Raw genomic sequence first — 57,671 nt, 5'->3', positions numbered from 1 at the left:
CACCGAATCACTAATGAGCAAATAAGCTGAAATTTGGATCGTCAATCGCAGTGAATAGTTTAGATCAGCAGTAATATTCCAATACCTTATCCTTCGACAAAGCCCCACCACTATTGGATTAAACTCCAAAGTTGGAATTAATTTTTACCATCTCCTCTGAACGACAAGTATTTCCGGGTTTCCGGAAAGGTACTTTTATTTTCCTATGGCTACCAACATAGCCGTGGATCACATAACACAACATACTTCCATGAATCGAACTTTACACCGGCTACTCCTTTTCGTGCTCATCTGGTTATGCGCTCCCAACATCTATGCGCAGACAGCACTAAATCCAAGTGATCCTGTTGTCACTTACAACGCCAACACTCCCCCACCAACTCCCCAATACGATAAGATCACAAAATGGGTGAGAACCGTGAGGATGAGCTACAACACCGACTCTTATAAATGCTACATTTATAAGAATATGGCATTCCGTCTTAAATTCCCGAAAACATATGTTCCGGGCGTTAATGATGGTAAGAAGTATCCTATCTACCTGTTCTTCCATGGTGTAGGCGAAAAAGGAACCATCTATGATAATGAATATCAGTTATTGTGGGGTGGACAAACGTGGGCGAGCCGTGTAGATGCCGGAACATTTGATGGATACCTGATATATCCCCAGAGCCAGGGCGGTTACTGGGGCCCTAACGATTATGATAACCTGAAAGAAGTGGTAGACTCTATCGTTGCCAGTGCCAAAGGCGATCCTGATCGTCTTAATGTAAATGGTTTATCTGGTGGAGGATGGGCTACGTGGGAATTTACGATGCGTTATCCCCAATTAACAGCATCATCTTTACCAATGAGTGCCATGGCATTGGATTATGCCAATCATATTGACCTCTATAAATTCATCCCTATGTGGCTGTTTCAGGGAGGTCAGGATGGTAATCCGGCACCTTATACTACCAACCAGGTAGTGGCCCAGATACAGGCTGCAGGGGCTGACTTCAAGCTCACTACTTATCCCAACGATGCTCACAATACCTGGGTAGATGCCTGGAATGAACCAGACTTTGCACCATTCATGCTAAGGGCCAACCGTCTTAATCCATACCCGTTATATGGCTCTGCCACCTTCTGTCCGGGCGATACCATTACAATTGGTATATCTCCTGGCTATTTGCAATATGAGTGGCAAAAAGATAACAACACTATCACTACCGGTACTGCCAATTCCATTGCAGTAACTACGGCTGGTACTTACCGGGTAAGAGCGCAGCTCCCCAATGGCTGGACCGGATGGTCTCCTGTCCCGCTGGTGATTAGTTACAGACCTCCAACACCGGCACCCGTTATCACCACCTCTCCGGCTCTGGCCAGCAATGTTTTGCCAGCACCCGACGGCAGTACCAGCGTTACGTTACAAGTGCCTGCGGGAATGCTCTCCTATGAGTGGCTACGTGCAGGCAGCAACACCGTAATCGGCACCACCAACACTTTAACTACTTCCACTGTGGGTGCTTATGTAGTACGTGTTAAAGCCTCCGGCAGTTGTATTGGCGCTTACTCTGATACATTCAGAGTAGTAGGTGCCACCGGTATCAACGCACCAGATCCGATCAGCGGCCTGGTAGTAAATAGTTTTACCAAAACACAGATCGTATTGTCCTGGACAGAAAATGCGACCCCTACATATAACGAAAAATACTTTGAAGTTTACAGAGCCACACAAGCAGGCGGCCCATATATCCTCGTAGGGAAAAACAACGCCAACGTGGTTACTTTTACTGATAATAACCTCATTCCGAATACCAACTACTATTACAGGGTACGCCCGGTAAATGACTATGCTGCCGGCCCATTATCTGCGGAAGTGAAAGGCACTACAGCATTGGATAGCTCGGCTCCTTCTGCCCCTCCTTCATTAGCAATAACCAGTTATACCAACAACCAGGTAGTGTTAACGTGGTCAGCTGCCACAGATGACGCAGGTATTGCCGGTTACGATGTTTATGCTAACAATGTGCTTAAAACATCTGTAGGCAACGTGCTTACAGCCACCGTAACAGGACTTGCAGACGGTACCCTGTATAACTTCTATGTGAAGGCAAGAGATGTGTCGGGAAAAACCTCCACGCCAAGTAACCAGGTAACGGTAAGAACCAGGAAAGCAAATCTTACTTATAAATACTATACCGGTAGCTGGACCAGTCTCCCGAACTTTAGCACACTCACACCTGCACAAACAGGTAAGGCCTACATCCCGGATCTCACCGTAGTACCGGCAGGTACTACCACCAACTACGCGTTGATGTGGACCGGCTACATCCGTATACCCGTAACTGGTACTTATAAATTTGAAACCAATTCGGACGATGGCAGCAAATTATATTTCAATAAAACATACTCCAACCTTGCCGTAGCTACCGTCAGTAATGATGGTGTCCATGGGGCACAATTCGCATCAGGAACCGTTGTGGCCAATGCCGGCGTTTACCCGATTACGGTTACTTACTTCCAGGGAACCGGTGGTTCCACTATGGAAGTATACTGGACCAGCACTGCAGCAGGTATTTCCACCAGGCAATTAATTCCGGCTGACGCCTTTATTGATACGTCTGTTGTAAATGGTAGCGCACCAGCAGCTCCTACAACTTTAGCCGTGGCCGCAAATACTAATTACACCAAATTAAACCTGACCTGGGCTGATAAGAGTACCAACGAAACAGGATTTGAAATTTACAGAAGCACCTCCAGCGCCGGAACATATGCCATCGTAGCTACTACTGCTGCCAATGCGGTTAGTTATACCGACACTGCATTACAGGCAAGCACAACATACTATTATAAGATCAGGGCGATTGGTACCTATGGTGAATCTGCCTATACTGCTGTGGCGAGTGCCACCACGGCCGCTAAACCACTGCCACCGGCAGCACCTACCAATCTCGCTATCCAGGCCATTTCCACACAGATTGTGAAATTAACCTGGACAGACAATTCTACCGTTGAAACAGCATACGAAGTACAACGCTCACTGGCAGACAGCACACACTTCAGCGTGCTGAAAACACTCGGGGCAATTGCTTCCGGACCAGGCACTTTCTCCGATTCTTCCCTGGCAGCCAACACCGTTGCCTACTATAAAGTAAGAGCATTTGGAGATGGCGGTTATTCTGCCTTTACACCGGCTGTAAAGGTAAAATCTAAAGATAATCCTCCGGTAATAACAGACATTGCCAGTCAAACGATCCGTTATGGTACTACCCAAAGTATACCTGTAGCGGCAACAGATCCTGACAATGATCCTATTACCTTCAGCTTGTACAATGCACCAGCATTTGTAACCCTGCAGGTAAATGCAGGCACAACTACGCTGAATATTGCACCAACCTCTGCTCAGCAGGGCACCTACAATGGTGTAGGTGTAATTGCCGCAGATAACAATGGTGGCGCGGATACTACCCTCTTTAACCTGGTAGTGAATGATAACTACCCACCGGTTATTGATTCTATCCCTGCTCAAAGTGTAGATGAAGGCACTACCAAAGTCCTCAAACTGAGCCTGACAGACCAGAACGCAGGTAATACTTTTACCTGGACAGCCTTGCAACTGCCATCATTCGCTACCCTGGTAAGCCAGAATGATACCTGTCGCATTACAGTGCAACCAGGATATGCCGCAGCAGGTACCTACACCGTTAAAGTACAGGCGCAGGATAACAAGGGCGGAATAGACACCCGCAGCTTTGTACTCACGGTAGTGGATAAACCAACACCGAACTACAAACTGTATTTCAACTTCAAACTCAATAACAACGCACCAGCGCCATGGAATAACATCTCCGGAACCACTACTACCGGCCTGAAAGACGACAATGGCCAGTTAACTACCGCAGGTTTAACATTTGATGAAACCTGGTGGGCTGCAGGCACAGAAGGCGCTACTACCGGCAATAATAGTGGTGTATATCCTGATGCAGTAATGGCGGAATACATGTATTTCGGTTCGCTGCCTGGCTTCTTCAACGGCGCACCGGCTATGCACGGGCATATCACCGGACTGGAAACAAACAGGACTTATTCCATTAAGTTCTTCTCCAGCAGTAAATGGTGGGCACCTCAGCCGGATAATGGAAGCACCCAATATACCATCAACGGTGTTACCAAATCATTGTACGTTCAAAACAATACCACTAACACCGCTGTTTTTGAAAACCTGACCGCAGATGCTAATGGTCAGATCAACTTTACCCTCAGCATTCCAGCCGGCGGACAGGTAGGTTACCTGAATGCGATGGAACTGAGTGCAGGCGGAGCAGGTGATAGCGTTATTGTAAATCAGCCACCGGTTATTGCTGCCATTCCTAACAGAACACTGGCAGCCGGCGACACCTTACATGTAGCCATCAGCGGTACTGATCCGGAAAATGATTCCATCACTTATACCGGTTATAACCTGCCATCATTTGTGACGGTAGTAAAATCACCAGGTAACGTTTATCTGCAGGTATCCCCTGCTACCAACAATACCGGTCAATTCAATAATATCGGTGTAATTGGTACCGATACACATGGCAACAGTGATACTGCTACCTTCAATTTAACCGTAAATGCGCCTGCAGGAGGCGATACTTCCGGGTACAAATTGTTCCTCAGTATCAAGCAAAATACCACTGCACCATCACCATGGAATAATATTACCGGTAGCGTTACCACTGCCCTGATAAATGATAAGGGACAAACTACCTCCGCAGGTCTGAAGTTTGATGAGTCCTGGTGGGCTACCAACGGAGAAGGCGCCACCACGGGCAACAACAGCGGTGTATACCCTGATGCTGTAATGCACGACTACCTCTACTTTGGGTCATTACAAGGCTTCTTCTCAGGTGCACCAACAATGACCGGTCACCTGACAGGCCTGGAACCAGGTAAAACGTTTACAGTGAAATTCTTCTCCAGCAGCAAATGGTGGGCGCCTCAGCCGGATAACGGCAGCACCCAGTTTACCATCAACGGAGTAAGCCAGACACTGTATGTACAAAACAATACCACCAATGTAGTGAGCTTCGCCAACCTCACCCCTACTGCAAATGGTGAAATCGTATTTACATTGAGTATTCCTGCCGGCGGACAGGTAGGTTACCTGAATGCCATTGAAGTAGATGCAGGAACTACACAACAACCAACTAATAATCACGCTCCGGTTATAACAGATATCAGTAATCAAAGCCTCGATGCAGGTACCAGTAAGAATATTCCGGTTACAGCCAGCGATGTAGACGGAAACCCGATCACTTATAGTACCTTAAATCTCCCGGCTTTTGTGACATTGGTGCAATCTGGTGGTAATGTATCGCTTAATGTGGCTCCTGCCACCAACAATGCCGGTACTTATAACAACATCAGCGTAATTGCCAAAGACTCCTATGGTGCAGCGGACACCACTACATTCAACATTGTAGTAAACCCACCAGCCGGCTCTGGTGGCAACTACAAACTACTATTGAATTTCATGCTCAATGCAAGTGCTCCTGCACCATGGAACAACATCTCTGGCAGTACCACCAACAGTTTGAAAAATGATCAGGGATTGACGACCAGCGTGGGATTAAGATTTGATGAAAGCTGGTGGGCTGCCGGCGTGGAAGGCGCTACTACCGGCAACAACAGCGGCGTGTATCCTGATGTGGTACTCAGCCAATACCTTTACTTTGGTTCATTACCAGGCTTCTTCTCAGGCGCTCCTGCTATGCACGGACATTTAACGGGGTTAAGTGCCAATACCACTTACACCATTAAGTTCCTGTCTGACAGTAAATGGTGGGCACCGCAACCAGATAATGGCAGCACTCAGTTTACCATCAACGGTGTAAGCAAAACACTGTATGCGCAAAATAATACGGCCAATACAGCCGACTTTGTGAACCTCACGGCAGATGCAAACGGTGAAATCGCATTCACCTGCAGCATTCCGGTTGGTGGACAAGTAGGTTATCTGAACGCGATGGAAATAGATGTTACACCAGTTACACCTGGTAACCTGGCCCGAACCCAGACCGTCATGAACAATTTCACCGCTGCCCCTGCTGTTAATAAGAATACAACACTGCCGGGCAGCCTGGAAGCCAATGTTTATCCGAATCCGTTTGTAGACAATGTATCAGTTGACATTAACTTGCCTAAAACAGCTGCTACTATGCTGATAGAAATCAGCGATATAAACGGAAAAGTGCTTTACAGAGAAATGAGGAAAAATATACCGGCAGGTAGAAACCTGATCAGGGTTGATGCACAGCGATTTGCTACGATCACTGGTATGTATATTCTGAAACTCACTTCCTCTACCGGTGAAACGAAGAGTGTAAAATTGATGAAACGGTAGCCATCGATAGAGTAATAAATAAAAAAGACTGTTCCGGAATATTCTCCGGAACGGTCTTTTTTTTATTCTGTTAGTTTACCCCTTAAACTTGAGCGATTACCAAGTAATTTTTATGTTTCGCTTAAAAATAAAGTGTCTTTTAATATAATCTTTTACCTTTGAGACATCAAACCGGATATGCCAGGATTAACTATGCCCGGTCATATTTTATATAACCTCATCCTCCGACAAAACCAGCAAAGAAACTTTTAGGCAGTTGGCCTGAGATTATCTTTTTTTTACCATCTCCTCTGATTTTCCAGTTACCGTACCGGGAACATGGTTTGTATGCCTTTCGTATACTTCCCCCTGTATATCATATTTAAAATGTAGTTAAAGGAAAATTTCTATATGGATATCGTGTATTTTATAAAGGCATTATTAAAAAAGAAATGGCTGATCATATTCAGCACCATTGCGGCTATAGCAGGCGCATTTGCCTTTACAATCGGCAAGCCTAAACTGTATGCTTCCACTGCACAGATGGCTACCGGGTTCACCACCAATGAGCAGATCAAACTGCGTGATGAGAATTTGAATCTGTTTGAAGCAGATGTAAAGTTTGATAACGTCATTGAAACCATGAATTCCCCGCTGGTAGTAGGCCTCCTCGCCTGCGATCTGATGATACATGATCTTTCCAGCAATAAACCATTTAGAACCCTCACGGAAAAAGAAGTAAATAAGCCGGTTTATAAAAGCGCCGACCAGCAACAGATTCTCCGTATTTGCCGCCAGAAAAATGACTCTCTCCAAATACTTTCATCTTCTAACCCTGAAGAACGCAAGGTGCTGGAATTTATGAAACTGTATAAGTATGACTTCGAATCTATCCGGAAAATGGTGTTTGTAGGCCGCTTATCCAGGACCGATTATATTAATATCAACTGTTACTCAGAAAATCCTGAACTGTCTGCTTATACGGTAAATACGCTATACAAAGAATTCCTGCGTTTTTATCGCAGCTCCCGTTCCGAACGTTCCATAGAAAATGTGGAAACCTTTGAAGCATTGGTAAACCAGAAAAAGGTAGAACTGGATCAGAAAATTGAAGCGCTTCGCGGATATAAAACAGCACAGGGCGTATTGAACGTGGAAACAGCAAGTGGAAATGAATGGGATCTGATTAAACAGTTTGAAAAATCTGTATCAGACGAAAGAGCCAATTACAATAATCTGCAGGCCTCACTGGATAATATCAATACCCAACTGGCGCAGATGAGCAACGGGAAACCCGCATATACCAATTCCAACGGTGATATCATTACTTTAAGAAAACAAATCAATGACCTGAACGATGAATATGTTCGCACAGGTTCTACCGATAATGTACTGGCAGATAAAATTAAAGCACAGCGCAGCAAGTTACAAAAGGCAATGCTGGACGCCTCTACCCCTAATGGTAAAGTAAGTACCAAAGAAGAACTGGTACAACGCAAAGGTGCAGTGGAAGCAGAAATAACTGCTGCAAAGCTGAACATCAGCACCCTGGAAGGAAAAATCCGCAATCTGCGCGCCTCTGTAGGCTCATACGCCAACAAAGAAGCCACTGTTGGTTCACTGCAGCAGGAAGTTGCACTGGCCCAGGATGAATACAACAAACTGAAGGAAAAACTGGGCGCCGCACTGGACAACAGAAATGTACCACAGGATAACTTCCGTCAAACATTAAAAGGACAACCCGCATTTACACCGGAATCATCCAAACGTTTGGTGATCATGGGCATGTCTGGCATGGCGGTATTTATGCTTTGCTGTATGGGTATATTGTTCAGGGAGTTTACGGACAATTCTGTTAAATCACCATCTGTCTTCCATCGTACTTCCAACCTGAAACTTATTGGCACAATTAATCATACCAACCTGCAGAAATATAACCTGTTGGAAATACTGCAAAAAAAATCAGACGAATCCCAGTGGCTCAAAAGACAGAATGTTTTCAGAGAGCTATTACGTAAACTGAGATTTGAACTCGAAAACAGTGGTAGAAAAATTTTCCTTTTCACCAGTACTGAACCGCAGCAGGGTAAAACTACATTGCTCCAGGCCGTTGCACACAGCTTAAGCCTGAGCAATAAAAAAGTATTGGTCATTGATACCAACTTCTGTAATAATGACGTAAGTGTTCAAATGGATGCCAGGCCAACACTGGAATATTTCTCCGTGCCGCCCGAATCATTCAGCATTGAAAAAGTAAAAGAAATAGTAACATCATACCCCACACCAGGTATAGAGGTTATTGGATGTAAAGGAGGAGACTATACACCTTCTGAAATATTGCCTCCAAATCACCTGCTTAACTACCTGGGTGAATTAAAAAAACATTACGATTATATTCTGATGGAAGGTGCGCCACTGAACGACTTTACAGATAGCCGTGAGTTATCTGCTTATGCAGAAGGTGTAATTGCTGTTTTTTCATCCCGTTTAAAAATGAAACAGATTGACCGGGAATCCTCTGAATTTCTGGAATCATTAGGAGATAAATTCCTTGGAGCTGTATTAAATGATGTGAAAGAAGATTTTATTGAGTTGTGATTTTTAACCATGAAGTTTCCGAAAACATTGGACCTTTTTAGTTTACGCCCCGAAAAAAAAGAATCACGCTTCGCGTGGATTGACTATGCAAAAGGCGTAGCTATTGTATTGGTGGTGTACCGGCACATCGCATATGGGCTGATTGCCCGCGGTGTTTCATTACCCCACGCAATACTGGCTACAAACGATATGCTGTATAGCTTCCGTATGCCGCTTTTTTTCCTGTTGTCCGGCGTGTTTTTCAGTAAGAGCGTGACTAAAAGAGGTGTCAGAAATTTCATTTTTTTAAAGGTCAATACTTTATTATATCCCTACTTGTTATGGGCTATCATACAAATCAGTTTGCAGATTGCATTTTCCAGGTTTACCAATTCGGAGCGTTCCGGAAGCGACTTCTTAAACATTTTTCTGCAGCCAAGAACGCTGGATCAACTTTGGTATCTCTTTGCACTTTTTAATGTAACAATGCTTTATACAATTGTTTCGCAAATAACAGGTAATAAAAAGCTATGGCAGCTACTTACCGGGCTGATACTACTGGGCATTGCACCCTATGTACAGTCCCATAGTACATTGTATGACATTACGCTTCATTATATATTCTTTGCGATCGGAGATACTGCTGCGAATTATTTCTTACAGGAACAAACACAAAAAGAATTAGCAAAACCGAAATACCTGCTAATGGTGGCACCTGGGTTTGCTTTACTGCAATGGTATTACCTCTATCATCAGCAGATGAATCTTTACCTTTTTATGCTCATTGCATTAAATGGTTGTTTGTTCGTGATACTGTTGTCTTCCTGGCTCGCCAGTGTCCGGAAACTGGAGTTTCTAAACGTAATAGGTCATTACTCGTTATATGTTTACCTGCTACATGTGAGCATTTTCGCGTGTATGCGTGCTGTATTGCTGTCTCTTGGTGTAGATAACGGTGTCGTACTGTTGCTGATACTGATACCGTCATCCATTTTCGTTTCTATTATCGTGTATCGCATCTGTGTGCAGTTGAAACTTACCTTCCTGTTTACCGGGAAATTCGGAGAGCATCGCGGAGAAAAAAAAAGCACCGCTGTTAATTTGATATGAAAAAGCAACCCAAAAAGAAGCCAATAGATCAACATCTGCACCAGGTGCTGATTGTAATTTTTATCGCATTAACAATTATTGCGATGGCAATTAAAATAGTATTTCTATAAAAAAAATACCAGTGGAATTTGTAAAGAAAAATATTTACAGCCTGTTTATTATTATCTGTTGGGTTATACTGATACCGGTTATTGCGTATATCAGTGCCCAGGACGTAAAATACACAGTACTACTGCTGGGATTGGCCATTGGTATTGCGGTTGCGACGATCTCCATTCTCAACTACCGAGCAGGTTATTATATCGCGCTCACCGTTACCCTTACAGTAAGGTTACTCGAAAGAATATCCGGCGCAGAAATGCCCGTAGGCGTCCTGATTGATGCGATGGTACTAATTACGCTACTGGGTAGCCTGCTTAAACCAGGAGATAAGAGTATTAAAAAAGTGGACTTTTTTCGCGATCCGGCATTGATCACTTTTTACATATACGCGGCATTTATTTTAATCCAGTTTTTCAATCCTGCTTATGTGTATGACAAACATGGCTGGACTACCTTTGCCAGGGTGTATGTACGCAATATGGTTTACATGTACCTGGTGATAAAGATGATCCGCAACATGGATGATCTTAAATTTTTCTTCAAGTTCTGGATTGCAATACTTACACTGGCCGCCTTTTATGCCTGTATTCAGCAGTGGTTTGGCCTCATGCCTTTCGAAAAAGCATTTATCGCCAGGTATCCTGAAAAATTTAAAACGGTTATCATCCTGACAGGTATCCGCATTTTCTCCTTCGTGTCTGATCCCGCAGTATTTGGTGTAATCATGGCCTGTGGATGTATTATCAATATCGTGCTGCTGACCAGTCCGGGCAAGATAATATCTGCCTATCAAAAGGGCTTACTCATTATATCGCTGATATTACAGTTTATGGCATTGGGATATTCCGGTACCCGCACGGCCTATATAATGGTGCCCATGGGATTACTCATGATGCTGTTTGTAAATCTGCGTAATAAGAATGCCGTAATTGGCGCACTGGTATTTGTTTTTGCTTTCCTCGTGGTGATGTTTGGGCCTTTCCATAGCAACGCCACAATTATCAGGATACGCACGGCATTTTCCGGCTCTGAGGATGCATCTATGAATGTTCGCGAAGTGAACCGTCATCGTATTCAACCTTATATCTATAGTCATCCGATAGGCGGCGGGTTCCTGAGCTGTGAACCCGGTTCGGGCAGTGAGCTGGATGGATTTCCTCCCGATAGCGGCTACCTGCGTACCGCATTGGAGCAGGGATATATAGGGCTTATCCTGGTCTGCATCAACATTTTCCTGATCATGCAATACACAGTTGCTAATTATTTCAGGAGTACTACCGCCACAGAAAAACAGTTAACGCTGGTCATCATCTGTGTCATGTTTGCACTGGTAGTAAGTATATATGCGCAGGAATCGTCCGGGCTGATTGAATCAGCGCTGCTATACTACGGGCTTAATGGCATCTCTATAAAATTAAAATATTTATCATCTCCAAATATCACAACATGAAACGTGTACTATTCTTTTTACTGACAGCTATTACGGGTACTGCGGCGCAAGCGCAGATTCAGAAGGCAGATACCAGTATCATTCTTAGACTACCTGCCGATATTTCGACCGTAAGCAGACTCAAAGAAAAGCTGGTGGAACTCGCGATGAACAATCCTCAAATTAAAGCACTGGAAATTAAGAAGCAAATCACCAAATATGATGAAAACAGGGCGAAAGCAGGTTGGTTAAATATGCTGACAGCTGCCGGTAACCTCAACGAATTCACCATCAAAGGAAGTGGCACTACCAACAATAACACCTTGTATCCACGGTACAACTTCGGTATCATGGTACCAATTGGTAATTTAATCAGCATTCCTAACGAAGTAAAAGCCGCAAAAGCGAACGGACGGGTATTTGATGAACAGAAAGAAGGCGAAAAACTTGCATTAAAGGCAGCGGTATTGCGTGCTTACGAAGACTATGCCGCTAACAAACAGTTATATGAACTGCAATTGCCACTGCTGGAAGATTCTTACAATCATTACAAACAGGTAGAACAGAAATTTTCCGGTGGTGATCAGGCTGTAGCCGTAGAAGGATTAAATGATGCCTATCGGATTTACAATGCTGAAATGGTACGTAAAGTGACCCTGGAAAGAGATGTAAGACAATCGAAGATTGCCCTCGAAGCGATTATAGGCACCACTTTGGAAGAAGTGCTGTTACACTTATAATAAATTAGTTGCCCACAGTTATCCCGGAAGGGAATAACTGATAAATAAGATTAAATGATGAGAATACTCCTTTTCATAGGTTTGATGCTGCAGACAAGCATCCTGGCGGCCCAGGATCTGAAACCTTTCAGGCAGATCGACGTACAGATAACTCCCTGGCATCATATCCCGGCACTGCTAAAGCTTCCGGATAATGTTAAGAGCGGTAAGAGATATCCACTGCTGGTTTGTTTGCATGGCAGAAGTATTGCAGGTAACGATATCACTAAAATATTCCGCCAGGGTGTTGCCAGGCAAATGCATGAAGGTCAGAATATTGATGCCGTAAATAAAGTAGACGGAAAAAAATATGAATTCATTGTAATGGCGCCATTGGCCACCAGCTGGTCGCTCGGCCCGGAGCACCTGTATAACGCTATTTCCGATGTACTGCAACGTTATCCTATTGATTCTTCCCGTATTTACATTACCGGCTATAGTGCAGGTGGATGGTCGGTAGGAATGGCCGTAACAGATAAAAAAATGGCCAAAAGAATAGCTGCAGCGGTTAACATGTCCCCTGCCACTATTGATGCGGAAAATATGAAAAGCTTCCGTATTACCGCTGAAAATAACATCCATGTATGGTACTTCGGCGGTACAGAAGAACCGGTTTTCCTGGGGAACTGTAAATTATTTGCGGACAGTACCAATAAGTACAAACCAGGGCTGACCAAGCTTACCGTGGGCGATCATAAGCATTGCTGCTGGGAACAATACTACAACCCTGCGTACCGGGAAAACGGGATGAATATTTACGAATGGCTACTTCAGTATAAACGATAACCTCTTATGATCCTGCTAAAAAAATGGTGGTCACGTATTATTGTCCTGCTACTGACAGCCCTTTTGCTTGGGTTTCTGTTCATTAAAAACGGGCAGGAAACTGCCGAACTAAATGAGGCTGCACGTAAACAGGCTCCCGGTCATTTTATTCAGCTGGATCATGGTTTGGTACACTATCAATTATTAGGTCCTGATAGTGCAAAGCTGCTGGTACTGATCCACGGTGGTGGTACCAGCGGCATGGAAGTATGGCGATATAATATTCCATACCTGCTGTCAAAAGGTTATCGCATACTGGCCTATGATCTGTATGGCCGGGGGTATTCAGACAGACCCGATGTAGTGTATAATCTTGATCTTTACCGGCAACAATTAGTGCAGCTGCTGGATACGCTCCATTTGCAGCAACCTTTTGATATGATCGCAATGTCCATGGGTGCCCCCATTGGGCTCGATTATGCGGGCAATCATCCCGATCGTGTGAAACATATCGTATTGCTTGGCCCCGCAGCCAGCGGCGATCTGCAGGCAAGTAAACTACTGCGTATCCCGGTCATCTCTTATGTGTTGATGACCACCTACTGGTATCCACGTTCTGTAGAAAACCAGCGCAAGGAGTTCGTGAATCAACCACTTTTTAATAGCTATTCTGAACGGCTGAAATATTTCATGAATTTCAAGGGCTATAAACGCCTCACCCACTCCGGCTGGATGAATATGCTCAATCAAAACCAGCTCTATCTGCTAAAACAAATTGGCCCCGAAAAGATATTGCTACTCTATGGCAAGCAGGATCCCTTCTTCCCGGTAGAAAAGTTAGCTTCTTATAAAACATTATATCCAACTTTAGCAGTACAGGCAATAGACAGTGCGGGACATATGCCTCATTATGAGCAACCACAGCTCGTCAATGAGCTGATGTGGGAGTATATTAAAACAACTCCCTGAATGCCCGGAAAAATAAGAGAGCCGTCCCGTCCCGCTAAAGCGGGACGGGACGGCTCTCTTATGAACCAGCTATATGGATATAGCAGGCTGATTTCCGTATATCGTTATTTATCTTGCTAGATTTTTCTAAAACCTGTGGTTAGCAGGGCGGAATTAGCTTTAGGCTGGTAGTAATTGTTTATGTCAACACCCGCTGCATCTGTAGTAGCGAATTTAGTGTTGGCATTAACGCCGGTGCCTTCTGTATACGTGCCACCGTTTTCCGTATAAATGTATGCGTTAGGATAAATAGCCCCGCCATTTACACGTGGTTGTATAAAAGCATTGCCATTTACAATCTGTGGTGCTGTCATTCCCTGGTAACCATTGATGCGAAGCGATACTCCGCCAGTCCTTGCGATGGTATTGTTGGTGATCTGCACCACGGCCTTATCTGTTCCTCTCAGACTTACGCCATCGCCCTGGTTATCTCTCAACAGGTTATTATGAATGATATGGGTAGCACCGTTTTCTCCGGAGCCATAGAACTGAATCAGTTCTCCCCAGCCATCATGCACGTAGTTATCGTGAACGTTGGTATTGGTGGTACGACCGCCAATCAGGATACCGCCGTTGTGGCCGGAATTATGTTGTCCGCCCCAGCTGGTAACACTATTCCCGTAAATTTCCAACCTGTCAATAGCTGCAGTCTGAATACCATCAGCGCCGCCGTTAGATACCTCATTGTTATAAATCTTAACATTGCGCCACTTGATAGGCTGTACATATTGCTGTCCTGCAGTAAAACCTGATGGAGCGCCGTAATAAGGCGTATTGGTAGTTAAATTCCAGTACAGCGCAGTATGACCAATGTAAAAAGCTTCATTGTTGGTACCACTGATGGACACATCATGTATAGACAGGTTTTCCATATAAGAGTTCGGATAGTAGGTAGTGGCATCTCCTTTTACAGGTTCTGTTTTAGCCCAAATACCTGTACCTCCATTTTGGATAGTGATGTTGCTGACTTCGAAATTATCAGAATGCTGACTTAATGCCAGGTTAAAGTAAGCTTCCTTGCCGGCTTGTGTACTGCCGCTGATAATAAAATCAGATTTGGATCTTTCCCCGCCTACTTTCACGTAATGGCAGTTGACAAAGCTGAGTGCTGTAGCCCAGGAACCGCCGCTCCACGCAGGGTTACCTACTTTCAACACTGTTCCTGCGGCATTTTTAACGGTGATAGGCGCGCTTATTGAGCCTTTAAGGTTATTAATCACCACTGCTGTAAATATGCCTTTAAGGGCCAGTACATCTCCTGGTTTGTAAACACTTCCATCTAATAACAATCGTCCATCTTTGTCAGGTACAATGATTATTTCTGTAGTATTAACCGGAGGTTTGCTGGGAATGGTGGTACCAGGCTTTGAATTGTCTGGCTTAGCCTTTTCCATTTCTGATTTATTACAACTTTCTGTTGTAACGATAAAAGCCATCAAAAGGGATACGAATGTGTACATAGACAATCGTGAAGTGGTGCTGCGCGTCATGGTCTTTCAGATAATTATATGGTTTCAATAAAAGTTTACAACTGCCCAATGACAATTGTATTGATTTGTCTGATATGGATCGGTATTCCAAAAGAATAATGGCGCCTGATTAATTATCTCCGGAAACAATTAAAAGGACTGACTATTATTTCTGGCTGCGAATATCTAGTTTTTTCGATATAAAAAACAGCATCATAACGGTCGTCCTCCTGGAATTATTATCATGCTAAAATGCCCTGAAACACGTTACAATCATTTGGGGCTATAAAACCAGGTCTTGCCATTTTCCAAAAAGGAATAAATGAAATCCATCACCCACTTACAGGGCGTGAAACGTAGGCCAATCAATCATATTATTATTAAATATAGTGTATTCTCAATAATAATATGTAACTTTTTTTGAACCCATTTAAAAAAAATCTGAAAAACTTTTCCACATTTTAAGAAATCAATTGACTTTCATTAAAAACAGGTGAAATCAAAAGGTGTTCACTATATAAATACAACAGCCGTTTCAATATTGAAACGGCTGTTGTATTTATATAGTGAACATCTTTTTTCGATTACAGCGCGAAAGCTGCTTTCACTTTATCTACGTAGTCCAGTTTTTCCCAGGTAAACAATTCCACTTCCACGCTTTTCTCGTGTTTCTTGCCTTTGTTAAATACCTTGGTAACTACCTTTGGTTCGCGACCCATGTGACCATAAGCAGCAGTTTCACTGTAGATAGGATTGCGCAGTTTCAGTCTTTGCTCAATCGCATAAGGGCGCAGGTCGAAGATTTCTTCGATCTTTCTCGCAATTTCACCATCATTCAGTTTCACTTTGGCAGAACCATTGGTATTTACATAAACACCGCAAGGTTTTGCCACCCCGATCGCATAAGATACCTGTACCAGTACTTCATCGCAAACACCGGCAGCTACCAGGTTTTTAGCGATATGACGGGTAGCATATGCTGCAGAGCGGTCTACTTTGGAAGGATCTTTACCGGAGAAAGCACCACCACCGTGTGCACCTTTACCACCGTAGGTATCTACGATAATTTTACGGCCGGTTAAGCCGGTATCGCCGTGAGGACCACCAATTACAAATTTACCGGTTGGGTTGATATGGTGATTGATATCAAAGCCTTCAAACAGTTTTTGTAATTCCGGTTTCAGTTGTTTTTTAACGCGTGGGATCAGGATATTGATCATATCTTCCTTGATCTTGGCGAGCATTTTCTCATCGGTATCAAAATCATCGTGCTGGGTAGAAATCACGATGGTATCGATTCTTACTGGTTTATTGTCATCTGAATATTCGATAGTAACCTGGGATTTTGCATCCGGACGCAGGTACTTGATTTCGTTATTTTCACGACGGAGAACTGCGAGTTCCAGCAACAATTTGTGTGCGAGATCCAGTGCCAGCGGCATGTAGTTATCAGTTTCGCGGGTAGCGTAACCGAACATCATACCCTGATCACCTGCACCTTGTTCTTCCGGAGATTTACGGTCTACACCCTGGTTGATATCTGGTGACTGTTCGTGAATAGCAGAAAGAATACCACATGAATTGGCTTCAAACATGTATTCACTCTTGGTATAACCTATTTTGCGAATCACTTCCCTTGCGATCTCCTGCACATCCAGGTAAGCCTCAGATTTTACCTCTCCCGCCAGTACAACCTGGCCGGTGGTTACGAGGGTCTCACATGCTACTTTAGATGTTGCATCATACGCCAGGAAGTTATCAATCAAAGCGTCAGAGATCTGATCGGCTACTTTATCGGGATGTCCTTCTGAAACGGATTCAGATGTAAATAAATAAGGCATAAAAAACTGGGATTAGTAGTTTTATGGTTTAGTGTAAATAATTCTGAGCTTGATATTGTACTGTGATAAGTTGCTGCCTCCCGCTTTTACACGGTTTACATCCATGTAAAGTGGAGAGTAGCCTTCCAGTTTGAAGCCGTTATTAGTATCGAGTTTTCTGATAAACCGTTGCAGCGTATTGGCAAGGTTAAAAGTATACTGCACAACCTGTATACCGCCGAAATTGGTAATCACCTGACGGGTACCGCCAAAATAAGCTGCACCGCCACTCGTATAATAATCGATAGGGATTTTGGTGGAGTCCCCGTTTCCATACTGGCGCAAAGATAAGCTTCCTGGTTCAATAAAAATATTATTCATATCACTGGCACCGGAAGTGATCTGTGTAATCACCAGCTCCGCTTTATTGATCATCACAGCCGGGAAGTTTTCCAGGCCGGGAATGGTCAGCCTGGTATATAGGCCAGGACTGGCATTGAGGAAGAGAATACTGTCTCCTTTCGGATTCTTCGTATTAATATAGCGGGATGCCTGCGAACCATTGTAATTACGGGTAAAGTAATTGGCGTGGGCGCTGGAATACTGGTTAAATGCCAGGGTTGCACGAAGGGAATCTTTTTCTGAATTTTTATAAAATACCGTGAGTTTCGTCCTGGCATCATTCAGGTTCAGATACAGCATATTGCGGTTGGTACCCAGGTTGGTATCCGGTACTATAGCAAAGCCTTTCAGGTAAGCACGGAAAGTGGAGTCGTTCTTAAAGGCTCCATCTGACTTCTGGCTCAACAGCTCATTACCAAAAGCAGTACTCAGTTTAATACGTAACTGGGCTGCTTCTTTGGCACCGTAAATGCTTACGGAATCCCGTAGTGATAATGGGGTAACGGTAGCCGTTCCCAATAATTCTCCCGGGTTATAAGGCTGTACTTTGTTGTAAGCGTAGTTGGAATCGATGGTGAATTTAGTATCTGTCATCCGGTACACCCTAAAGGTTTGCGGGCCGGTAGAATCGCCTGCGTACCCGGAGTAAGCCAATGACAACACCACTGAATCGAGGGTTTGTCCGGCGCCTTCAAAAGTGAAAGCACTCTGGGGCAACGACACCTGTGTAAATACGAAAGCATGGGTTTTACCAAAAACAGGATCGGTATTAATGGAACCCAGTACTTTGGCATAGGCGGTGTTGCCGTTACGAACGCTGGAGTCGTACCGCTCGTAGTTATTGGCAATAATACCGGAGATAACGGTATCCTGTGCATTCACAAAATCACCGGGAGGAATAAGACCACTACCCAGCAGGGTAGATTTATTACAACCGGTGGCTGCATACAATAGCGTAATATAGGTGGCTAATAAGCTGAGATTCCTGAAATTGATCTTCACACGTTATGTTGTTAGTGAGTATTGATTTAACGGCCGAACATACTTTAAAGTAACTATTTTCCTAACAATTGATTGTACAACTGCAGGTAGTCACCAAGGTCTTCATTCTCTTTTTTGTAAGGTAAAATGATCTTACCTTTTTCAGCTTTCACTTCATCCACCACTTTCTTTTCCAGCTTATCACCGGCAAGTACAACTGCATCCGCGTATTTAGCTGCACCCCTGTTTAAAGCTGTATTGGTACCATCCTTAAACAGCTCCATATCTTTTTCCTTGATCTGGTTGCTGATGGTCGCTTTCTTAACAAAGGTAGTGCCTAACTTTTCCTTGAACGTATTGGGCGTCAACGAATATATGATTTTCGAGTTGGCAAAAACCGGCTCCTTCTTGTAGGCAGTTTTCAGATACATAGGTATCAGAGAAGTCATCCAGCCACTGCAATGAATAATGTCCGGCGGCCATCCGAATTTCTTCACCGTTTCCAAAGCTCCCTTGCAAAAGAAGACAGCTCTGGCTGCATTGTCGTCAAAAAACTCTTCGTTTTCATCGGCAAAAACAGTCTTCCGCTTAAAATAATCTTCATTATCCAGGAAGTAGACCTGCAGTCGGGCATTCGGAAGCGAGGCCACCTTGATAATCAACGGGTAATCATCCCCGTCAATCACAATGTTAATACCTGACAACCTTACCACTTCGTGCAAACGGTGTCTTCTCTCATTAATAATTCCAAATCTAGGCATGATCACTCTCACCTCCAGGCCCGCCTCATTGGACTTAATTGCCATTTTATTGACCATGGCCGCGTAATCACTCAATTCCAGGTACGGCGACATCTCTTGGGCAATAAAAAGAATTCTTTTCTTTGTGGACATTTAACGCTGATTATTAATGCAGTAATTTTTAATTTGGCTTGCAAAATTACGGATTTTTTACGGAATATTGGCCAATCTGTCAGTTTTAACATCCTTTTAAGCAATGATTTATGTATCAATTTAAGCGCAGCACCGACCTGAAGAAGCACCTGGACCTGGTAAGAAAAAGCAACAAAAGCATTGGTTTTGTGCCCACTATGGGAGCCCTCCACAATGGGCATCTGTCACTTATTCAGGCCGCTAAAGAGAAAACAGATGTGGTCGTTTGCAGCATCTTTGTAAATCCTACTCAATTCAATGATCCAAAAGATTTTGAAAAATATCCCATCACCGTAGAAGATGATATAAAAAAATTAAATAGTGTATCAACAGATATACTTTTTTTACCATCCGTAGAGGAAATGTATCCCGAAGGGCTCGAAAGTGATCTGCATTACGACTTCGGCAATCTTGAAACCATTCTCGAAGGCAAATTTCGCCCCGGGCATTTCCAGGGCGTGGGTCGCATTGTTCACAAGTTACTGGATATTGTGCAACCTAACCAGCTTTTTATGGGCCAGAAGGACCTACAGCAATGTTTAATTGTTCGCCGCCTCCTCGCCATTACCCATTCGCCCGTAAAACTGGTGGTATGTCCAACCGAAAGAGAAAAAGACGGATTGGCCATGAGCAGCCGCAATGCCCGCCTCTCTCCCGCTGCCCGCAAAAAAGCTCCGGCCATCTACCAGGCCCTCCTGGAAATCAAAAATAACTTCGGTAAAGGCCTCCATTTCCTGGAAGGCGCCCACGAAGCTTTCGATGCACTTAAAAAACAAGGCTTTGAGCCCGAATACGTCGATATCCTCCAGCTGGACGATGATATGCTCCACCCCCTTGATCAGCCACCCGGAAATGCCACGGTAGTGGTAGCGCTGGCTGCCTGGCTCGATGGCGTCCGGCTCATCGATAACCTCATATTACAGGGAAATCTATAATTCCTGCCCGACAAGGCATACAGCCACCACTGCATTACGGCTGCATGCCTTGTTCAATCTTCCATATTTTTTCCCTAGTTTTGCAAACGCTCTTTTACAGCGTTTAAGCCAGTATAATATTATGCAAATCGAAATTTTAAAGTGTAAGATTCACCGCGCGGTTGTTACGGAAGCCAATCTGCAATATGTTGGAAGCATTACGATTGACGAAGACCTGATGGATGCCGCTGGTTTGATTGAGTACGAAAAAGTACAGGTATTGAACGTAAATAACGGAGAACGACTGGAAACCTACGTGATCAAAGGAAAACGTGGTTCCGGTGTCATCTGTATGAATGGCCCTGCCGCCAGACTAGTTGCCCCTGGTGACATAGTAATCATTATTTCCTATGCCACAATGGATTTTGAAGAAGCCAAAAAATATACACCTATTGCCATATTCCCGAAAGAAGGGAACAAATTGTAAGCCCTGGTACTGATTTATTAACGCCCTAAAACAACTTTGGATCATGCCCAAAATGCTTAAGAACGTCATTAAGTTTATATGCTTTTTTGGCGTAGGAGTGCTGTTGATATGGCTGTTCACCAGAAATATCAAAGCCGATCAGTGGGACCAGATCAAAGACGCCTTTAAAAGAGCTAACTACTGGCTTCTCATCCCTACGATGACCATTGGTGTGGCCAGTCACTGGTTCCGCGCGGTGCGCTGGAAGCTGCTGATGAAACCATTAGGGCATCAACCCACTACACTCAATACCTTCTTTGCAGTAATGGTAGGTTATCTCGTAAACCTGGCCGTGCCCCGCCTCGGTGAAGTAACCCGCTGTGGTATCATTGCCCAGTATGAAAAAGTACCTGCAGATAAGCTGGTAGGCACTATGATCGCCGAAAGAGCCGTGGATCTGGTATGCCTCATTCTCCTTGCTGTACTCACCGTACTCACACAGCTGGAACTCTTGGGTTCCTTCGTTAATGAAATGATCTTTCAAAAGATATCCGATAAAATAGCCCATGCCAACGGTATCCAGATACTCATGGGCATTGTGGTACTGGTACTGTTTATTGTACTCTTTATCTGGCTGCTCCGGCGCTTTGCCAAATCCAAAGTAGCCGTTACCGTTAAAAGCCTGATCAGAGGTATCACCGAAGGCGTACTCTCCATCGGCAAAATGGAAAGAAAGAAAAAAGTCTGGTTCATCATCCACTCCATCCTCATCTGGGGTTGTTACCTTTCCCAGGTGTACATTGGCTTTTTCTGCCTCCCGGAAACCTCTCACCTGGGCATGAGCGCTGCCCTGGCAGTACTTATGATCGGTAGTGTAGGCATGATCGTTATGCCGGGGGGAATTGTTGCCTACCAGTTACTGGTACAGGCCACCCTCGCTGTTTATGCCATTCCGCTAACCATCGGTTTCGCTTTTGGCTGGATCATCTGGACAGCGCAAACAGTTTTAGTACTGGTACTTGGCTTTGGTAGCCTGATCGCCTTACCTGTTTACAACAAGAAAAAGAACGCAGCACTCGCATAAGGGGCAGAAAGCATAAGGCATAAAGCATAAGGCATAAAGCAAAAAGCTATTTTAGCGAATGATCAAAGTGAATATTATTTTCCGCTTTGATCATTCGCTAAAATAGCTTTTTGCTTTATGCCTTATGCTTTCTGCTCCTTTTGTCCCCGCTTTTCTTTAACTTTAATTTAATACTCCAATTAAAGCGAAAGCTGTATCATCGTATTTTAGATGATGTGAATTTTTTGAATGTAAATATGTTTGTATGCGTTTGCCGAATGGTGAGAACCTTGATATTATGACAATGCCCGATGTAATAGTACAAAAGAAAGCTACCCGGAAAAAGCCAGTGGCAGAGAAGAACAAAAAAATGATTGCCAGAGACATCAGCTGGCTCTCCTTCAACGCCCGGGTATTGCAGGAAGCTGCAGATAAAACTGTTCCCCTTCATGAACGCATCCGTTTCCTCGGTATCTTCTCCAATAACCTGGACGAGTTTTTCCGCGTAAGAGTAGCCACCCTGAAAAGAATGATGTCGTTCGGGAAAGCCTCCAAAATGCACCTGGAAGAAAACCCCGATAAAATCCTGGATGAAATACAAAGCCGCGTAATTGAACAACAACGCGAATTTGATATGGTATGGAAAGATATTGCCACCGAGATGGAAGCGCAACACATCTTCCTCCGCACAGAAAAACATCTCAATAAAGAACAGCAAAAATTTGTACTCAATTTCTTCAACGAACAGGTACGCACCAACATCATTCCCCTGATGATTGAGAGCATACAACAGTTCCCTATCCTGCGCGATAAATCCATTTACCTGGCCATCGTACTGGCCCGCCAGGATAACTCCGTTCGTCAGAAATTTGCACTCATAGAAATACCGACCAACGTACTTCCCCGCTTTATCCTGCTCCCCTCCAGGGAAGGAGAACACGATATCATCCTGCTGGAGGACCTCGTACGTTTCTGCTTACCGAATATCTTTGTGTACTTCGGCTACGATAAATTTTCTGCCCATATCATCAAAGTAACCCGCGACGCGGAACTGGATATTGATAACGATATCTCTGATAGCATCATTCACCAGATTGAAAAAGGCCTGAAAGACCGCCGCAAAGGGAAGCCGGTACGTTTCGTGTATGACAAAGATATTGACCCGCTGCTGCTCGAATACCTGATGCGCCGGCAGGGATTATCCGGGAAAGATAACCTCATACCGGGAGCCCGTATCCATAATTTCAAAGACTTTATGGACTTCCCGGAATCTATCTTCCCACCGCATTTACATCGTAAAACCTTTATACACCCCCTGTTCCTCAATGCTCCCAGCGTGATGCATGTGATACAACGGCAGGATGTAATGCTGCATTTCCCTTACCACTCCTTCGATACCATCATCGACCTGCTAAGGGAAGCTGCTATAGATCCTAATGTATCGTCTATTAAAATAACTGCGTACAGGCTTGCCCGTAATTCCAAAATTGTCAATGCACTGGTGAATGCCGTACGCAATGGCAAGCAGGTAACCGTGGTACTGGAACTGCGCGCCCGCTTTGATGAAGCTGCAAACCTCGACTGGAAATCCAGACTGGAGGAAGAAGGTGTGAAAGTTTTGTTGGGCATTCCCAACATGAAAATACATGCCAAGCTGTGTGTGATCAAAAAGCGGATCGGCAACAAAACCATTCAATGTGGCTTTGTCAGCACCGGCAACCTTAATGAAAGAACCGCCCGCGTATACGGCGATCATTGCCTGCTCACCACCAATCGCGCTATCATCGCGGATATCAACCGCATATTCGCCTACCTGGAAAGTCCCCGCCACGACATTAAAATCCTCCAAGGTGCCAAAACATTACCGGTTAGTCCGCTCAACATGCGCGATACTTTCCTGAAGCTGATAGACCGCGAAATAAAAAATGCCAAACACAAAAAGAAAGCAAGTATCATTCTCAAAATGAACTCCCTTTCTGATGCTACGCTCATTGCTAAACTATATGAAGCAGCGAAAGCAGGTGTAGACATCAAAATGGTGATCAGGGGCATCTGCTGCGCTTATACAGAAAATAAAAAGTGGAAGAAAAACATCACCGCTGTCAGCATTGTAGATGAATACCTGGAACATGCCCGTGTATTTATTTTCCATCATGGCGGCCAGGAAAAAGTATACATCGCTTCCTGCGACTGGATGATACGTAACCTCGATCACCGCGTGGAAGCTGCCGTACAAATAACGGACCCGGCTATACGCCAGGAGTTGATGGATATCATGAAAATCCAGTTGAGCGGAAACGTAAAAGCCCGTATACTGAACAATGAGCAAAGCAATGAATACCGCAAGGACGGCGACAAAAAAATACGTACACAGGTAGAGATCTATAAATACCTGCACGAAAAACAATACACATAAACTTTAAAATGTTTTACTTTTGCCCCCTGATATAACGACTACCAGATGAAATTAGCTGCGATTGATATAGGTTCCAATGCTGCAAGGTTGCTTATTTCTGAAGCATCCCCCAACAGCGCCGGTGTGATGGACTTTACCAAACTAAACCTGGTAAGGGTACCTCTCCGGCTGGGGTTTGATGTATTCAACGACAATATTATTTCAGAAAAAAAAGCGATGCATCTCATCGACACCATCAAAGCATATAAGCTTTTGCTGGATGTATATGAAGTGAAATACCTCAAAGCCTGTGCTACCTCTGCCATGCGCGACGCCAGCAATGCTGCGGCTATTTTGCAGGAAGTGAGAACGCAAACTGGTATTGATATCAAAGTAATTTCAGGACAGGAAGAAGCCGCCTTCATTTATGAAAACCATGTTGCTGAAAACATGGATAAAACCAAGTCTTACCTCTACATTGACGTGGGCGGTGGTAGTACAGAACTTACCCTGTTTGGCGGCGGCAAACAAATATTCAAGGAATCCTTCAACATCGGTACCATCCGCCTGTTACAGCAACAAGTCACAGACGCACAGTGGCAGGGGCTGAAAGACTTCCTGAAACAACAGCTGAAATACGTGGGGCCCGTGATCGCTATTGGTTCCGGTGGCAACATCAATAAAATCTTCTCCTTATCCAAACGCAAAGAAGGCAAGCCCCTCTCTCTTGATACGTTGAAAGACTATTATAAGGAGTTCAGCAACTTCACAGTGGAAGAACGCATTCACCTTTACAATCTCCGTGAAGACCGTGCAGACGTAATTGTACCTGCCCTGCAGATCTATATTAACGTTATGCGTTGGGCCGACAGCCAGGAAATCTATGTACCTAAAATCGGACTGGCAGATGGCCTGATCCATGCGCTATACGAAGAAATAGCTGTTAGCCATTAGCTGTTAGCTGTTAGCAAAATGCCTCGAAGATGATCATATACAGGTTAATCTTCGAGGCATTTTGCTAACAGCTAACAGCTAATGGCTAACAGCTCCCTTGCCACCACTCAAAAAAAACTTTTCCTTTTATCTTTTTATATCACCACCTTTGCGGTTATTGCTAACAGCAAAATGCTAAAAGCTACTGCTTATGTCTGTGAATAAAGAAATAAAGCGTATCACCACGCATACACTGCAGAAGATGAAAATAGATGGAGAAAAGATATCTATGCTCACTGCATATGATTACTCCATGGCCCGCATTTTTGATGATGCAGGGATTGATATATTGCTGGTCGGTGATTCCGCTTCCAATGTAATGGCGGGGCATGAAACAACGCTCCCGATTACACTGGATCAGATGATATACCATGCGGCGTCTGTGGTAAGAGCCATTAAACGCTGCTTTGTAGTGGTAGATCTTCCCTTTGGTTCTTACCAGGGCAACTCCAAAGAGGCACTGAGTTCCGCTATCCGTATTATGAAGGAAACAGGTGCACATGGTATTAAGATTGAAGGCGGTGAAGAAATCATTGAATCTGTAAAAAGAATCATCTCCGCCGGTGTCCCTGTAATGGGTCACTTAGGGTTAACACCGCAATCGATCTACAAATTCGGCACTTACGCCGTACGTGCTACAGAAGAAGCGGAAGCTAATAAACTGATCAATGATGCCAAACTACTGCAGGAAGCTGGCTGCTTCGCTATAGTACTGGAAAAAATTCCTGCTGCACTTGCGAAAACAGTCGCAGAATCAGTAGGCATTCCCATCATTGGCATTGGTGCCGGCAAATATGTAGACGGACAAGTGCTGGTAATGCATGATATGCTCGGTATTAATAAAGACTTTAAACCACGCTTCCTCCGCCGTTACCTGGACCTTTACAGCCAGATCTATGACGCCACCCAGGGTTATATTAATGATGTAAAAACAAAAGACTTTCCGAACGATAACGAGCAATATTAATAATTAGCCAAAAGCAAAAAGCAGAAAGCAAAAAGCTATTGCAGCGAATAATAAACGCGAATAAGTAATTTAATTATCCGCATTTATTATTCGCTGCAATAGCTTTTTGCTTTCTGCTTTTTGCTTTTGGCTAATCATAAATATTTCCCTATATTCGCTTCGCTAATGAACTACCTGTTAAACATACAGCTTTCTCTACTCTCCTATCTACGGAGCACTTGCTCCCATGTGCCATAAGTAGCACAAGGGATTTACCTTCCCGTTACATCTTTACTGCATAGCCGCGGAAGCGGTGTGAATGCTGCATTCCGGCATTTCAGACATTCCTTATTGTTATTGGCTGTCGTCATTATTTTTTTGTATGGGCATCACTGTGCCAGGTGGAAATATTTTGCGACGGAAATATAACGGTAATGGCTATACGTAATATATATACATCCGTCACTTAAACCCGGAGTTACCATGCTCCGTTCACCACTATAATTCCAAACAGATTATGAAACGTGTAATGATTATTGGCGCCGGCAAGATCGGCGAAACCGCTGCTTTTTTGTTGCAACAGTCCGGCGACTATACCGTAACACTGGCAGACAGCAACCAGGCCTTACTGGACAAATGCACAGATAGCCAGATCCACAAAACCATACTGGATGTAAACGATGCGTCGGCACTGGAACAAAGCCTGAAAGACCAGGATATGGTGCTCAGCGCCTGCCCTTTCTTCCTGAATGTAAAAATTGCTACTGCCGCAGCCAAAGCCAATACCCACTACTTTGATCTAACAGAAGATGTAGCCACCACCAATGCCATCCGTGAAATTGCCGCCAACGCAAAGGTGAGCTTTATGCCACAATGCGGACTGGCACCGGGTTTCATCAGCATTGCCGCACATGATATTGCCAAACAATTTGATTCACTGGATGCCGTTCGTCTCCGTGTAGGCGCCCTTCCCCAGTTTCCTACCAACAGCCTGATGTACAACCTCACCTGGAGCACCGATGGCCTGATCAATGAATACTGCAATCCCTGCGATGCCATCTATGAAGGTCAACGCAAAGAAGTAATGCCGATGGAAGGCTACGAACGCTTTGCACTCGATGGTGTGGAATATGAAGCTTTCAACACCTCCGGCGGATTGGGTGCCCTGGCTGAAATATTGGATAATAAGGTGTATAACCTCGACTATAAAACCGTTCGTTATCCAGGCCACTGCCAACTGATGAAAATTCTGCTGAGTGAATTAAAGCTGAACAAAAAGAGAGATATCCTGAAGGAAATTATGGAAGATAGCATACCTTTCACTGCACAGGACGTAGTACTGGTATTTGTATCCGTTTCCGGCCAGGTAAACGGCCGCTCCGTACAACGCTCCTACTCCCGTAAGATATATAACCAGTCGGTGGCTGGTAAAGACTTTACCGCCATCCAACTGACCACCGCCGGCGCCGCCTGTGCAGTGATTGACCTGCACGCCAAAGGCCTGCTGCCCGCCAATGGATTTGTACGCCAGGAAGACGTGGTATTCAACGATTTAATCAATAACCGCTTCGCGGTATACTATAATTAGTCTTTACCCGGTAAAAATTAGTAAATTCCTCTAACAAGGGGCCTCTTTACTAAAAAACACTCACAACTAAAGGCTAAAACGCTTCATCTCATGTTAAATGATGTATTAAAAGGGCTGATGGATCGCTATCAGCAACGCGTTCCGGATGTGGCAGCAGTCATTGCCGCCATGATAAAAGAAGGGATGATACAACAGGCGGATGATATCGAGAATGATCATATCGCTTTCAGAACAATGGGAGTTCCCCAACTGGGCGTACAATCATTGGAGAAGATATTTCTGCACTACGGCTACAAAAAAATGGATAAATACCATTTTGCCGCCAAGAAACTGGACGCCTGGTGGTATGCTCCGCCCGCGCCACAGTATCCTCGCATCTTTATCAGCGAGCTGCGGGTAAACGACCTCAGTGAAGCTGCACAGGAAATCATTCATCGTTATACCAGCGAAGTAAAAACGGACCCGGTAAATGCGCTGAACCTGGACGATGCCAGCGCTGTAGACACCTTCTTACACAGCTCTCTCTGGCGCACGCCTACCCTGGCGGATTACCAGCTGCTGGCTGCTGAAAGTGAATATGCTGCCTGGGTGATTTACAACCGGTACTATCTCAATCACTTTACCGTGAGTGTGCACAATCTGCCTGCAGGATATAATACCGTGGCCGATTTCAACATATTCCTCGAGAAGCATGGCTTCCGTTTGAATGATGCAGGTGGTAAAATCAAAACCAGCCCCGATGGCGCCTTATTGCAAAGTGCCACCGTTGCAGGCATGATTACCGCTGAATTTGCCGGTGGCGAAAAGCAGGCAATTGCCGGTTCTTACGTAGAGTTTGCAGAGAGAAAAGTACTGCCCCAGTTTGCCCATCTGCCCGCTGCTGAAATAGGCAGGGCACAACGCAGGGAAGGCTTTGAGGCTGGTAATGCCGACAAGATCTTTGAAAGTACCTACGCCACCCAAACAAAAAAAAGTTCCTAATTTCGTTTAATAATACACCCATAATGGAAGATATCTTAAAAGCATTCGGGATCACTACAGAACAAAGTGGTATTAGCACCGGTAACAACTGGCTGCCTGCTCACGGAGCAGAAATTACCTCCTTTTCACCAGTGAACAACAAGAAGATTACAAGTGTGAAAAGCGCTACCCGTGAGGATTACGACCTGGTAGTAGCTGTAGCGCAGGAAGCTTTCAAGGAATGGCGGATGTGGCCTGCACCTAAAAGAGGTGAAATAGTCAGACAAATAGGTGTTGCCCTCCGGGAACATAAAGAAGCACTGGGTAAACTGGTATCCTATGAAATGGGAAAAAGTTTACAGGAAGGATATGGAGAAGTACAGGAGATGATTGATATCTGTGATTTTGCCGTAGGACTTTCCCGGCAGTTACATGGCTTAACCATGCACTCCGAGCGTCCTGGACACCGGATGTACGAACAATGGCATCCCATGGGTATTACCGGCATTATTTCCGCCTTTAACTTCCCGGTAGCCGTATGGAGCTGGAACTCCATGCTGGCATGGGTTTGTGGAAACGTTTGTATCTGGAAGCCATCAGAAAAAACACCGGTTACCGCACTGGCCTGCCAACGCATTGTGGCGGATGTATTTGCCGCCAACCACGTACCGGAAGGCGTTTGCTGCCTCGTAACCGGCGGTCGTGATGCCGGCGAATGGATGGCACATGACACCCGTATTCCGTTGGTGTCTGCTACCGGATCTACCCGCATGGGTAAAGCCGTAGGTGCCGCCGTGGGAGAACGTCTGGGCCGCTCCCTGCTGGAACTGGGTGGTAACAATGCCATCATTATTTCACAGGATGCTGACCTCGATATGTCGCTGATTGGTGCTGTATTTGGCGCGGTAGGTACTGCCGGACAACGTTGTACCTCTACCCGTCGCCTGATCATCCATGAAAGCGTATATGACAGCTTCACCGCCAAACTCGTGAAAGCCTATGCGCAGCTTCGCATTGGTAACCCGCTGGATCAACACAACCACGTAGGGCCATTGATCGATACCGCTGCCGTAGATGCGTATCTGAGTACTATAGAACAAATAAAACAGCAAGGTGGCAGCTTCCTGGTGGAAGGTGGTGTACTGACCGGCCATGGCTATGAATCCGGTTGCTACGTGAAGCCCTGCATTGCTGCGGTAGAAAATACCTATGCTATTGTACAGCACGAAACCTTTGCACCCATCCTGTACGTGATGAAATATAAAACACTGCCGGAAGCCATTGCCATGCAAAATGATGTGCCACAGGGGCTTTCCTCTGCCATCATGACCCTGAACCTTCGGGAAGCAGAACAGTTCCTGTCACAGGCCGGCTCTGACTGTGGTATTGCCAACGTAAACATTGGTACTTCCGGTGCTGAAATAGGTGGCGCCTTCGGTGGTGAAAAAGAAACCGGCGGTGGCCGTGAAAGTGGCTCTGATGCGTGGAAAGCATATATGCGCCGTCAAACCAATACAATCAACTATTCCAACAGTTTGCCGCTGGCACAGGGTATTAAATTTGATATCTAGTAAGAGCTGAAAGCATAAAGCCGAAAGCAAAAAGCTATTGAAGCGAATGATATGAGCGAGTATTTCATAATACTTATCCGCTCTTTTTCATTCGCTTCAATAGCTTTTTGCTTTCGGCTTTATGCTTTCAGCTTTCCGTATATATTTAATTTCTTCTTTGCCGGATGGTGCTGCTCCGAGGCCCTCGCCCCGGAGCTTTTAATATTCGTGACAGGAATCGACCCGATCAGATTTTAAAAGCGGTTGATAAAACAGGTTCTGTGAACTAGCCAGGCAACATAAAGCTGCCCACTCTCTACATACACCGGTAACATGGTTTTAAAAATAGTAGCGAGGTTAGAGAACCCCGCTTTTCGTTAAACGGAAACCATGCTTATGAGAAAAGTAAGCAATAGCGGGATGCTATTAAATACTCTTCCGGATATAAATATTACACTTTTTTCTGAATATTCATATTCAACTTTTGTGCTACTGCCGTATTATTACTGCTGCGTTTCACAACTAAAACCTGTCCTGATCCTTTGTCATAAAGGGTTTTAACGTCTTTACCCTTCACGCCTACCTGCCGTATCATTGCAGCAATATTTTCCGGATCGCTACAAATAACGATGGTTTTACCGCTATTTTTCTTTATCATGTCTTTAACAATACTAGTAGTCAGCTCCGGATCGCCGTTTAAGCGGAAGTAGTCGAGCTGCTGCTGGCGGGCTTTCGCCAGCGGCGTAACCGTTTGAATCGCACGGTTGATGAAAGTTGTGTAGATGGCATTTATGGAAGTTCCTTCCAGGGAGCTGACCAGCTGATTGGCCTGTTCTGTTCCAGACGGGCTCAGACCGGGATCTGTAGAAGGAGATGATTCCATTTCGGCTGCATTCACGAAAATAATGGTGGTTACTTCGGGCTCAGTAGCAAATACCTGAGTACCGGTGGCCAGCATGGCGGCCATGAAAAGAGTTTTCAACATGATGCGTAGATTTAAAAATTTAATTTTCTAAAAATTGATTAAACGAACCTGCATAATCTCGTTTAGTAACAAGGGTAGATGAGAGAGTATATTGCCCTGAGGGATGATGTAAAATTAGATCAGTTACATACACCTGCAAAACAGATTGTGACAGGTGGCAACGGGACATGTCGGACCTATAGATCATGACAAGTTCAACCCGGATGATTTCGCTGCAAATCAGCACCTTATCCCGTCCTCCCATGGTTGAATCTCCCAATCAACCAACATTTAGCGCGCTTATCATTAATATTTAATGTTATACCGCTTTTTCTATACCTTTATTCCTTTCACAAGGATATTTTTTAGTTGTTTTACTATATCGGGAAAATTATTGAACATGAAATTGTTTAGTCGAGAGGTCGCAGTTATGGCCGGGTGTGTTGCGTTATTAACTGCATTTACAACGAATACCAGCGCGCAAAGTAAGGCGCAGGTCCCCAAAAACTGGCATCTGCTGAGTTATGATACCGACAGTGTATACGGTACTTCTACAGAAAAAGCATATAAAGAATTATTAAAAGGGAAGAAAAGCACCCCCGTTATTGTGGCGGTGATAGACTCCGGTATTGACACTCTTCATGAAGACCTGAAAAAGGTATTGTGGACCAATCCCCGCGAGATTCCCGGCAACGGCAAGGATGATGATCATAACGGCTATGTGGACGATATTCATGGATGGAACTTCCTGGGAGGTAAAGATGGAAGTAGTGTAAAAGAAGATTCGGAAGAAGCAGCCCGCGAATATTACCGCTATAAAACCCAATATGGCAACCCGGATTCTGCACTCGCCAAAGATTCTAAGGAATATTCCACCTGGCAGCAACTGCAGACAAAAGTTGAAAAGCCGAATTCCCAGTTTAAGATGCAATACAAAAGCATGGCTAAACTGCAGGAGAACGTCAATAAATGTGAATCTATCCTCAAAACCTACCTCGGTAAAGAAGATTTCAATGTAGCCCAACTGGATAGTATCCAAACTACTAACCAGGATGTACTGCTGGCGCGTAACTTCATGACCCGCTTACTGAAAAGCGCCGGCGACGTGCCTGCCAGCTTCAGTGACTTCAAAATGGAGTTCGACGAGTACATGAATGAGCTGAAACGCAAGGCCGAAAGTACAGAAGTACAGCCAAACGCGAACCGGGAGCGCATTATAGGCGATAACCTTGAAAACATCAACGATAACAAATACGGCAACAACGATGTAATGGGCGCCTTTGGTTTCCATGGTACCCACGTATCGGGCATTATTGCCGCCTCCAGGAACAACGGTGTTGGAATGGATGGTATTGCGGACAACGTTCGTATCATGTTTGTGAAAGCTGTTCCGGATGGTGATGAAAGAGATAAAGACGTAGCCCTGGCTATCCGTTATGCGGTAGACAATGGCGCGCAAATCATTAACATGAGCTTTGGTAAACCTTTTTCACCTCATAAAGATTGGGTAGATGCTGCCGTGAAATATGCAGAAGAAAAAGGTGTATTGTTGGTACATGCTGCCGGTAACGATGGCAGCAACAATGATTCCATCGCTAACTATCCAAATCCGGATTACCTGGATGGTACTACTGCCACCAACTTCATTACGGTAGGCGCCAGCAACAACGGCACTACAGCGGATAAAGTAGCCGGCTTCTCCAACTATGGTAAAAAAGGTGTAGACCTGTTTGCTCCTGGTGTACAAATCTACTCTACTGTTCCTGGTGGCAACAAATACGGCAGTGCAAGCGGTACCAGCATGGCCAGCCCGGTAGTAGCAGGTGTGGCTGCACTGGTACTCTCCTACTATCCTGATTTGAGCGCCAGACAACTGAAATATGTGTTGGAGAAAAGTGCCACCCCATTGCCTGATGGCAGTACCCTGGTGAATAAGCCTGGTGGCGGTCCGGATGATAAAGTGAATTTCGCAGAATTATCTAAAACAGGTGGATTGGTAAACAGCTATGAAGCATTAAAGCTGGCTGCTACTATCAAAGGCGAGAATGTAAAAGGGAAAAAACACAAAGCGAAAGTAAAAGCTATTAAAAAGAATTAATACCATCGGGGTTTATTGTTTTCTGCAATAAACCCCGATAAATATTGTTCCCCACTATTTAACGAGGTGTAAACTCAGTGGATATTTATAAGACTCTCCCTTATTGGCTTTCACGGCCGCTACGACGCTGAAAATAATATTCACCACCCAAATCACGCCCAACAACCCTGACCAGGTCCATACAGTATCGAAATCCCAATGCGTACGACGCCAGAAATTTGCCATTACCCATAACCCGGAAGTGATGTTGTCGACCAGTTTTACTAACACGGCAGCGATACTGAGGGTAATCTGAAAGTTAATGGCTTCTTTGCCCTGGTTATCCACGAAAGTAGATTCATTACGCTTAATCAGCCATAGGATAAGCACCCCTATAATGTTACCTACAGTAGGGCTGATGGCGGTCCCAATAAGGCCACCCAGGTGTACCAGGGTGCCCCAGGTATACTCGTCTTTTTGATTCATAAAATAGAGATTAATATTAATGGGAAGTTAGGAGGTTATTTTAGGATATCAAAAGGGATAGGAAAAAAACTACAAACCTATAAGCCGGATTCTGTTCCCCCCGCGTAAAGCGGGGGGCTGCTATCATTTATCTGCGACAACGTTCGCACGTTGTCTGTATCTGCCTACCCTCGGTCATCGGGCGAGCAGCCCTCAGGCGACCGTATACATGGCATTTCAGCACGCAAGGTTTACCCGCACAAACAGTTACCTGCCTGCACCGTGGGCGCTTACCCCACATTTTCACCCTTACCCCCGCTGTTAAACGGGGGCGGTTATTTTCTGTGGCACTTGCTGTTCCCTACCTGCCCCGCGTAAAGCGGATCAAATAAGGACCCACCCGTTAGGTGGTGCGTTGCTCTGCGCTGTCCGGACTTTCCTTCTCACTGCACAAGTCAGTGAAACGATAGCACGGTTTGTAGTTGAGGCGCGAAGGTAAAGAAAAATATTACCTAAACGTTATTTCTGTAGCACCATAGCCATATTTAGCATGATACTGGTTTACAAAACTGGCTACTTCCGGTGTTTGCTTTAATATCTGGTGAATTTCATCTTTGAGCTTTCCTTTGCCGATACCATGAATGACAATGAGGTTATGCTGACGGTGGCTTATCGCCAGATCCAGGTAACGCTGGAAAGCATTCAGCTGTACGGCCAGGATAGCAATGTTGCTCATGCCTTTCCAGTTTTTCTCGAGCGCTTCAATATGCAGGTCGACTTCCTGTTTGGGTTCCAGCGATGTTTCGGGCTGTAACTGTATTTTGCTCAAGAGGCTGGCAAAATTGCCTGATCCGAGGGTGGTAACCGGTGCTTTCTTTTTAGCTGGTTCTGCGGGTGCCGGTGGTTCGGGTGCTTTCTCCGGAAATTTGTCGAATAAGGTGTAGGTGATGGTCGCCTCTTCTTTTGCCCGCAGCTCCTGCAGCTGTACAAACATCTGCTTGGGCTTTATTTTCCAGGTCTTCTGTACAGAGGTCGCCAGCTTGGGTTGCGGCTCTTTCAGGAAAAAAGAAAATTCGAACCGCGGATTATCGTTCAGCGATTCAAATATCAGATCGGCCAGGTAGAAATTGTTATACGGTTGAATTTCATTCTTTATTTCCAGATCCAGCTGGTTGTTCAGCCAGATCTGAAAATAAAAACGCATGGCATGTGGCGTGTCGTTGAACAGGTGAAACTTCATCAGCTTCACTACTTCGTCCAGGCCATCCATTTGGTATACCGGCAAAACAGACAGGAACATGCCTTTATCTGTTTTGAATACTTCATACTTACTTCTGTCTACTTTAATCTCATCGCCAGGAATCAATCTGGGCTTTTCTTTCACCACTTTTTGCTGGGTGAAGCGGTGGAAATATGGGAAATCGATCTGGTCAAGATAAACCGGGAAAGAAGTTCCCTTTACCTCAATCATCACCATATTATCATTCACGATGTCAACAACCGTTCCTTCTTCTTTTGAACTCAACAGCAAGATGCCGTCGCCTATTTGGTATTTCATAATTGCATTCTTCTGAAATGCAAAAATAGAATATTGAAGGGATATGCCCAGAAGAGATTTAATAAACGAGGTAGCTATAGCTACCGTTAGAAGTCAACATACTTACGGTTGCGTACTTTTTCAGGATGCCTGCGCATGTACTCATCTACAGAAATCCGGCCACTACCTTCAATTGCAAACACAATCAGCAAAAGCAGTACAACTACGGACAACGCCATGAATGGATACACACTGAATAAGCCTGTGGCAGAATGGCTCATAAAAACGGCCCCGATTAAAACAGGGATATTGCAGATGGCGCAAAACCTGGTGAGCAGGCCCATCGCAATAAATAAACCGCCTACGGTATGGGCAAAAACAATATAATGCCCTAACATTATGGAAATAGCAGCCAGTGCTGGTTTCTGGCTAATTACGCCTATCAGATCATCTCTGTTCATTACAAACAATACACCCATGGCCATCAGAAATATTCCCAGCAGAATACGTACGGCACTCAGCCAATTGGGGCTATGTGTATCACCCCAGTGTTCAATCCGTTGTAGCATGTTCATAAAACATATTTTTTAAGGATCAAAGAGCAGATAATTGTAGGGATCAAAGAACCTTTATGAAGATACGAAAAAAAGCATAAAGCATAAAGCGCAAAGCAAAAGCCATTGCAGCGAATGATCAGAGCGGATAAATACTTCAAATACCGCCGATGTGATTCGCTGCAATGGCTTTGCTTTGCGCTTTATGCTTTATGCTTTCTTCGCCAGCTTACTATTCGTATAGCTGTAGGCAAAATAAATGGTTAAACCCAACGCGAGCCAGATAGAGAATACAATCCAGTTCTTCAGGGCTATTTCTGTCATCAGGTAAAAACAGCTCAGCATTCCCAGTACAGGTATCAACGAGAGTTTACGGGTGGCAGAGAAGAAGGTGATCAATACGGTAACCACTACAAAAAGATAGAAAGGAATATTATGCTTCCATACTTCCCAGCCACCTTCGGTAGACAGCTTCGCAAATATTTCATTATGAAACAAGGCTATCAGGCCCGCTACAATAGCAGGAACAATGATTTGTCCGTTGATATAAGGTAACTGAAAACGTTTTACATTAGGCGCCTTCTCTTCCCTGGGCAGTATTAAAACACCTCCGCAAACAAGAATAAAGGCAAACAGGGTACCAATACTGGTCAGATCTGTTACAATGGTCAGGTTCAGAAACAGTGCCGGCAAACCAACAATGATACCGGTAACAATAGTAGCGTAAGAAGGCGTTTTGAAACGCGGGTGGATTTTGCTGAAACGCTTGGGTAACAGGCCATCGCGGCTCATGCTCATCCAGATACGTGGTTGTCCGATCTGGAATACCAGCAATACGCTTGTAGTAGCCACTACCGCACTGATGGAAATCAGGTAGCTGATCCAGGGTAAATTTACCTGGTGGAAAACAAACGCCAGCGGATCGTCCACTTTCAATTTGTAGAAAGGTACCATACCCGTCAGCACAAAGGAAATAAGGATATATAATACCGTACAGATGACCAGCGAATAAATCATACCCTTGGGCAGATCGCGTTGCGGATTCTGACATTCTTCAGCGGTGGTGCTGATCGCGTCAAAGCCAATATAAGCGAAAAATACAGCCGACACCCCCTTTAGCACACCAGAGAAACCATTGGGCATGAAAGGGTGCCAATTCGCCTTATTTACATAGAAAAAGCCCACTACGATAACAAACAGGATCACCAGTATTTTAAGCGCCACCATAAAATTGGCGCTGCGTTTACTTTCCTGTATCCCTACATAGGCGAGGTAAGTAACGATAAACACAATCAGGAATGCCGGCAGATTCAGGATAATGGGAATACTGCCGATATGCGGCGCCGCAGCGATGATTTCAGGAGTGGCACTGTCGTAGTTACTGGCCAGCCACGCCGGTAAGCTAATACCTAAACCGCTTAACAGGTTATTGAAATACCCACTCCATGAAATGGCGACTGCAATATTTCCGATGGCATACTCCAGGATCAGCGCCCAGCCAATTACCCAGGCGGCCAGCTCTCCGAAAGTCACGTAAGAATAAGTATAAGCACTTCCCGATACAGGAACGCGGGAGGCAAATTCTGCATAGCAAAGGGCGGAGAAACCACAGGTTATCGCTGTGATCACAAACAACAGCGATACGCCGGGACCGCCATGATACGATGCCTCACCGATAGTGGAAAAAATACCCGCGCCAATAACAGCGGCAATTCCCATAGCGGTAAGGTCTTTCACTTTTAACACCTGATGCAACCCTCGTGTTTCATGACCGTCTGCCAATCCATCATTGGCATCTTTTAAAATTGTGGAAAGGGACTTTTTTCGAAACAGCGAATTTGACATTAGCGAAGGAATTACGTGTTACAGTTGTTTTTTATTTTGGTAAAAATATCGTCTTACCCTCCTAAAAATACGAATGCTGATCGCACTGATTAAATCTTTCAGAAAAAAATCAGTGTGATCAGCATTTCATATCACTTTATCTCTGAATAAGACAAACGCGAATATAATGCGATTTTAAATACAAACCTTATTGCTGACGGTTTAAGAGATAGTTGGCCAGATCCATCAATGGTTTTTTCCGGGCCGACAGCACCGCAATGCTCTCCAGGCTTTGAAAAGCAAGCTGTTGGAAACGTTCTTTTTCCCGCTCTGCCCATTCATCTACCTTGCAACTGCGGAATAGCGACAGCACCCTCTCCACTTTATCTGCCGGAGAGGTTTCCATGAGCATTTTTAATTCTGCCCGCTGCTCCGGAGTACACAATTCCAGTGCTTTCAACAGCAGGAAAGTCTTTTTATTAACGAGGATATCCCCGCCCTGTTGCTTTCCAAATTTCTCCGGATCTCCAAAGGCATCCAGGTAATCGTCCTGGATCTGGAAAGCAATCCCGATATTTTTCCCGAAAGCATACAGGTGCTGCTGATTGCCTTCTCCCGCACCGCCGATAATAGCGCCCAGTTGGAGGCTGGCAGCCAGTAATACCGATGTTTTCAGTCCTATCATGTTCACGTAGTCATCATATTGCACCGCTTCCGGATCCATTCCCTCGAAATCCATGTCCAGTTGCTGCCCTTCACATACTTCAATGGCAGCCTTATTAAACACTGTGATGATCTTTTGTTTATAGTGTGCCCCTACTTTGTTGAGGTGCTCATATACATTGATCAACATTACATCTCCTGCCAGGATAGCGGCCGACTCCCCATATACCGTATGCACGGTGGGCTTACCACGACGAAGCGGGGCTTTGTCCATGATATCGTCATGCAGTAGCGTAAAATTGTGAAAAAGCTCCACCGCACTACCTACTTCCAGGGCATCAGGATGCAGGGTTTCAAATAATTCGTTTCCCATCATACACAATACCGGCCGTATTCTTTTTCCCCCGATATCCAGGATATGAGAAGCGGCATTGTATAACTTACTGGGCTGTTCCGGAAAATGTTGTTTCTCAAAATGTTGACTAAACTGCGCTATTAGATCCTGAAATGAATGCATCACTGATGGCTCGTGTTTTATTATTTATTCTTTTTCTTTGACTTGTTCTTATCTGCTGCTTTCTTAGCTACCGCTGGTTTTACAGCTGCTTTCTTTACAGGTGCCGGTTTTGCAGCTACCTTTTTAGCTGGTTTGGCGGCCGTTGCTTTCTTAGCAGGTTTGGCTACTACTGCTGGTTTCTTAGCGGGTGCTGATTTCACGGCTGCCTTCTTAGCAGGTTTGGCTACTACCACAGCTTTCTTAGCAGGTGCTGATTTCACAGCTGCTTTCTTAGCAGGTTTGGCTACTACCGCGGCTTTCTTAGCAGGTACTGATTTCACAGCTGCCTTCTTAGCGGGTTTGGTTATTACCGCTGCTTTCTTAGCAGGTGCTGATTTCACAGCAGCTTTCTTAGCAGGTTTGGCTACTACCGATGCTTTCTTAGCAGGTGCCGGTTTCGCTGCGGCCTTTTTAACAGGTGTAGCTACTACTGCTGCTTTCTTTGCTGCTGCTGGTTTTGCTGCAGCCTTTTTAACAGGTGTAGCTACTACTGCTGCTTTCTTTGCTGCTGCTGGTTTTGCTGCAGCCTTCTTAGCTGGTGTAGCTACTACCGCTGCTTTCTTTGCTGCTGCTGGTTTCGCTGCGGCCTTCTTAGCTGGTGTAGCTACTACCGTTGCTTTCTTCGCTGATGCAGGTTTCGCCGCGGCCTTCTTAGCTGGCGTAGCTACTACCGCTGCTTTCTTTGCTGCTGCTGGTTTCGCTACGGCCTTCTTAGCTGGTGTAGCTACCACCGTTGCTTTTTTAGTGGCTACTGGTTTCGTGGCAACTTTCTCTGCTGCAACGGTTGGTTGCTTAACCGCTTTCTCCGCAGGAGCTGCTGGTGGTGCAACTGCTGCTTTTTCTGCTGCAAGCTTATCCGCTGCTTTTTCTACCGGTATGTTGGTGGTTTCTTTCGATACCTCTGCCACTGCTTCCCGCCATTTCTTTTTAGTTGGAGCGATTGCCTGTGATACTGGTGTTACCGGATCTGCGGCAGGTGTAACAGGTACCACGTGCGTTTCCGCTATCACCTGGTCTATTACCGGTAAAGGTTCTGACTCTCCGAGTGACACTTCCGGTACTTTAGGAGCACCCGGTCTTTCCTGCTGCCATGGCTTACGGCCCGGGTAATCACCGCGGTGTTTTTCTTTTTTCTTCTTCCGGTCATCCCGGCGGTTTTCACGGCGCTCGTCTTTACGATGATCCCTGCGGTCATCATGACGTTTCTGCTGGAATTCCGGTTTAGTGGTACCGGTACCGGTCAGTTCATCTTCCAGGTCATAGTCCAGCTGGCGTTTGGCCAGGTTGGCAGATACTACCCGGATACTCACTTTTTCGCCTATACGAAACTTACGGCCGGTACTCTGACCTACCAAAGCATATTCACCTTCGTTATATTGAAACTCTTCTCTCCTGGTCAGGTTGTGTATACTGATCAGCCCCTCGCACTTGGTATCAATGGTTTCCACCCAGAAGCCAAAATGCGCCACCCCACTGATAACACCGTCAAAGGTGCTACCAATGAACTGCTGCATGTATTCTACCTGCTTGTATTTATTACCCGCTCTTTCCGCCTCCATCGCTTTCCGTTCCATCTCTGAACTATGTTTGCATTTCTGCTCCATTTGCTTGTCGGGCCTTACACTGTTGGCCAGGCATTCTGCCAGCACGCGGTGTACCAGCACATCGGGATAACGGCGGATAGGCGAGGTAAAATGGCAATAGTCTTCAAATCCAAGTCCATAGTGTCCTACATTCTCTACGGTATAAATGGCTTTGGCCATGGTACGGATGCCCAATGTTTCCAGCACGGGTTGTTCCGGCTTGCCTTTTACCTTTAACAACATGTTGTTAAAAGAGTCGGCAATACTTTCCGGTGTGCTGAGGTCAAACTGGTATCCGAACTTACCGGCGAAAAGCGCAAATACTTTCAGTTTCTCCGGATCAGGTGTATCGTGCACCCTGTAAGGGAAAGGTATTGGTTGTTTATTGATTCTTAATTTTGCTACATAAGCCGCAATGGTTTTATTGGCCAGCAGCATAAACTCTTCAATCAACTGGTGGGCTTCTTTACTTTCTTTCACCACAATACCAATTGGCTTGCCGGTTTCATCCAGTTTAAAGCGTACCTCCTGCGAAGAGAAGTTAATAGCTCCATGTGCAAAGCGTTGCGCCCGGAGGGTTTGCGCTATTTTATTCAGCAACAGTACTTCATTGCGATAAAGGCCTTCTTTCTTCTCTATTACTTCCTGCACTTCTTCATAGGTAAACCGGTGATCCGAGTGGATAACGGTACGGCCTATCCAATGCTGCCTGATTTCTCCTTTGTCGCTCATCTGGAACATGGCGGAGAAAGTGAGTTTATCTTCATGCGGACGCAGGGAGCACAACTCATTCGATATTTTTTCCGGCAACATCGGCAGTACACGATCCGGCAGGTACACGGAGGTAGCCCGCTTGTCGGCTTCTTTGTCCAGCTCCGTGCCGGGCAATACGTAATGACTCACATCGGCGATGTGCACGCCGATTTCATAGAAGCCGTTTTTCAGCAGGCGGATAGAGATGGCATCGTCAAAATCCTTGGCATCCACCGGGTCGATGGTCATGGTCAGGACTTTGCGAACATCCTTACGTTTGCTGATTTCTTCTTCTGAAATATTTTCTTCCAGGTGGTTTAATTCATCCAGTACTTCTTTGGGGAAGTTTAGCGGGAAGCCTGCTTCAATCAGGATTTCCTTCATGGCCAGGTCGTTGGTATTGCTGGCGTCCAGGATTTCCACGATTTCGCCTACGGGTTTACGGGATTTCTCACCCCAGGCTACAATCTTTACCACGGCTTTGTCACCGTTTTTAGCGTCTCCCAGGGAATTGGCAGGAATATAAATGTCCGGCATAAACAATCCCTTTTCGGGGATGAGGAAAGCAAAACTTTTGCTCACCTGGAGCGTGCCGGTAAATTCTGTTTTATTTCGTTTAAGGATGTCAGTTATAATGCCTTCCATCCGGCCCTCGTTGCGGGCTGCTTTCAGTACGTCTACCAGTACTTCATCTTTATCAAGGGCAGTATGCAGGTTTTTCTGCTTTACCATAATGTCCTTGGTCAGGCCGTCTACAATCACAAAAGCCATTCCTGACCTGGTCACTTCCACGATGCCCTTAAAAGTTTTCTTCTGGCCGTTATGGTGATTGTTGGTGTTCGGGTTAGAGTGATGACTATGACCGCCTTTTTTATTTTTCTTTTTTCTACTCATGTTCGTCGTAAGTTATCATTGACCGGGAAACGGCAAATGCCGTCCTACGTAGTCAAAAATAAAGTTATTAAATAATGCTGCTTCTCCAAAGAGAAATGAGATCTCCACTGGCATAACAGCTATCTGCAGGTTTTGTTCTGCCAGTGCACCTTTGAGCAGATGCAATCTTACCGCGTCTTTTTCTGTGGTAATGACAATCTTTTGGGTGCCTGGTAACTCGCTGCATTCTTTTTTGATTTTTTCTATATCCTTTTCCGTGTAATAGTAATGATCGGGAAAAGACAACAGGTACACCTGTTCGTAACGTCGTTTTAGTTCTTCCAGCAATGGTTCGGGCCTTGCGATACCGCACGCCAGCAATACGGTTGCTGATTTGGGGATTTCCACCGGTTGATGGGTAATCATATCGGACAGGGCGCCGTACTGCAAGGTAGTGAAAAAGAGCCGCTGATGAGGCAACGGGTTAATTTCTTTTTCCAAAGCCTGCTTTTCTGCCACACTCATACCCGGTGGACACTTGGATACGATGATGCAGTTAGCCCGGTGATAACCGGCCCTGCCCTCTCTTAAACGCCCGAAGGGAACCACATGATCACGGGTAAACAACCGGCTGTAATCTGTGATCATGATATTAAGACCCGGTTTAATAGAACGGTGCTGGAACGCATCATCCAGCAGGATCACCTGGGTATCCGGCTCATCCCCCAGCAGCTGGGGAATGGCCAGCATTCTTTCTTCCCCTACACATACTTTGATATCCGGAAATTTATCATGAAACTGCATCGGTTCATCGCCAATATCGGCAGCTGTGCTTTTTTCATCTGCCAACAGGTAACCGCTGGTACGGCGGTTATAGCCCCGGCTCAGGGTAGCCGTCTTAACAATATCTTTCAGCAGGCGGATCAGGTATTCCACATGCGGGGTTTTGCCGGTACCACCTACCGACAGGTTACCTACTGCAATCACCGGCAGATCAAACTCCACAGCAGTGAGCAGTCCTTTGTCGTAAAAACGGTTGCGCAACCACATCACCAGGCCGTACAACAGGGAGAAAGGATATAATAGAAAACTAAGGTATCTGAGCACAATTGTTTATTTAAAATGATAAATACGTTCCGGGGTTACTACCGTTTGCAGCGGTACATCCCAGGCATCCACGTCGTTAATTTCCGGTACCGGTTCAAACAGCGATAGCCCAATGGTACGCACACCCGGGGCGCATTGCTGCAGGAAACGGTCATACATTCCTTTGCCATAACCTACCCGTTGCCCGGCCAGGTCAAAAGCCAGCAAAGGTACAAATACCAGGTCGATGTTCTCTGGCTGTACCTCTATGCCCTCTGCCGGCTCGGGGATACCAAACTTATTTTTCACCAGTATAGTATTGGTTTTCCAGAGAAGGTGGGTCATATCGCCGGTTTTCATATCGGAACGGGACAACACCCATTCGAGCTGCGGGTACTGTTCTCTCAGCCATTTTACCAGTGGCCAGGTATCTACTTCTTTTTTTTCGGAGATAGGTAAAAACACATGCGCTATATGATTACGACTGTAATCCAGTTGCCGGCAGTTGGCCAGCAGGCGTTCGTTTAACGCACCGGCTGTGTCATCGTCCATATTGAGCCGTTGCTCCAGGAAGTGTTTTCGTATATCCTTTTTAGTGGTCATGCCAATAATGTATGCAGCGGGGATGTCAACAACTGTGCCTGTTGCTGTACAAATGCCTTATCTACCTGATTTGTCAGTGGAATGCGGCCTATTTTGGGATAACCGCTCCAGGCCACAATATCCGCCTCATTGGAATGCTCCTCTCCACTAAACACCCACCCAATAACGGGAACGCCTGTATGTTGCAGCATACGCGCAGTGAGCAGGGAATGATTAATACTACCCAGGTAGTTCTGTGCTACTATCACTACCCTCGCCTTCAGTGCCAGTATGAGATCCAGCGTAAAAACTGTTTCATTTACCGGTACCATCAGGCCGCCGGCTCCCTCTATTACCAGTGGACGTTCCGCCGGCTGGTACTGGTCCGCCAGTGTCAGTATTTTAGTAGTATCAATGGCCGTATTTTCGAGTCGCGCGGCCAGATGCGGCGATGCCGGCGCCTGCAAACGCCAGGCCTCCGGATGACAAACTGACACCGTATTTGATAACAAGGATAGCACCGTGTCGGTATCTGTACCTTCTATTAAGCCCGTTTGTACTGGTTTCCAGTAGTCCGCATTCAGCGCTTCCGTAATACAGGCCGCCGTGAGGGTTTTTCCTACACCGGTACCTATGCCCGTGATAAAAATTCTTTCACTCATCCAGGCAAAGATAAGAAAGCGCAGAGGATCCTTGTCTTTTTCAGAATTATACTGATAACAGTGATTTTATTTATTCTAATAATATTATCAATTTAAAAGGACTTCCGGGGCATATCTCTAAAAAGAGCTAAAGGAAATCAAACAAATCAGCAGAATCACTATACGCCTGAAAAAGACAATCGCCCGTAGCGGCCCCTCCGCGCCTCCGGGTATCAATTCAATTCCTTATTTTCGTTACCATACAACCTCATTTTTATGAAATATTGTGATAACATTCTCGAAACGATAGGAAATACCCCAATGGTCAAGTTGCATCGCGTTACGGCTACTCTCCCCTGCACGGTGCTCGCCAAAGTAGAATTCTTTAACCCAGGCAACTCTATTAAAGACCGCATGGCGGTGAAAATGGTGGATGTGGCAGAACAAAAAGGATTGCTGAAACCTGGTGGCACCCTCATTGAAGGCACTTCCGGTAATACCGGTATGGGACTGGCGCTGGCGGCTATTATCAGGGGGTATAAGTGTATTTTCACTACCACCGACAAACAATCTAAGGAAAAAGTGGATATCCTGAAAGCAGTAGGCGCGGAAGTCATTGTATGCCCCACGAACGTAGAGCCGGAAGATCCCCGCTCCTACTATTCCGTGTCCAAACGGCTGGCTACAGAAGTACCGAATTCATTTTATGTAAATCAATACGACAATCTCGCCAACCGGGAAGCACATTATGAGCAAACCGGCCCTGAAATATGGGAGCAAACGGAGGGAAAAATTACCCACCTGGTAGTGGCCACCGGCACTGGTGGCACTGTTACAGGTACCGGTAAGTACCTGAAAGAAAAAAATCCCGACATCCAGGTATGGGCCATTGATAGTTATGGCTCCCTGCTGAAAAAATATTTTGAAACCGGCCAATTGGATATGAGTGAAGTGTATCCTTATATCACAGAAGGAATTGGAGAAGATTTTGTGCCGGAAAACTACGACATGTCGGTGATCGACAAGTTTGAAAAAGTAACCGATAAAGACGCCGCCGTGATGGCGCGCCGTATTACCAAAGAAGAAGGCATTTTTGTGGGTTACTCTGCCGGATCGGCCATAGCAGGACTTTTACAATTGAAAGCGTCCCTGAAACCTACCGACGTGGTAGTGGTTATTTTCCATGACCATGGCAGTCGTTATGTAGGAAAAATTTACAACGATCAGTGGATGCTGGAACGTGGATTCCTCGACGTAAAAACAGTAAAGGATGTGGTGAATGGCCGTCGTAAGCAGCCACTGGTGACCATTGGGGCGGATGAAAAAGTAAGCGAAGCCATTGCGCGTATGAAAAAATATGACATCGAGCATATACCCGTAGAACAAGGCGGAGAAATTATTGGCGCCGTTTCTGAAACCGGTTTATTTAACCGGCTGATAGATGACGTCAATCTCAAAGATGCACTGGTCAAACAGGTGTTACAGCCATCTTTCCCCCTGGTAAGCCAGGATACGCCTATCGAAAAACTGACGGTGTATATTAACCGGGAAAACGGCGCTGTGCTGACTAAAGACGACAGTGGCAACTACCACATTATTACGAAGTATGATATTATACAGGCCCTGGGCCGATAATTATTTTTTACGGGAGATGTAGCCCGCGCGGTTCACATCTCCCGTAAAAATACCTACCTAACCATTACCACATGATTTTTACCGATCAGTTAAACAGGCAGATAACACTGGAACATCCGCCGCAGCGGATTATTTCACTGGTGCCTTCACAAACTGAATTATTATACACCCTTGGACTGGATAAAGAAGTAGTTGGTATCACTAAATTCTGCGTACATCCGTCTACGTGGTTTCGCGAAAAAACGCGGGTAGGTGGCACGAAAAATGTGCATGCAGACAGGATTGCGGCGTTATCACCAGACCTTATTATTGCCAACAAAGAAGAAAACCTGGAAGCCGATATCCTGCCACTGATGCAGAAATACCCGGTATGGGTGAGTAATATACAAACACTGGAAGATGCTTACCAAATGATTGCCGGCGTTGGTACACTGACCAACCGGGCCGCTGCTGCAGCGGATTTGGTGGCACAAATCAAAGCGGGTTTTGCTGCATTGCCGGTACGGCCTACTCCTCTCCGCACCGCCTATTTCATATGGCGCGATCCCTGGATGGTGGCCGGCGGCGATACTTTCATTCATGAAATGCTGCAGGCCTGCGGCTTGCAAAATGTATTCGGTGAATTACTACGGTATCCTTCCATTACGCCGGAACAGTTGGCAGACAGCGGATGTGAGCTAATTTTGCTCTCATCGGAGCCATATCCTTTTAAAGAAAAACATATCGCCGAATTGCAGTCCATTGTTCCCGCGGCGCGTATTCACCTGGTAGATGGGGAAATGTTTTCCTGGTATGGCAGTCGTTTGCGGGAAGCGACTACTTACTTTTCCACCCTTCCTTTTTAGAGGCAACCTTCCGCTTTCCATTTGCGTAAACAGTTTTATCATCAACTTAAACGCATCATTTATGGAAAGAAGAGATTTTGTTTCCAGCCTGGGCTTAACGCTGGCATTGGCTTGCACAGCGGGATTAGCGGCCTGCAGTAAAGGTGGCAATGACAACCCGTCACCTACGCCTCCAGGCGGGGGCACTACGCCCAAACTATCCCTTAACCTGACATCTGACCTGCCTAATGTGGGTGATTTTAAAATTTCCAATGGCGTGATTATTATCCGTACCGCCACCGGCAATGCAGCAGCGAGTTTTACTGCACTTTCCAGTACGTGTACCCATCAGGGTTGCACCGTAGCTACGTTTAATAACAGTTCCAAATTAATAGAATGTAATGCTCCCTGCGGTCATGGAAGCCGCTATAACACTACCGGCGCGGTAACCACCGGACCGGCCACAGCCCCGTTGGCAGCTTATACAGTGAAGGTAGACGGTAATACGCTTACCGTTAGTTAATGATTTTGCAGAAAATCCAATACCCAGGCGGCGAAAGGCGCCGAACGCCATACTGTGTTATGGTCGCCCGGTACTGTGCCGTGCATGCCTGCCGGCATCATAGCTGCCAGTGATCCGCCGGTATCATTGTCTTCGTCCTTATTCCCTCCCAATACCAGTACTGGTTGTTGCACGCTGGCCAGCTCCTTCGGCGTAGTAGCGGGTTGGCCAAACTGCATCAATGCCAGGGCGCGTTGATCCAGGCCGGCTTTCTGTACATTTTTCACCATGGCAGCCAGCTCCGGTACGTCCTTCCCGGAAAGTGCGTCATAAAACTTTAAGCGACGCGGCCAGGCAGGGTCTGTGAAACCTGCACCTGTGCCACCCAATACGGCGCTACGTACCCGGGGATCCAATACCAGCAAACGGGCAGCTATAATAGCACCACGCGAATAGCTGACCACCTGGTAGCTGTTGATGCCCAGGTAAGTCATGAGCCCCATCATATCTCTGGCTTCTGCATCATGCAGGTAAGCGATACTGTCGTGCGGATGATCTGAAGCCCCGTTCCCACGCAAATCCAGGGTAATTACCTTACAGCCATGTGATAACAGGGAATCGTAAACCGCCGTTTTCTTCCAGCCCTCTCCGTCTACAATAAAACCATGTATTAATAATACCGGCTGACCGTTTCCTTTCACCGTGTAATGAATGCGGGTGCCATCAAAAGAAGTATAGAAGAGCAGTGAATCTGTAGCAGGGCCCTCAAATGCTTTAGCAACGGGCATATGCAGGAATATAACACTTAACAGGGCAAGGCATAATTTCATATCGTGGTGGGTTATGATCGGGTAAAATACGTTTTTCTGTCCGTACATTTAATACATAAGCACTTACTTTTCGCTATAAATCTTGTATTTAACTCCTTATATTTGCTTTCCTAAAAAATAAAACACATATCAGAGTATGGGAAAATACAGAGCTGGCGTACTATTCGGCGAAGAGCTGGATGCGCTGTATAACGATGCCAAAGACAACGGATTTGCTATGCCTGCCGTGAATGTTGTGGGAACTAACTCCGTGAATGCGGTACTGGAAACAGCTGCTAAAGTAAATTCACCGGTTATTATTCAGTTTTCTAACGGCGGTGCACAATTTTTTGCAGGTAAAGGTATGCCTAATGATAAGCTGCAGGCGAACATTGCAGGTGGTATCTCCGGCGCAAAGCACGTACATGAAGTAGCTAAATATTATGGTGTACCGGTAGTATTACATACTGACCATGCTGCTAAAAAATGGTTACCATGGATCGATGGTTTGCTGGATGCGGGTGAACAATATTTCAAACTCCACGGTCAGCCACTGTACAGCTCTCACATGCTGGATCTGTCTGAAGAGCCTATTGCGGAAAACATCGAAATTTCTCATAAATATTTTGAGAGAATGAATAAGCTGGGTATGTCTATCGAAATTGAACTGGGCGTAACCGGTGGTGAAGAAGATGGGGTAGATAACTCTGGCGTAGACAATTCCAAACTGTATACACAACCGGAAGAAGTGGCTTATGCTTATGAAATCTTATCTAAAGTAGGTCCACGTTTCACCGTAGCTGCGGCTTTTGGTAACGTACACGGCGTTTACAGCCCTGGTAACGTAGAATTACGCCCGGTAATCCTGCACAACAGCCAGGAATTTATCCAGGCAAAATACAAAACTGCTGCTAAACCAGTATACTACGTATTCCATGGTGGTAGCGGTTCTCCAAAGCATCAGATCACTGAAGCACTGGGCTATGGCGTTATCAAAATGAATATTGATACCGACATGCAATGGGCTTTCTGGGAAGGTGTACACGACTTCTACGAAGCGAAAAAAGACTATCTGCAGGGTCAGCTGGGTAATCCGGAAGGCGCAGATAAGCCAAATAAAAAATACTACGATCCACGCGTATGGCTGCGCAAAGGTGAAGAAACCTTTGTAAAGCGCCTGGAAGAAGCATTCCGTGATCTGAATTGCATCAACAGAAACGCGTAAGGAAGAGCTTAAAGCAAAAAGCTGAAAGCAAAAAGCTATTGTAACGGAGATTAGAGCGATGATATATTTTTTAGTACAATATATTGTCATCTTCGCTACAATAGCTTTTTGCTTTCAGCTTTATGCTTTAAGCTTTTTATTGTTATGTTTTTGGCTTTATACGATAATTCGTATCTTGCACCACTATTTTCTAATCTAATAGCAAAATATGTCAAGCTGGTTTAAGCGAATTAAACAAGGCATCTCTACCACCACCAGTGAAAAGAAAGAAGCACCGGATGGTTTGTGGCACAAGTGTCCTAACTGTAAGAAAACCGTTACTGTAAAGGATCTGAAAGAGCATTTCTATGTGTGTGATAAGTGTAATTATCATAACCGTATTAACTCTGCAGAGTATTTTGAGATCATATTTGACAACAACCAGTTCGAGGAACTGTTTCCAAATATATATCCAACGGACTTCCTCGGCTTTAAGGATTTGAAGCCTTATGGCGACCGGCTGAAAGATGCGCAGAAGAAATCCGGGCTGAAAGATGCGATGACGGTAGGTTCCGGAAAAGTATTAGGTAACGACCTCGTAGTGGCTTGTATGGATTTTAACTTCATTGGCGGCTCTATGGGATCGGTAGTGGGTGAAAAAATTGCCCGTTCCATTGACTATTGCATCGTGAACAAAAAACCGTTGATGATCATTTCCAAGTCAGGTGGTGCGCGTATGATGGAGAGTGCTTTCTCTCTCATGCAGATGGCTAAAACTTCTGCCAAGCTCACGCAATTGGCCAATGCCAGACTTCCTTATATCTCTTTAATGACCGATCCGACTACGGGTGGTGTAACCGCTTCCTATGCGATGCTGGGCGACCTGAACATTGCAGAACCAGGCGCACTGATTGGTTTTGCGGGTCCGAGGATTATTAAAGAAACGATTAAGAAAGATCTGCCTGCTGGCTTCCAGAGTGCTGAGTTCCTGTTGGAGCACGGTTTCCTGGATTTTATCATGGATAGAAAAGAATTAAAGACGAAGTTGGCAAGTTTGCTGACTATATTTAAAAACTAGCTGTTAGCCGTTAGCTTTTAGCTATTAATAAATGCAGCGAAGAATATGTTATGTTGATCTTCGCTGCATTTATTAATAGCTAAAGGTTAGGCGCTAAAAAGCTAATCGCTTCAAAATGGCAGAATTAAAGAACAGATCGGCATATTTCGAGTACGCAATAGAAGATAAATATATTGCCGGGATGGTATTGCTGGGAACGGAAATCAAATCTATTCGTGCCAATAAGGTGAGTTTCAATGATTCATTCTGCTATTTTTCCAAAGGAGAATTGTTTGTAAAAAGCTTGCATATTGCAGAGTATTCCCATGGCACCTCCTCCAACCATGACCCCTTACGCGAGCGCAAGTTGTTGCTGACAAAGCGTGAATTAAGAAAAATCGAAAATAAAATTAAAGAACGCGGCTACACTATTGTACCACTGCGCATATTTATCACAGATAAGAGTCTTGCCAAAATTGAAATTGGTGTTGGTAAAGGTAAAAAGCTGCATGATAAACGTGACTCCATTAAAGAACGGGAGGCAGACCGTGAACTGAGAAGGCAATACAAATAGGCTGGAGCAGGGACTATAGCAGGCAAACATATCCTTATAAAAATAATCCCTTTGAAAAAATTATACTGGAGGCAGCTACTGAGCGTAGCCGCCATTTTCCTCTACACTTGCTTTCTTTCCTGCAGATCAGGCGAAAAATTATATAACAAAGGCAGATACGATGACGCAGTAAGTGCGTTCGTCAAGAAGCTGCAACGTAAACCCCAGGATGCTACCGCTACCCGGATGTTGCCTGATGCTTATAAACAGGCCCAGTTGAGCCGGGAAGACCGGGTCAATGAACTCCTGCGCTCTAATAATGATCTGAAATGGGAAGCCGTCCGTAATGAATACCGGGCGTTGCAAAATCTTTATAACGCCATCCACAGCTCCCCTGCTGCTCTTCGCCTGGTACAGCCGAAAGATTACCGGAATGCCATCACCGGCGCACAGGAAAATGCAGCTGAAACCCGCTACGGCCGGGGTATGTCGTTACTGGACCGGGGCGATAAAGCCAGTGCCCGACAGGCATACGAAGAGTTTGCCGCCGCCCTCAAGCTGGTTCCCAATTACCGCGATGCACAACAACGGAAGGATGAAGCTTTCCAGTTGGGTGTTATCAACGTAGCTGTCAGCCAGATTGAAGTGCGCTCTCCCTACTTCCAGTTCTCCGCCGACCAATTCCGTGATTACCTGGTGAGAAATCTCCAGCAACGCAATATCAATCAGTTTGTACAGTTCTACGATGAACGCACTGTTCGAAACGCGAACCTGTATCCTGATGAATATATCTCCCTGCGTTTCTTTGACTTCATAGTCGGACAAACTTATGTAGACCGCGTGGAACGCAATGTATCTAAAGAAATAGTTGCCGGCACTACCAAAGATTCTACGGGTAAAGAAATCCCCTATTACAGGGTGGTTACCGCCACGCTGTATATCACTAAAAAAACGGTGGTGTCCAAAGGACTGCTGGATTACCAGATTACCAATACCAGCAACGGACAGCTTCTCCGGCAGGATCGTATTCCAGGTAGCTATACCTGGGTAAACCAGTTTGGCACCTTCCGTGGCGATGAAAGAGCATTAAGTGATGAAGATAAACGCCTGATGGGTGGCCAGGATATGCCCCCTCCGCCGCCTACCGACCTATTCATGGAGTTCACACGACCTATTTACGATGTGCTCACCCGGGATTTGCAGAGTTATTATAACAGGATATAGCATAAAGCAGAAAGCAAAAAGCTATTGTAGCGAATGAACAGAGCGGGTATTTAAATTATTTACCCGCTCTGTTCATTCGCTACAATAGCTTTTTGCTTTCTGCTTTATGCTTTCTGCTCTACGACAAATGTTGTTTGAGAATCGGCAGTAACTGATGCGCCGGTACTACCCCACTCTGGCGCCATACCAGTTTGCCACCGCGAAAAAGCAACAGCGTAGGTACACTACTGATCTGCCATTGCGCGGATAGCTGTTGGTTCTTATCGATATCTATCTTAATAATTCTCAACTGATCTCCCATTTTTTCCTTCACCTCCTTCAATATTGGTGGTACCATCTGGCAAGGTCCGCACCAGGTGGCAAAACAATCAATCAATACCGGTGTGGGAGACTGTAATATTGCTTGCAGATTTTCCATAGCACACATTTTAATGTAACTAAAATTACGTACCTTTTTGAAAACCAGAAAACATAATAGCGCTCACATACACTGTTCCAATATCCTTTACAATATGAATATGCTATCCTCCATTATCTATTTCGCGTGGTTTTTTTCCGAAATATTATTGCACCGGATTCTTTGGGCCGGTGACCAGGCCGATAAAAAGAAGCAGGACAAAGGCAGCCTGGCTTATATATGGATCGTCATTATTGTGTTTATAAATATCGCTATGTACGTGGGCTTTAAAACGCACTTTTATATCCTGGAAGGCGTGCTTATGCCTCGTATAGGCCTATCCGTTATATTGCTGGGGATGATACTGCGTTTCATATCTATTATGCAGCTGGGGCGACTGTTTACCGTTGTGGTGACGATCCGCAAAGATCATTACCTGAAAAAAGATGGCATATATGGTGTGATACGGCATCCGGCGTATGCGGGATCGTTATTGTCTTTCCTGGGCTTTGGTCTATCACTCAATAACTGGCTGGCATTGGCCGTAGTATTTATCCCGGTATTGACCGTGTTTATTTACCGGATCAGTGTAGAAGAAAAAATGCTGGCAGCGCAGTTTGGAGAAGAATATACGAACTACATGAAACACACCAGCAGAATCATTCCCTGGATTTATTAAAATGACAACATAAATAGAAAAAGGACGGTATCGCTACCGTCCTTTTTCTATTTACTTATTACTTATTTAGATTGGGATTATTCTGCACTTCCGTTACCGGGATGGCAAACAGGTAGTAATTGTTTTTCGGCGTAAATGGATTGCCGTCGGGTAGCTTCAGGGTAGTGTGTCCCTGTCCGGCTACCTTATCCTGACTGCCATCAGGCTGAATAACGGTAACGAGACTGTCTTCCCCGGTATAAGAAAGGAATGGTTTCCTTATAACGGGAGCGCCTGTACGAATAATGTCAGACAATGAAAATCCTTCTCCCCATAATTCTTTCCTTCTTTCTACCAGCACAGAATCTACCAGGTTACCTCCCCCTTTATACAGGGTGGCATTGCGGGCCGTACGTAATGCATTCAATGCGGCTGCTCCTTTATCAGTATTACCTATACGGGCATATGCTTCTGCTTCAATCAGGTACATTTCTGCTGCGCGCATCAGTACCAGGTCGCCGATCAACGCGGTAGCATCGCGGAAACGGAATTTCTTATAGAGCAGGTAACCATCGCTGTTCCAGCTGAACAAGCGAAAGCGTACGTCGCTGCTGTCAAAGAAATTCTGGAAGTAAGGGTCGCACGCAAAACTCTGGTAGTAAGCTGCCGGTGTAGATACATCGAGGAAATGGAAGTTATAGCTGGCGTTGCTCTGGTTGGGTGTTTGCCCGTGTCCCCAGATCCACTCAGTATTACTCAGGTCATTGAAGCCCTTATTGTAATCATCTCCGGACATCAATGGGTAACCGTTACGGGCCGCTACAGCAGCTGGAATAGCCAGATCCCACTGATGATTATAGAGATAAGCTCTTGCCAATAATCCATTGGCTATGTTCGCATCAATTTTCCATTTCTGACTGGGATTACGCTGATAATCTTTCAGCAACGGCAATGCGGCCTGCAGGTCTGCTATTACCTGTTTGTATACCTCAGCAACGGTTGCTCTTGGTTTGCCTACAGAAGTGGTAGTAGTAGGTTCCAGGTAAATGGGCACTGCCTTTTCTGCACCGGTGGTATTAAACTGGTAGAAAGAAGCCAGGTTCAGATAACAGAATGCACGCAGGGCATAAGCCTGTCCTTTGATACGCGCTCTTTTTCCATCATCTCCTGCTGCTTTATCAATACGGGCGATGATGTTATTAGTGTTATCAATTACTTTGTAAAGGATGGTCCAGAAGGCATTTACGCGGTTCTTGGTATTATCTACCATCTCTGTGTAAGAGTAGGAACCATACAATCCGTACACCTGTGGTACTACTGCCACATCATTACCCATGGCATCGCTGGTAAGATGCAGGGATTTAAAGCCGGGTACTGCATAAGTGAAAAACTCTTCGAACATATACGACCACGTACCGTTAATCACCGTTTCCACATTATCTACGGTATTATATACCTCTGTGTCGGGTATGGCATTGGTGGGCTTGGGTTCCAGGAAGTCCTTGCTGCAGGATCCCAGCAGAAGAGCGGTGAAGATGAATATAAATAAGTTCTTTTTCATGATCATATTTTTAGAAGCTCAGGTTAATACCGGCGGATAAAGATTTGATAGCCGGATAGCGATAGTAAGTAGTACCTCCAACGGATTGCTCAGGATCCAGGCCTTTGTGCTTATACAAAGTGAACAGGTTGTCTCCCTGCAGGTAAACGGTCACATTGTTCAGGTGCGCTCTTTCCATCAGGCTTTTAGGAAGATTATAGCTCAGGTTCACGTTCTTCAGACGGGCATAGCTGGCATCATACAAAAAGCGGTTGGAAGTGGCTGTCCAGTTGGTTTGAACGGTGGTAAGCTTAGGCACATCTGTTTTTGTATTCTGTGGTGTCCAGTGATTCAGCATTTCAGGGCCAAAAGAGCGGCCGGCAGAAGTTCCTGTGCCTAACAGGTAGAGATAGTCATTATCGAGTACGGAACCACCCAGGCTATATGCCCACATAAAGGATAAAGAAAAATCTTTGTAATTAAAGGTGTTGGTAAAACCACCATACAAATCAGGCAAAGAAGACTTGCTGTAGTACAGGGAAGCAGCAGCAGAGTTGCTGGTTTTTCCCTTGGTACCATCCGGATTGTTGATATACCATAACGGTAATCCTGTTTTTTCGTCCACACCTGCCCAGTCGCGAATCCAGAAATCATAAATCGAATGGCCTACCATCAGCTTCTTGGTGCCACTGATGATTTCTTTTTGTGGCAATTCAGTCACCTTATTTTTATAGTGGGTCAGGTTCAGGTCTACTGTCCAGCTGAAGTCTTTCGTTTTTACAGGTACGCCATGTAGTGTTACTTCAAAACCGGTATTCTTCAGCGCTCCGATATTTTCTGCAATAGAGGAATATCCCATAGACGGAGGCAGTGGTCTTAAATACAGCAGGTTTTTAGATGCACGCTGAAAAAATTCCAATGTACCGCTGAAACGATTATCGAACATGGCATAATCTACGCCCACATTCAGGTTCAGGTTTGTTTCCCATTTCAGTTTGTCGTTGTACAATATCCTGCGGTAAGTACCACCCTCTCCCAGGTTGCTGTTCACGTTCAGCAATGGCAGGTAGTTGTAGTAAGAATCTTCTCCCAGGTTGTCATTTCCCTGTGCACCGTAACTGGCACGGAGTGTCAGCAGGTTTAACCAGGAGCTGCCTTTCAGGAAGTCTTCTTCTGTGAGTTTCCAGGAAGCGCCGAGCGACCAGAAAGTACCCCAGGCGTATCGTGGGTCAAAGCGGGAAGACCTGTCTGCTCTCAATGATCCTGACAAAAAGTATTTGCCGAGATAATCATATTCTGCACGACCGAGGTAACTGTAGATATTATAAGTGTCGGTGTATCCCTGGAGATCTTTGATCAGGGCGGCATCCGACAGTTCATCAAGGCCCAGCAGGGAGAAACCGGAACGTTGACCATCCATAAAGGTAGTGGTGTATTTATACGTTTCCTGGCCTGCCAGTACGTTGAGGTGATGTTTTTCGTTGAAGGTATGATCGTAGGTCAGAATGTTATTGAAAGTCCAGCTGAAAACACGGGTAGCATTCTTTTCTACGGTACCGCCCACTTCTGCATCAAAGCCAAAGGTAGGATTCGTATAGTCGTGTTGGTTAGTGGCTGTATAGTCTGCGTTGTAGCTGGTTTTAAACTTCAACCCTGGCAAAATAGTGGCTTCACCATATACACGTGCAGAAACATCATCCCTGCCATAGTTATGTTTATCGATCGGTGCGGTACCGATAAGGTTACTGTTGGTATTTGCAGCGCTGGGGCGGTAGCTGCCGTAGTCGAACATTTTATTGCCGTTGGCATCCAGCAGATAGGCGCCGGTAGTGCGATCGCGCTGATAGATGGGATAAAAGCTCGCCATCAGTCGGCCGTAGTTCACATAGTTATCCGTACGGCTGTCTTCTGAAGGGGGCGCCTGCTGATCGGAGTGAGCACCGCCGATATTCAGTCCTACTTTCAACCATTTTTTAGCATCTAATTCTACATTACTGCGTACATTATAACGTTTGAACCCGGAGGCCAGGTAAATACCCTGATCGTTCAGGTAACCACCGGAAATATAGTACCTGCTTTTGTCGGTAGCGCCGCTGATGCTGAGATCTGCTTGTGTACGATGCCCGGTTTGTTGCATGGCTTTATCCCAGTCGTCATCCCATAATGCTTTAGCACCAGCCACCAGTTTTCCGTCTGTGCCTACCGGCTGAGGGAATGCGGTACCATAAGGGTTAATACCTACCCTGCTGATAAGACGGTTGCTGGCCTGTGCCGCAGCGGCGGTGGGACTGGCACCGTTGGTGAGTGCACCATTGCGGAGCGCTTCCCAGTACATTTCAAAGTACTGATCCGTGGTTACTTTTTCATAGTCCTTTACAGCTCTTTTTGAAAAGCCCTGGCTTACGCGGGCGTTTATAACAGAACCCTGTTGGCGGCCTTTTTTAGTGGTGATTATAATCACGCCGTTGGCACCGCGGGAACCGTACAGGGCGGAGGATGTGGCATC

The 57,671-nt window shown here is 45.3% G+C and carries 43 protein-coding genes and 1 other RNA gene (1 of these 44 only partly in view); 25 read left to right on the top strand and 19 right to left on the bottom strand.

All coding sequences use genetic code 11. The annotated features are described in order from the left end of the window. The first annotated feature begins 250 nt into the window (after positions 1-250). From J7623_RS20165 to J7623_RS20135, 7 genes are all read left to right on the top strand, one after another. The gene (locus tag J7623_RS20165; RefSeq protein WP_291923760.1) at positions 251-6,376 is read left to right on the top strand and encodes a fibronectin type III domain-containing protein; all 6,126 of its coding nucleotides are present in this window, start codon (positions 251-253) and stop codon (positions 6,374-6,376) included. 390 nt (positions 6,377-6,766) lie between these two features. Continuing rightward, positions 6,767-8,953, top strand: coding sequence for a hypothetical protein (locus tag J7623_RS20160; RefSeq protein WP_291923759.1), 2,187 nt, complete (start codon positions 6,767-6,769; stop codon positions 8,951-8,953). Positions 8,954-8,962: 9 nt separating this feature from the next. Beyond that, entirely contained in the window at positions 8,963-10,042 is a 1,080-nt protein-coding gene (locus J7623_RS20155) for an acyltransferase (protein WP_291923758.1), read from the top strand. A gap of 121 nt (positions 10,043-10,163) precedes the next feature. After that, complete coding sequence (locus tag J7623_RS20150; RefSeq protein WP_291923757.1) at positions 10,164-11,594, top strand: O-antigen ligase family protein; 1,431 nt, start codon at positions 10,164-10,166, stop codon at positions 11,592-11,594. Then, positions 11,591-12,313 (top strand): TolC family protein, encoded by a 723-nt coding sequence (locus tag J7623_RS20145; RefSeq protein ID WP_291923754.1) that lies wholly within the window; start codon positions 11,591-11,593, stop codon positions 12,311-12,313. The genes J7623_RS20150 and J7623_RS20145 overlap by 4 nt, the downstream gene beginning before the upstream one ends. Positions 12,314-12,367: 54 nt before the next feature. Further along, positions 12,368-13,138, top strand: coding sequence for a prolyl oligopeptidase family serine peptidase (locus J7623_RS20140; RefSeq protein ID WP_291923752.1), 771 nt, complete (start codon positions 12,368-12,370; stop codon positions 13,136-13,138). Between the two features lie 6 nt (positions 13,139-13,144). After that, positions 13,145-14,086 carry an alpha/beta hydrolase gene (locus J7623_RS20135; RefSeq protein WP_291923749.1) on the top strand — a complete coding sequence of 314 codons (942 nt, stop codon included), beginning with the start codon at positions 13,145-13,147 and terminating at the stop codon, positions 14,084-14,086. Positions 14,087-14,202: 116 nt separating this feature from the next. Here J7623_RS20135 and J7623_RS20130 read toward each other — a convergent pair whose 3' ends face one another. The 4 genes from J7623_RS20130 to J7623_RS20115 form a co-directional block, all read right to left on the bottom strand. Continuing rightward, on the bottom strand, positions 14,203-15,519 hold the full coding sequence (locus J7623_RS20130; RefSeq protein ID WP_291923747.1) for a right-handed parallel beta-helix repeat-containing protein: 1,317 nt from the start codon (positions 15,517-15,519) through the stop codon (positions 14,203-14,205). 659 nt (positions 15,520-16,178) lie between these two features. Then, positions 16,179-17,435 (bottom strand): methionine adenosyltransferase, encoded by a 1,257-nt coding sequence (gene metK, locus J7623_RS20125; protein ID WP_291923745.1) that lies wholly within the window; start codon positions 17,433-17,435, stop codon positions 16,179-16,181. 21 nt (positions 17,436-17,456) lie between these two features. Next, positions 17,457-18,818, bottom strand: coding sequence for a DUF4270 family protein (locus J7623_RS20120; RefSeq protein ID WP_291923743.1), 1,362 nt, complete (start codon positions 18,816-18,818; stop codon positions 17,457-17,459). Positions 18,819-18,871: 53 nt separating this feature from the next. After that, entirely contained in the window at positions 18,872-19,690 is an 819-nt protein-coding gene (locus J7623_RS20115; protein WP_291923741.1) for a glycogen/starch synthase, read from the bottom strand. Positions 19,691-19,800: 110 nt separating this feature from the next. Between J7623_RS20115 and panC the strand changes: the two genes are divergently transcribed. The 9 genes from panC (at position 19,801) to J7623_RS20070 (ending at position 30,625) form a co-directional block, all read left to right on the top strand. Continuing rightward, on the top strand, positions 19,801-20,664 hold the full coding sequence (gene panC, locus J7623_RS20110; RefSeq protein ID WP_291923739.1) for a pantoate--beta-alanine ligase: 864 nt from the start codon (positions 19,801-19,803) through the stop codon (positions 20,662-20,664). Positions 20,665-20,785: 121 nt separating this feature from the next. Continuing rightward, on the top strand, positions 20,786-21,130 hold the full coding sequence (gene panD / locus J7623_RS20105; RefSeq protein ID WP_133811105.1) for an aspartate 1-decarboxylase: 345 nt from the start codon (positions 20,786-20,788) through the stop codon (positions 21,128-21,130). Between the two features lie 43 nt (positions 21,131-21,173). Next, positions 21,174-22,193 (top strand): lysylphosphatidylglycerol synthase transmembrane domain-containing protein, encoded by a 1,020-nt coding sequence (locus J7623_RS20100; protein ID WP_291923737.1) that lies wholly within the window; start codon positions 21,174-21,176, stop codon positions 22,191-22,193. 244 nt (positions 22,194-22,437) lie between these two features. Continuing rightward, positions 22,438-24,588, top strand: coding sequence for a polyphosphate kinase 1 (gene ppk1 / locus J7623_RS20095; RefSeq protein WP_291923734.1), 2,151 nt, complete (start codon positions 22,438-22,440; stop codon positions 24,586-24,588). 45 nt (positions 24,589-24,633) lie between these two features. Next, a complete protein-coding gene (locus J7623_RS20090; protein ID WP_291923732.1) occupies positions 24,634-25,521 on the top strand; it encodes an exopolyphosphatase in 888 nt (295 codons plus the stop codon). A 190-nt stretch (positions 25,522-25,711) separates the two neighbouring features. Beyond that, positions 25,712-26,527 (top strand): 3-methyl-2-oxobutanoate hydroxymethyltransferase, encoded by an 816-nt coding sequence (panB, locus tag J7623_RS20085; RefSeq protein ID WP_291923730.1) that lies wholly within the window; start codon positions 25,712-25,714, stop codon positions 26,525-26,527. 496 nt (positions 26,528-27,023) lie between these two features. Then, a complete protein-coding gene (locus J7623_RS20080) occupies positions 27,024-28,094 on the top strand; it encodes a saccharopine dehydrogenase C-terminal domain-containing protein (protein ID WP_291923728.1) in 1,071 nt (356 codons plus the stop codon). Between the two features lie 90 nt (positions 28,095-28,184). Then, complete coding sequence (locus J7623_RS20075) at positions 28,185-29,075, top strand: DUF1338 domain-containing protein (protein WP_291923725.1); 891 nt, start codon at positions 28,185-28,187, stop codon at positions 29,073-29,075. Between the two features lie 23 nt (positions 29,076-29,098). Further along, entirely contained in the window at positions 29,099-30,625 is a 1,527-nt protein-coding gene (locus J7623_RS20070) for an aldehyde dehydrogenase family protein (RefSeq protein ID WP_291923723.1), read from the top strand. 430 nt (positions 30,626-31,055) lie between these two features. On the opposite strand, the gene J7623_RS20065 is transcribed toward J7623_RS20070, so the two are convergent. Next, a complete protein-coding gene (locus J7623_RS20065; protein WP_291923722.1) occupies positions 31,056-31,589 on the bottom strand; it encodes a histidine phosphatase family protein in 534 nt (177 codons plus the stop codon). 379 nt (positions 31,590-31,968) lie between these two features. On the opposite strand from J7623_RS20065, the gene J7623_RS20060 reads away from it, so the two are divergent. Further along, the gene (locus tag J7623_RS20060) at positions 31,969-33,666 is read left to right on the top strand and encodes a S8 family peptidase (RefSeq protein WP_291923720.1); all 1,698 of its coding nucleotides are present in this window, start codon (positions 31,969-31,971) and stop codon (positions 33,664-33,666) included. Positions 33,667-33,720: 54 nt separating this feature from the next. Here the strand turns inward: J7623_RS20060 and J7623_RS20055 are convergent, their stop codons facing one another. From J7623_RS20055 to bioD, 10 genes are all read right to left on the bottom strand, one after another. Further along, positions 33,721-34,131, bottom strand: coding sequence for a DUF4870 domain-containing protein (locus J7623_RS20055; protein ID WP_291923717.1), 411 nt, complete (start codon positions 34,129-34,131; stop codon positions 33,721-33,723). 64 nt (positions 34,132-34,195) lie between these two features. Then, positions 34,196-34,593, bottom strand: an RNA gene (gene rnpB, locus J7623_RS20050) — RNase P RNA component class A. Between the two features lie 25 nt (positions 34,594-34,618). Then, positions 34,619-35,668: a Smr/MutS family protein gene (locus J7623_RS20045; protein ID WP_291923715.1), complete on the bottom strand. Its 1,050-nt coding sequence runs from the start codon at positions 35,666-35,668 to the stop codon at positions 34,619-34,621. 86 nt (positions 35,669-35,754) lie between these two features. Next, positions 35,755-36,222 (bottom strand): DoxX family protein, encoded by a 468-nt coding sequence (locus J7623_RS20040; protein ID WP_291923712.1) that lies wholly within the window; start codon positions 36,220-36,222, stop codon positions 35,755-35,757. 189 nt (positions 36,223-36,411) lie between these two features. Beyond that, a complete protein-coding gene (locus tag J7623_RS20035) occupies positions 36,412-38,046 on the bottom strand; it encodes an amino acid permease (RefSeq protein ID WP_291923710.1) in 1,635 nt (544 codons plus the stop codon). A 187-nt stretch (positions 38,047-38,233) separates the two neighbouring features. Continuing rightward, positions 38,234-39,205 (bottom strand): polyprenyl synthetase family protein, encoded by a 972-nt coding sequence (locus J7623_RS20030; protein WP_291924887.1) that lies wholly within the window; start codon positions 39,203-39,205, stop codon positions 38,234-38,236. Positions 39,206-39,225: 20 nt separating this feature from the next. Beyond that, complete coding sequence (gene rnr / locus J7623_RS20025; protein WP_291923708.1) at positions 39,226-42,474, bottom strand: ribonuclease R; 3,249 nt, start codon at positions 42,472-42,474, stop codon at positions 39,226-39,228. A 15-nt stretch (positions 42,475-42,489) separates the two neighbouring features. After that, positions 42,490-43,560 carry a tetraacyldisaccharide 4'-kinase gene (gene lpxK, locus J7623_RS20020; RefSeq protein ID WP_291923707.1) on the bottom strand — a complete coding sequence of 357 codons (1,071 nt, stop codon included), beginning with the start codon at positions 43,558-43,560 and terminating at the stop codon, positions 42,490-42,492. Between the two features lie 6 nt (positions 43,561-43,566). Then, positions 43,567-44,142, bottom strand: a complete 576-nt coding sequence (locus J7623_RS20015; protein WP_291923705.1) for a 5-formyltetrahydrofolate cyclo-ligase — start codon at positions 44,140-44,142, stop codon at positions 43,567-43,569. After that, positions 44,139-44,783, bottom strand: a complete 645-nt coding sequence (bioD, locus tag J7623_RS20010; protein WP_291923703.1) for a dethiobiotin synthase — start codon at positions 44,781-44,783, stop codon at positions 44,139-44,141. Before bioD ends, J7623_RS20015 begins: the two co-directional genes overlap by 4 nt. 255 nt (positions 44,784-45,038) lie before the next feature. Between bioD and J7623_RS20005 the strand changes: the two genes are divergently transcribed. From J7623_RS20005 to J7623_RS19995, 3 genes are all read left to right on the top strand, one after another. Continuing rightward, entirely contained in the window at positions 45,039-46,397 is a 1,359-nt protein-coding gene (locus J7623_RS20005) for a pyridoxal-phosphate dependent enzyme (RefSeq protein ID WP_291923701.1), read from the top strand. Positions 46,398-46,468: 71 nt separating this feature from the next. After that, positions 46,469-47,242 (top strand): helical backbone metal receptor, encoded by a 774-nt coding sequence (locus J7623_RS20000; RefSeq protein ID WP_291923699.1) that lies wholly within the window; start codon positions 46,469-46,471, stop codon positions 47,240-47,242. Positions 47,243-47,303: 61 nt separating this feature from the next. Then, complete coding sequence (locus tag J7623_RS19995; protein ID WP_291923697.1) at positions 47,304-47,744, top strand: ubiquinol-cytochrome c reductase iron-sulfur subunit; 441 nt, start codon at positions 47,304-47,306, stop codon at positions 47,742-47,744. Here the strand turns inward: J7623_RS19995 and J7623_RS19990 are convergent. Continuing rightward, positions 47,741-48,553, bottom strand: a complete 813-nt coding sequence (locus J7623_RS19990) for an alpha/beta hydrolase (protein ID WP_291923695.1) — start codon at positions 48,551-48,553, stop codon at positions 47,741-47,743. The two genes, J7623_RS19995 and J7623_RS19990, sit on opposite strands and share 4 nt — an antisense overlap. Before the next feature lie 136 nt (positions 48,554-48,689). Here J7623_RS19990 and fbaA point away from each other — a divergent pair, with 136 nt between their 5' ends. The 4 genes from fbaA to J7623_RS19970 all read left to right on the top strand — a co-directional run bounded on the left by fbaA (position 48,690) and on the right by J7623_RS19970 (position 52,570). After that, on the top strand, positions 48,690-49,757 hold the full coding sequence (gene fbaA / locus J7623_RS19985; protein ID WP_291923693.1) for a class II fructose-bisphosphate aldolase: 1,068 nt from the start codon (positions 48,690-48,692) through the stop codon (positions 49,755-49,757). Positions 49,758-49,965: 208 nt separating this feature from the next. Further along, the gene (gene accD / locus J7623_RS19980) at positions 49,966-50,814 is read left to right on the top strand and encodes an acetyl-CoA carboxylase, carboxyltransferase subunit beta (RefSeq protein ID WP_291923690.1); all 849 of its coding nucleotides are present in this window, start codon (positions 49,966-49,968) and stop codon (positions 50,812-50,814) included. A gap of 115 nt (positions 50,815-50,929) precedes the next feature. After that, the gene (gene smpB / locus J7623_RS19975; RefSeq protein ID WP_291923688.1) at positions 50,930-51,367 is read left to right on the top strand and encodes an SsrA-binding protein SmpB; all 438 of its coding nucleotides are present in this window, start codon (positions 50,930-50,932) and stop codon (positions 51,365-51,367) included. Between the two features lie 51 nt (positions 51,368-51,418). After that, a complete protein-coding gene (locus J7623_RS19970) occupies positions 51,419-52,570 on the top strand; it encodes a hypothetical protein (RefSeq protein WP_291923686.1) in 1,152 nt (383 codons plus the stop codon). Positions 52,571-52,688: 118 nt separating this feature from the next. On the opposite strand, the gene trxA is transcribed toward J7623_RS19970, so the two are convergent. After that, positions 52,689-52,988 carry a thioredoxin gene (trxA, locus tag J7623_RS19965; protein WP_291923685.1) on the bottom strand — a complete coding sequence of 100 codons (300 nt, stop codon included), beginning with the start codon at positions 52,986-52,988 and terminating at the stop codon, positions 52,689-52,691. 94 nt (positions 52,989-53,082) lie between these two features. On the opposite strand from trxA, the gene J7623_RS19960 reads away from it, so the two are divergent. Beyond that, positions 53,083-53,646 carry an isoprenylcysteine carboxylmethyltransferase family protein gene (locus tag J7623_RS19960; RefSeq protein WP_291923683.1) on the top strand — a complete coding sequence of 188 codons (564 nt, stop codon included), beginning with the start codon at positions 53,083-53,085 and terminating at the stop codon, positions 53,644-53,646. Positions 53,647-53,704: 58 nt separating this feature from the next. Here the strand turns inward: J7623_RS19960 and J7623_RS19955 are convergent, their stop codons facing one another. Together J7623_RS19955 and J7623_RS19950 are read right to left on the bottom strand one after the other, a co-directional pair. Further along, the gene (locus J7623_RS19955; protein ID WP_291923681.1) at positions 53,705-55,186 is read right to left on the bottom strand and encodes a RagB/SusD family nutrient uptake outer membrane protein; all 1,482 of its coding nucleotides are present in this window, start codon (positions 55,184-55,186) and stop codon (positions 53,705-53,707) included. A 10-nt stretch (positions 55,187-55,196) separates the two neighbouring features. Then, positions 55,197-57,671, bottom strand: partial view of a TonB-dependent receptor gene (locus tag J7623_RS19950; RefSeq protein WP_291923679.1) — the 3' portion only. Its footprint extends 618 nt past the window's final position; 2,475 of the gene's 3,093 nt are visible here — the last part of the coding sequence; its start codon lies beyond the right edge, outside the window; the stop codon is at positions 55,197-55,199.

Origin of the sequence: Chitinophaga sp., assembly GCF_017745275.1 — a bacterium.
Classification (GTDB): domain Bacteria; phylum Bacteroidota; class Bacteroidia; order Chitinophagales; family Chitinophagaceae; genus Chitinophaga.
This window is presented reverse-complemented; position numbering and strand designations above follow the sequence as displayed.

Bases quoted from the DNA above. Each gene is read 5' to 3' on its own strand.
- panB (WP_291923730.1), top strand. From the start codon at position 25,712: ATGTCTGTGAATAAAGAAATAAAGCGTATCACCACGCATACACTGCAG.
- metK (WP_291923745.1), bottom strand. From the start codon at position 17,435: ATGCCTTATTTATTTACATCTGAATCCGTTTCAGAAGGACATCCCGAT.
- J7623_RS20015 (WP_291923705.1), bottom strand. From the start codon at position 44,142: ATGACCACTAAAAAGGATATACGAAAACACTTCCTGGAGCAACGGCTC.
- J7623_RS20075 (WP_291923725.1), top strand. From the start codon at position 28,185: ATGTTAAATGATGTATTAAAAGGGCTGATGGATCGCTATCAGCAACGC.
- smpB (WP_291923688.1), top strand. From the start codon at position 50,930: ATGGCAGAATTAAAGAACAGATCGGCATATTTCGAGTACGCAATAGAA.
- ppk1 (WP_291923734.1), top strand. From the start codon at position 22,438: ATGCGTTTGCCGAATGGTGAGAACCTTGATATTATGACAATGCCCGAT.
- J7623_RS19955 (WP_291923681.1), bottom strand. From the start codon at position 55,186: ATGAAAAAGAACTTATTTATATTCATCTTCACCGCTCTTCTGCTGGGA.
- J7623_RS20065 (WP_291923722.1), bottom strand. From the start codon at position 31,589: ATGTTGAAAACTCTTTTCATGGCCGCCATGCTGGCCACCGGTACTCAG.
- bioD (WP_291923703.1), bottom strand. From the start codon at position 44,783: ATGAGTGAAAGAATTTTTATCACGGGCATAGGTACCGGTGTAGGAAAA.
- J7623_RS20000 (WP_291923699.1), top strand. From the start codon at position 46,469: ATGATTTTTACCGATCAGTTAAACAGGCAGATAACACTGGAACATCCG.
- J7623_RS20070 (WP_291923723.1), top strand. From the start codon at position 29,099: ATGGAAGATATCTTAAAAGCATTCGGGATCACTACAGAACAAAGTGGT.
- J7623_RS20145 (WP_291923754.1), top strand. From the start codon at position 11,591: ATGAAACGTGTACTATTCTTTTTACTGACAGCTATTACGGGTACTGCG.
- fbaA (WP_291923693.1), top strand. From the start codon at position 48,690: ATGGGAAAATACAGAGCTGGCGTACTATTCGGCGAAGAGCTGGATGCG.
- J7623_RS20080 (WP_291923728.1), top strand. From the start codon at position 27,024: ATGAAACGTGTAATGATTATTGGCGCCGGCAAGATCGGCGAAACCGCT.
- J7623_RS20035 (WP_291923710.1), bottom strand. From the start codon at position 38,046: ATGTCAAATTCGCTGTTTCGAAAAAAGTCCCTTTCCACAATTTTAAAA.
- J7623_RS20030 (WP_291924887.1), bottom strand. From the start codon at position 39,205: ATGCATTCATTTCAGGATCTAATAGCGCAGTTTAGTCAACATTTTGAG.
- trxA (WP_291923685.1), bottom strand. From the start codon at position 52,988: ATGGAAAATCTGCAAGCAATATTACAGTCTCCCACACCGGTATTGATT.
- J7623_RS19995 (WP_291923697.1), top strand. From the start codon at position 47,304: ATGGAAAGAAGAGATTTTGTTTCCAGCCTGGGCTTAACGCTGGCATTG.
- J7623_RS20115 (WP_291923741.1), bottom strand. From the start codon at position 19,690: ATGTCCACAAAGAAAAGAATTCTTTTTATTGCCCAAGAGATGTCGCCG.
- rnr (WP_291923708.1), bottom strand. From the start codon at position 42,474: ATGAGTAGAAAAAAGAAAAATAAAAAAGGCGGTCATAGTCATCACTCT.
- J7623_RS20140 (WP_291923752.1), top strand. From the start codon at position 12,368: ATGATGAGAATACTCCTTTTCATAGGTTTGATGCTGCAGACAAGCATC.
- panC (WP_291923739.1), top strand. From the start codon at position 19,801: ATGTATCAATTTAAGCGCAGCACCGACCTGAAGAAGCACCTGGACCTG.
- J7623_RS19960 (WP_291923683.1), top strand. From the start codon at position 53,083: ATGAATATGCTATCCTCCATTATCTATTTCGCGTGGTTTTTTTCCGAA.
- J7623_RS20060 (WP_291923720.1), top strand. From the start codon at position 31,969: ATGAAATTGTTTAGTCGAGAGGTCGCAGTTATGGCCGGGTGTGTTGCG.
- J7623_RS20165 (WP_291923760.1), top strand. From the start codon at position 251: ATGAATCGAACTTTACACCGGCTACTCCTTTTCGTGCTCATCTGGTTA.
- accD (WP_291923690.1), top strand. From the start codon at position 49,966: ATGTCAAGCTGGTTTAAGCGAATTAAACAAGGCATCTCTACCACCACC.
- J7623_RS20100 (WP_291923737.1), top strand. From the start codon at position 21,174: ATGCCCAAAATGCTTAAGAACGTCATTAAGTTTATATGCTTTTTTGGC.
- J7623_RS20045 (WP_291923715.1), bottom strand. From the start codon at position 35,668: ATGAAATACCAAATAGGCGACGGCATCTTGCTGTTGAGTTCAAAAGAA.
- J7623_RS20005 (WP_291923701.1), top strand. From the start codon at position 45,039: ATGAAATATTGTGATAACATTCTCGAAACGATAGGAAATACCCCAATG.
- panD (WP_133811105.1), top strand. From the start codon at position 20,786: ATGCAAATCGAAATTTTAAAGTGTAAGATTCACCGCGCGGTTGTTACG.
- J7623_RS20135 (WP_291923749.1), top strand. From the start codon at position 13,145: ATGATCCTGCTAAAAAAATGGTGGTCACGTATTATTGTCCTGCTACTG.
- J7623_RS20130 (WP_291923747.1), bottom strand. From the start codon at position 15,519: ATGGAAAAGGCTAAGCCAGACAATTCAAAGCCTGGTACCACCATTCCC.
- J7623_RS20155 (WP_291923758.1), top strand. From the start codon at position 8,963: ATGAAGTTTCCGAAAACATTGGACCTTTTTAGTTTACGCCCCGAAAAA.
- J7623_RS20160 (WP_291923759.1), top strand. From the start codon at position 6,767: ATGGATATCGTGTATTTTATAAAGGCATTATTAAAAAAGAAATGGCTG.
- J7623_RS20040 (WP_291923712.1), bottom strand. From the start codon at position 36,222: ATGAACATGCTACAACGGATTGAACACTGGGGTGATACACATAGCCCC.
- J7623_RS20055 (WP_291923717.1), bottom strand. From the start codon at position 34,131: ATGAATCAAAAAGACGAGTATACCTGGGGCACCCTGGTACACCTGGGT.
- J7623_RS20090 (WP_291923732.1), top strand. From the start codon at position 24,634: ATGAAATTAGCTGCGATTGATATAGGTTCCAATGCTGCAAGGTTGCTT.
- J7623_RS19990 (WP_291923695.1), bottom strand. From the start codon at position 48,553: ATGAAATTATGCCTTGCCCTGTTAAGTGTTATATTCCTGCATATGCCC.